This window comes from Sporosarcina sp. P13 (genome assembly GCF_002743055.1).
Taxonomy (GTDB): Bacteria; Bacillota; Bacilli; order Bacillales_A; family Planococcaceae; genus Sporosarcina.
The window spans coordinates 57,672-115,342 of record NZ_PDYM01000005.1; the positions used below are offsets into that span (position 1 = coordinate 57,672).

Annotated in this window: 55 protein-coding genes and 1 pseudogene (2 of these 56 cut by a window edge); 11 read left to right on the forward strand and 45 right to left on the reverse strand. The window is 38.5% G+C overall.

The annotated features are described in order from the left end of the window. The 4 genes in view from CSV79_RS04365 to CSV79_RS04380 are tightly spaced (at most 39 nt apart) and all read right to left on the reverse strand, a layout consistent with a single transcriptional unit that may run on beyond the window. Window positions 1-417, reverse strand: partial view of an FAD binding domain-containing protein gene (locus tag CSV79_RS04365; RefSeq protein ID WP_099687812.1) — the 5' portion only. It extends 420 nt beyond the left edge of the window; 417 of the gene's 837 nt are visible here — the first part of the coding sequence; it begins with the start codon at window positions 415-417; its stop codon lies off the left edge, out of view. Continuing rightward, complete coding sequence (locus CSV79_RS04370) at window positions 414-2,759, reverse strand: xanthine dehydrogenase family protein molybdopterin-binding subunit (RefSeq protein WP_099687813.1); 2,346 nt, start codon at window positions 2,757-2,759, stop codon at window positions 414-416. The genes CSV79_RS04365 and CSV79_RS04370 overlap by 4 nt, the downstream gene beginning before the upstream one ends. A gap of 24 nt (window positions 2,760-2,783) precedes the next feature. Next, window positions 2,784-2,975: a capping complex subunit for YIEGIA gene (locus tag CSV79_RS04375; protein ID WP_099687814.1), complete on the reverse strand. Its 192-nt coding sequence runs from the start codon at window positions 2,973-2,975 to the stop codon at window positions 2,784-2,786. A gap of 39 nt (window positions 2,976-3,014) precedes the next feature. After that, window positions 3,015-3,890 carry a YIEGIA family protein gene (locus tag CSV79_RS04380; RefSeq protein WP_233201364.1) on the reverse strand — a complete coding sequence of 292 codons (876 nt, stop codon included), beginning with the start codon at window positions 3,888-3,890 and terminating at the stop codon, window positions 3,015-3,017. 143 nt (window positions 3,891-4,033) lie between these two features. Here CSV79_RS04380 and CSV79_RS04385 point away from each other — a divergent pair, with 143 nt between their 5' ends. Together CSV79_RS04385 and CSV79_RS04390 are read left to right on the forward strand one after the other, a co-directional pair. Continuing rightward, window positions 4,034-5,032 (forward strand): XdhC family protein, encoded by a 999-nt coding sequence (locus tag CSV79_RS04385; RefSeq protein ID WP_099687815.1) that lies wholly within the window; start codon window positions 4,034-4,036, stop codon window positions 5,030-5,032. After that, window positions 5,029-5,643 (forward strand): nucleotidyltransferase family protein, encoded by a 615-nt coding sequence (locus CSV79_RS04390; protein WP_099687816.1) that lies wholly within the window; start codon window positions 5,029-5,031, stop codon window positions 5,641-5,643. The genes CSV79_RS04385 and CSV79_RS04390 overlap by 4 nt, the downstream gene beginning before the upstream one ends. A 119-nt stretch (window positions 5,644-5,762) precedes the next feature. Here the strand turns inward: CSV79_RS04390 and nadX are convergent, their stop codons facing one another. Then, window positions 5,763-6,545, reverse strand: a complete 783-nt coding sequence (gene nadX, locus CSV79_RS04395; protein ID WP_099687817.1) for an aspartate dehydrogenase — start codon at window positions 6,543-6,545, stop codon at window positions 5,763-5,765. Between the two features lie 143 nt (window positions 6,546-6,688). Here nadX and CSV79_RS04400 point away from each other — a divergent pair, with 143 nt between their 5' ends. After that, window positions 6,689-7,465: a DUF2935 domain-containing protein gene (locus CSV79_RS04400; protein WP_099687818.1), complete on the forward strand. Its 777-nt coding sequence runs from the start codon at window positions 6,689-6,691 to the stop codon at window positions 7,463-7,465. A 155-nt stretch (window positions 7,466-7,620) separates the two neighbouring features. Here the strand turns inward: CSV79_RS04400 and CSV79_RS04405 are convergent, their stop codons facing one another. Then, entirely contained in the window at window positions 7,621-8,034 is a 414-nt protein-coding gene (locus CSV79_RS04405) for a universal stress protein (protein ID WP_099687898.1), read from the reverse strand. A gap of 13 nt (window positions 8,035-8,047) precedes the next feature. Further along, on the reverse strand, window positions 8,048-9,457 hold the full coding sequence (locus tag CSV79_RS04410; RefSeq protein WP_099687819.1) for a SulP family inorganic anion transporter: 1,410 nt from the start codon (window positions 9,455-9,457) through the stop codon (window positions 8,048-8,050). Window positions 9,458-9,568: 111 nt separating this feature from the next. Between CSV79_RS04410 and CSV79_RS04415 the strand changes: the two genes are divergently transcribed. Next, entirely contained in the window at window positions 9,569-10,132 is a 564-nt protein-coding gene (locus CSV79_RS04415) for a recombinase family protein (RefSeq protein WP_099687820.1), read from the forward strand. A gap of 425 nt (window positions 10,133-10,557) precedes the next feature. Then, window positions 10,558-12,246: a methyl-accepting chemotaxis protein gene (locus CSV79_RS04420; protein ID WP_099687821.1), complete on the forward strand. Its 1,689-nt coding sequence runs from the start codon at window positions 10,558-10,560 to the stop codon at window positions 12,244-12,246. Window positions 12,247-12,397: 151 nt separating this feature from the next. On the opposite strand, the gene CSV79_RS04425 is transcribed toward CSV79_RS04420, so the two are convergent. From CSV79_RS04425 to CSV79_RS04475, 11 genes are all read right to left on the reverse strand, one after another. After that, window positions 12,398-13,906 carry a multicopper oxidase family protein gene (locus tag CSV79_RS04425; RefSeq protein WP_099687822.1) on the reverse strand — a complete coding sequence of 503 codons (1,509 nt, stop codon included), beginning with the start codon at window positions 13,904-13,906 and terminating at the stop codon, window positions 12,398-12,400. A 185-nt stretch (window positions 13,907-14,091) separates the two neighbouring features. Next, window positions 14,092-14,802 (reverse strand): cytochrome c biogenesis CcdA family protein, encoded by a 711-nt coding sequence (locus CSV79_RS04430; RefSeq protein ID WP_099687823.1) that lies wholly within the window; start codon window positions 14,800-14,802, stop codon window positions 14,092-14,094. 83 nt (window positions 14,803-14,885) lie between these two features. After that, on the reverse strand, window positions 14,886-15,620 hold the full coding sequence (locus CSV79_RS04435; protein ID WP_099687824.1) for an urease accessory protein UreH domain-containing protein: 735 nt from the start codon (window positions 15,618-15,620) through the stop codon (window positions 14,886-14,888). A 20-nt stretch (window positions 15,621-15,640) separates the two neighbouring features. Then, a complete protein-coding gene (locus CSV79_RS04440; protein WP_233201365.1) occupies window positions 15,641-16,582 on the reverse strand; it encodes a F510_1955 family glycosylhydrolase in 942 nt (313 codons plus the stop codon). Beyond that, complete coding sequence (locus CSV79_RS04445; protein ID WP_099687825.1) at window positions 16,573-17,250, reverse strand: response regulator transcription factor; 678 nt, start codon at window positions 17,248-17,250, stop codon at window positions 16,573-16,575. The genes CSV79_RS04440 and CSV79_RS04445 overlap by 10 nt, the downstream gene beginning before the upstream one ends. Before the next feature lie 19 nt (window positions 17,251-17,269). After that, on the reverse strand, window positions 17,270-18,628 hold the full coding sequence (locus tag CSV79_RS04450; RefSeq protein WP_099687826.1) for a HAMP domain-containing sensor histidine kinase: 1,359 nt from the start codon (window positions 18,626-18,628) through the stop codon (window positions 17,270-17,272). A 254-nt stretch (window positions 18,629-18,882) separates the two neighbouring features. Next, a complete protein-coding gene (locus CSV79_RS04455; protein ID WP_099687827.1) occupies window positions 18,883-19,458 on the reverse strand; it encodes an exonuclease domain-containing protein in 576 nt (191 codons plus the stop codon). Window positions 19,459-19,608: 150 nt separating this feature from the next. Continuing rightward, a complete protein-coding gene (locus tag CSV79_RS04460) occupies window positions 19,609-20,439 on the reverse strand; it encodes an oxidoreductase (protein ID WP_099687828.1) in 831 nt (276 codons plus the stop codon). A gap of 167 nt (window positions 20,440-20,606) precedes the next feature. Beyond that, a complete protein-coding gene (locus CSV79_RS04465) occupies window positions 20,607-21,020 on the reverse strand; it encodes a universal stress protein (RefSeq protein ID WP_099687829.1) in 414 nt (137 codons plus the stop codon). A gap of 526 nt (window positions 21,021-21,546) precedes the next feature. Beyond that, window positions 21,547-22,086, reverse strand: coding sequence for a D-glycero-alpha-D-manno-heptose-1,7-bisphosphate 7-phosphatase (locus CSV79_RS04470; protein WP_099687830.1), 540 nt, complete (start codon window positions 22,084-22,086; stop codon window positions 21,547-21,549). Window positions 22,087-22,213: 127 nt separating this feature from the next. Further along, window positions 22,214-22,765, reverse strand: coding sequence for a biotin transporter BioY (locus CSV79_RS04475; protein WP_099687831.1), 552 nt, complete (start codon window positions 22,763-22,765; stop codon window positions 22,214-22,216). 205 nt (window positions 22,766-22,970) lie between these two features. Between CSV79_RS04475 and CSV79_RS17050 the strand changes: the two genes are divergently transcribed. Beyond that, window positions 22,971-23,057, forward strand: coding sequence for a DUF6440 family protein (locus tag CSV79_RS17050; protein ID WP_233201370.1), 87 nt, complete (start codon window positions 22,971-22,973; stop codon window positions 23,055-23,057). 70 nt (window positions 23,058-23,127) lie between these two features. Here the strand turns inward: CSV79_RS17050 and CSV79_RS04480 are convergent, their stop codons facing one another. From CSV79_RS04480 to CSV79_RS04490, 3 genes are all read right to left on the reverse strand, one after another. Next, window positions 23,128-23,763, reverse strand: coding sequence for a GGDEF domain-containing protein (locus CSV79_RS04480; protein ID WP_099687832.1), 636 nt, complete (start codon window positions 23,761-23,763; stop codon window positions 23,128-23,130). Between the two features lie 224 nt (window positions 23,764-23,987). Then, the gene (locus CSV79_RS04485; protein ID WP_099687833.1) at window positions 23,988-24,554 is read right to left on the reverse strand and encodes a DUF4256 domain-containing protein; all 567 of its coding nucleotides are present in this window, start codon (window positions 24,552-24,554) and stop codon (window positions 23,988-23,990) included. A gap of 457 nt (window positions 24,555-25,011) precedes the next feature. Continuing rightward, the gene (locus CSV79_RS04490; protein WP_099687834.1) at window positions 25,012-25,497 is read right to left on the reverse strand and encodes an STAS domain-containing protein; all 486 of its coding nucleotides are present in this window, start codon (window positions 25,495-25,497) and stop codon (window positions 25,012-25,014) included. Between the two features lie 196 nt (window positions 25,498-25,693). On the opposite strand from CSV79_RS04490, the gene CSV79_RS04495 reads away from it, so the two are divergent. After that, entirely contained in the window at window positions 25,694-26,860 is a 1,167-nt protein-coding gene (locus CSV79_RS04495; RefSeq protein WP_099687835.1) for a pyridoxal phosphate-dependent aminotransferase, read from the forward strand. Between the two features lie 86 nt (window positions 26,861-26,946). On the opposite strand, the gene CSV79_RS04500 is transcribed toward CSV79_RS04495, so the two are convergent. Next, window positions 26,947-27,921: a tRNA dihydrouridine synthase gene (locus tag CSV79_RS04500; RefSeq protein WP_099687836.1), complete on the reverse strand. Its 975-nt coding sequence runs from the start codon at window positions 27,919-27,921 to the stop codon at window positions 26,947-26,949. A gap of 199 nt (window positions 27,922-28,120) precedes the next feature. Between CSV79_RS04500 and CSV79_RS04505 the strand changes: the two genes are divergently transcribed. Continuing rightward, complete coding sequence (locus CSV79_RS04505) at window positions 28,121-28,969, forward strand: pyridoxamine kinase (RefSeq protein WP_099687837.1); 849 nt, start codon at window positions 28,121-28,123, stop codon at window positions 28,967-28,969. 58 nt (window positions 28,970-29,027) lie between these two features. Here the strand turns inward: CSV79_RS04505 and CSV79_RS04510 are convergent, their stop codons facing one another. Beyond that, complete coding sequence (locus CSV79_RS04510) at window positions 29,028-30,509, reverse strand: glycine betaine uptake BCCT transporter (protein ID WP_099687838.1); 1,482 nt, start codon at window positions 30,507-30,509, stop codon at window positions 29,028-29,030. A gap of 338 nt (window positions 30,510-30,847) precedes the next feature. Here CSV79_RS04510 and CSV79_RS04515 point away from each other — a divergent pair, with 338 nt between their 5' ends. Then, the gene (locus tag CSV79_RS04515) at window positions 30,848-31,501 is read left to right on the forward strand and encodes a reverse transcriptase-like protein (RefSeq protein ID WP_099687839.1); all 654 of its coding nucleotides are present in this window, start codon (window positions 30,848-30,850) and stop codon (window positions 31,499-31,501) included. On the opposite strand, the gene CSV79_RS16550 is transcribed toward CSV79_RS04515, so the two are convergent. Both CSV79_RS16550 and CSV79_RS04525 read right to left on the reverse strand, forming a co-directional pair. Then, entirely contained in the window at window positions 31,488-31,889 is a 402-nt protein-coding gene (locus tag CSV79_RS16550) for a hypothetical protein (protein ID WP_143560536.1), read from the reverse strand. The genes CSV79_RS04515 and CSV79_RS16550 overlap by 14 nt on opposite strands. A gap of 77 nt (window positions 31,890-31,966) precedes the next feature. Then, a complete protein-coding gene (locus CSV79_RS04525; RefSeq protein ID WP_099687841.1) occupies window positions 31,967-32,380 on the reverse strand; it encodes a carboxymuconolactone decarboxylase family protein in 414 nt (137 codons plus the stop codon). A gap of 138 nt (window positions 32,381-32,518) precedes the next feature. Between CSV79_RS04525 and CSV79_RS04530 the strand changes: the two genes are divergently transcribed. Beyond that, window positions 32,519-32,815 carry a hypothetical protein gene (locus tag CSV79_RS04530; RefSeq protein WP_099687842.1) on the forward strand — a complete coding sequence of 99 codons (297 nt, stop codon included), beginning with the start codon at window positions 32,519-32,521 and terminating at the stop codon, window positions 32,813-32,815. 86 nt (window positions 32,816-32,901) lie between these two features. Here CSV79_RS04530 and bluB read toward each other — a convergent pair whose 3' ends face one another. From bluB to CSV79_RS04565, 8 genes are all read right to left on the reverse strand, one after another. Next, the gene (bluB, locus tag CSV79_RS04535; protein WP_099687843.1) at window positions 32,902-33,549 is read right to left on the reverse strand and encodes a 5,6-dimethylbenzimidazole synthase; all 648 of its coding nucleotides are present in this window, start codon (window positions 33,547-33,549) and stop codon (window positions 32,902-32,904) included. Between the two features lie 528 nt (window positions 33,550-34,077). Next, window positions 34,078-36,228: a heterodisulfide reductase-related iron-sulfur binding cluster gene (locus CSV79_RS04540; RefSeq protein WP_099687844.1), complete on the reverse strand. Its 2,151-nt coding sequence runs from the start codon at window positions 36,226-36,228 to the stop codon at window positions 34,078-34,080. A 187-nt stretch (window positions 36,229-36,415) separates the two neighbouring features. Then, the gene (locus tag CSV79_RS04545) at window positions 36,416-38,107 is read right to left on the reverse strand and encodes an amidohydrolase (RefSeq protein WP_099687845.1); all 1,692 of its coding nucleotides are present in this window, start codon (window positions 38,105-38,107) and stop codon (window positions 36,416-36,418) included. 171 nt (window positions 38,108-38,278) lie between these two features. Then, window positions 38,279-38,413, reverse strand: a complete 135-nt coding sequence (locus CSV79_RS17260) for a hypothetical protein (RefSeq protein WP_255407411.1) — start codon at window positions 38,411-38,413, stop codon at window positions 38,279-38,281. A 48-nt stretch (window positions 38,414-38,461) separates the two neighbouring features. After that, complete coding sequence (locus CSV79_RS04550; RefSeq protein ID WP_099687846.1) at window positions 38,462-39,649, reverse strand: lipid-transfer protein; 1,188 nt, start codon at window positions 39,647-39,649, stop codon at window positions 38,462-38,464. Between the two features lie 85 nt (window positions 39,650-39,734). Further along, window positions 39,735-41,333, reverse strand: coding sequence for a long-chain-fatty-acid--CoA ligase (locus tag CSV79_RS04555; protein ID WP_099687847.1), 1,599 nt, complete (start codon window positions 41,331-41,333; stop codon window positions 39,735-39,737). Between the two features lie 57 nt (window positions 41,334-41,390). Next, a complete protein-coding gene (locus CSV79_RS04560; RefSeq protein WP_158232463.1) occupies window positions 41,391-41,804 on the reverse strand; it encodes a PaaI family thioesterase in 414 nt (137 codons plus the stop codon). Between the two features lie 73 nt (window positions 41,805-41,877). Then, window positions 41,878-43,446 (reverse strand): long-chain-fatty-acid--CoA ligase, encoded by a 1,569-nt coding sequence (locus CSV79_RS04565; protein ID WP_099687849.1) that lies wholly within the window; start codon window positions 43,444-43,446, stop codon window positions 41,878-41,880. 597 nt (window positions 43,447-44,043) lie between these two features. Here CSV79_RS04565 and CSV79_RS17395 point away from each other — a divergent pair. Continuing rightward, window positions 44,044-44,300: pseudogene (locus tag CSV79_RS17395) on the forward strand (IS3-like element ISErh1 family transposase); the annotation flags it as partial. 92 nt (window positions 44,301-44,392) lie between these two features. Here the strand turns inward: CSV79_RS17395 and dctP (CSV79_RS04570) are convergent. From dctP (CSV79_RS04570) to CSV79_RS04625, 12 genes are all read right to left on the reverse strand, one after another. Then, window positions 44,393-45,475, reverse strand: a complete 1,083-nt coding sequence (gene dctP, locus CSV79_RS04570) for a TRAP transporter substrate-binding protein DctP (protein WP_099687850.1) — start codon at window positions 45,473-45,475, stop codon at window positions 44,393-44,395. Window positions 45,476-45,541: 66 nt separating this feature from the next. Beyond that, a complete protein-coding gene (locus tag CSV79_RS04575; protein ID WP_099687851.1) occupies window positions 45,542-47,110 on the reverse strand; it encodes a long-chain-fatty-acid--CoA ligase in 1,569 nt (522 codons plus the stop codon). A gap of 179 nt (window positions 47,111-47,289) precedes the next feature. Beyond that, window positions 47,290-48,267, reverse strand: a complete 978-nt coding sequence (locus CSV79_RS04580) for an electron transfer flavoprotein subunit alpha/FixB family protein (protein WP_099687852.1) — start codon at window positions 48,265-48,267, stop codon at window positions 47,290-47,292. A gap of 50 nt (window positions 48,268-48,317) precedes the next feature. Further along, window positions 48,318-49,091, reverse strand: a complete 774-nt coding sequence (locus CSV79_RS04585) for an electron transfer flavoprotein subunit beta/FixA family protein (protein ID WP_099687853.1) — start codon at window positions 49,089-49,091, stop codon at window positions 48,318-48,320. Between the two features lie 22 nt (window positions 49,092-49,113). Then, entirely contained in the window at window positions 49,114-49,905 is a 792-nt protein-coding gene (locus tag CSV79_RS04590) for an IclR family transcriptional regulator (protein WP_099687854.1), read from the reverse strand. Window positions 49,906-49,974: 69 nt separating this feature from the next. Next, window positions 49,975-50,757, reverse strand: a complete 783-nt coding sequence (locus CSV79_RS04595) for a citryl-CoA lyase (RefSeq protein WP_099687855.1) — start codon at window positions 50,755-50,757, stop codon at window positions 49,975-49,977. Between the two features lie 27 nt (window positions 50,758-50,784). Further along, window positions 50,785-51,894, reverse strand: coding sequence for a CaiB/BaiF CoA transferase family protein (locus CSV79_RS04600; RefSeq protein ID WP_099687856.1), 1,110 nt, complete (start codon window positions 51,892-51,894; stop codon window positions 50,785-50,787). Between the two features lie 87 nt (window positions 51,895-51,981). Continuing rightward, window positions 51,982-53,259, reverse strand: a complete 1,278-nt coding sequence (locus tag CSV79_RS04605) for a TRAP transporter large permease (RefSeq protein WP_099687857.1) — start codon at window positions 53,257-53,259, stop codon at window positions 51,982-51,984. A 53-nt stretch (window positions 53,260-53,312) separates the two neighbouring features. Continuing rightward, window positions 53,313-53,807: a TRAP transporter small permease gene (locus CSV79_RS04610; protein WP_099687858.1), complete on the reverse strand. Its 495-nt coding sequence runs from the start codon at window positions 53,805-53,807 to the stop codon at window positions 53,313-53,315. 154 nt (window positions 53,808-53,961) lie between these two features. Continuing rightward, window positions 53,962-55,023, reverse strand: a complete 1,062-nt coding sequence (gene dctP / locus CSV79_RS04615; protein ID WP_099687859.1) for a TRAP transporter substrate-binding protein DctP — start codon at window positions 55,021-55,023, stop codon at window positions 53,962-53,964. Between the two features lie 831 nt (window positions 55,024-55,854). Next, window positions 55,855-56,349 carry a PaaI family thioesterase gene (locus CSV79_RS04620; RefSeq protein ID WP_099687860.1) on the reverse strand — a complete coding sequence of 165 codons (495 nt, stop codon included), beginning with the start codon at window positions 56,347-56,349 and terminating at the stop codon, window positions 55,855-55,857. Beyond that, a protein-coding gene (locus CSV79_RS04625) for an MmgE/PrpD family protein (RefSeq protein WP_099687861.1) crosses the window boundary here: on the reverse strand, window positions 56,336-57,671 show its 3' portion. 56 nt of this gene lie beyond the right edge of the window; 1,336 of the gene's 1,392 nt are visible here — the last part of the coding sequence; the start codon falls outside the window, past its right edge; its stop codon occupies window positions 56,336-56,338. The genes CSV79_RS04620 and CSV79_RS04625 overlap by 14 nt, the downstream gene beginning before the upstream one ends.

Below are 57,671 nucleotides of genomic sequence, written 5' to 3' on the forward strand. Positions count from 1 at the left end.
TTTCACTAGTTTCACTTTAGCATCTACTAATAAAAGAGGTAAAACACTTTCCTTATAGATTAATTCGCTATTGATATTGCCGCCGATTGTAATTTTATTACGCGAAGTATGATCTGCAATTTTCTTAATGGTTTCTCCTAACAACGGAAATAAATTAGAATTCGTAATGTGATTTAATGACATAGCGGCACCAATAACCAATTTGTCGTCTTGCACTTCCATGACAGTGCATTCCGCAATTTCTTTAATATCTATAACCGTATCTACTTTCAGCTCATTCACACGTGCCCTTGTAATGATTTCTGTACCGCCGGAGAAGTACATCGCATGGTCGCCTTGATCATGAACCATAGTATATGTCTGATTTGCTTCCGCCACTGTAGCAGGTTTGATGTAGTTGAAATCAAAAGCAATCATTGTTTTTCCACCTTCTTCGCTTGCCAAATAACTTCCGGCGTCAGTGGCAATTGAGTAAGTTCCACTTCCGTACCGACAGAAAGACTGTTAGCCAAGCATGCAGCTGCCCCAATGACACCGTACTCCCCTATACCTCTAGCACCAAAAGGTCCGTCTGCAGCTGGCGTTTCAATAAATTCAACGAGATATTCTGCTGGTTGCTCACCGTACCGAAGCACCGGATAATTTCGAAGCCCTGTATTTTGAACCACTCCGTTATGATCAAATATAAACTTCTCACTCGTTGCGTAACTAAGTCCCATATACATACCGCCACGCATTTGTTGTGTGGCTGTCATCGGATTAATAATCGTTCCTCCGTCAAGAACAGTCACTGCGTTAAGTATCGAATACGTAAAATCCCGTGTATTCAATTCCACTTCCACTGCTTGGACACCAACCGACCACCACGGCCCTGGTTTACCAAAGCCCGTTTGTTCATCCATCGGTGTCAAATGCCGCTGAACATGCTTTCCGACACCTACAACTTGCCCTTCTATCGAGTGGCCACTTGGATAGGTGTATCCTATCGCAATATCTTTTATTTCCACTCCAAACGTTGGATCAGGCGTTAAAAACACACGACCGCCACCCACTTCCAAGTCTTCTGGAGTACATTGCAATACAATAGAAGCTGTTTTTTTCAATTGAGCAATTGCATTTTCCGCCGCAGAAATAACCGCACGTCCCGCGAGAAACGTCGAGCTACTAGCCACTGTTCGCCATTGATGCGGATCATATTGCGTATTCGTTTCCATCGTGACATGGATTTTCTTCATGTCCATTCCTAACTTTTCCGCAAGAATTTGTCCAAGAACCGTTTTCGTCCCTTGCCCTAACTCGATCGCTGCACAATTTAAATTGACACTGCCATCTGCTTCAAATGTTAGAATCGCACCTGCTTGAGCATTCGTAGCAGTGGTCGATGTCTTCCAAAATAGACTAATTCCTTTTGTACGTACTTTATTTTTACCGATTTCGATCTTTTGGCCTTCATCCCATTTAATTAATTCTCTTGCACGGTTAAGACACTTCTCCACGTCCCCTATATTGTTGGCAGTTAATCCAGTTTGAGTAGGCGATGTATGTCCAGGTTTGATGCCATTTAAAATACGAAATTGCACAGGATCTATTTGTAACTTTTTAGCTAGTTGATCAATCGTTCGTTCTACCGCAAATGTCAGCTCTGGATGTCCATAACCTCTAAATGAAGTCGCGAATGGGTGATTTGTGTATATACAGTATGAGTCACACCATACATTCGGAATATGATAGGGACCTGTACAATCTATCGCAGCTGCTCTAGTAATTCCTGCTGCCTGGTCTGAATAAGCACCTGAATCGAGTAAGTACGTATACTTACCCGCAACCAATTTCCCTTCCTTCGTTGCACCCAGCTGTACGGTTGCGTCAAGACCTATACGACAAGGTCCTGTTATCATATCTTCTTCTCGATCAAATTCTAATTTTACTAATTTCCCACCGACCGCTTTTGAAGCAAGATAAGCGAGAGGTTCTAATTGAACCGTTCCCTTTCCTCCAAATGCTCCACCAACCATTGGAATGTGGACCAGTATATTTCCTACATCTACATTAAAAAACTGATTAAGTACTTTTTTTATAGTAAATGGAGATTGGCTACACGAATGCACAATGACCTTACCCGCAGGATTGATTTCTACTCGTGTACTTCGTGTCTCCAATGCCACATGATCCGAAAGATTGAACGAATAATTCGCTGTAATCGTCTCTTCGCAGCTGGCCCACGCGCTATCAAAATCTCCTTTACGAATCTTAATATGACTGCCAATATTTGTTCCTGATTTCGGATAGACATTGTCTATGATTTTCGTATACTGTCCTGCATTTTCATGAACGAGGGGGGCGTCCTGTTGAAAAGCTTGTTGGACGGAATTCACAATAGGTAAAGGTTCATATTCGACTTTTACTTTTGTAGTAGCTAATTTAGCTTGATGTTCGTGATCTGCAACGACAATCGCGACAGGCTCACCGTAATATCGTACTTTTTCAAATGCTAAAGGGGGACGATCTGCCAAAATGGGGCCGATGTGAAACGGAAACATTTCTCCTGTTACAACGGCACGTACACCTGGTATTTTCCATGCCTCCGTTGTATCAATGGATGTAATCCTGGCATGTGCTTGTGTACTTTTCACAAGTTTTGCATGCATTAGGCCTGGAACTGAATAATCCCCAACATATCGAACTTTTCCTGTCGACTTTTCCACTGCATCAATCCGTTGTTCAGGTGTGCCTACTGTTGTCCATATTTTATTTGCCACAAACTTTGACCTCCCAAAAGCAATCTAATGCGCCACGACTATAAGTGTGTCTGCATCTATTTCGTGCGATGTAGCATCCAATACCTTTTCAAGCGTTAATGCAGTTATTTGTAGTTCCTGTGGATCTTTCACAATAAAAATTGTTGCACCACCAGCCACCACATTTTCTCTTTTCATCGTGACCACCGCTACAATTTCCGCATGTTGATTTTCCAATGTGCACAACTCCTTCTAGTAGTGAATAACCGGTGTATCCTACTTTCCTTTATGTGCTTCCTTAGGCATTCGAATGGCACTATCAAGAATTGGTACTTGCTCCAGCACCGCTCGTACTTGATGAAAGTCCTTTTCACTTGGCAACATGAACAGTGCAATTCGCCCATCCGCCATGTCCCTTTTCGTCATTGGAACCAACGCAGGTTCACCAGAGTCTAAATAACTTCCTAATACAGTCGCTATATGATGCAACATTGCCTGCCGTTGCCCAAGGTAGGATAGCGTCACAATACCATTTTGATTTCTTGGTGTAACAATTACACCAACCGCTTTATCCGTAATAATTTTTCTTGTATCAGCCAAGCCCACATTTTTTATAAGAATATCGTCTACAAAGAGTGTGGCTCCTTCAAAACGAATCTCTCCTTCCGAAACGTCTGCAATTTCCTGAAGTACTTTTCCTGACTTACGGAATTTCACAATTAGCAACAAAACAATTCCACCGATTATTCCTAGCCAAAAGGAATACACTGCGCATAATGTGGTGATAAGCGCTGTAAACATCACCAAATAGTTTCGACTTTCAAACGCTTGTGCCATTCCCTCGATAAATGGAATCCCACGTTTCACCAACTCAAATGCATCAATATTTTGCAGTGACTCTCTTTCCATCTTTCGTACTTCACGAAATTGTGTGGCGGCTAACCCAAGGAATGTCACAGCAGTCCAGTCAGATTCCAAAACTGCTGGCGTTGCGACTGCCCCGATAAATGCCGCAATGAAGCCAAAGGAAAGGTGAATAATTTGTCCCGTTGGATACGTTGGGTATTGCCGAAAGTCCGTTCGTAATAATAGTAAACGTGCCGAAAAACCAAAAACCACTCCCATTACAACAGGAAGCAAATAATCACTCAAAGCGATCCTCTCCTACAATTAAATATGTTATAGCTCCTATCCTTTCCATAATCAGACGAAAATATAATATGAATGTGTATCAATATAACGAATAGAACGACACTCGAGTGGCAATAGTAGATTGCAAGAAACGAGGTGGTAATTTGCAATCGATTCAACAAATGATTCAAACTGTTTTAGAAAATCCGAAAGCAGTCGTATTAGCTATCATTGTGAATGTTGAGGGTTCTTCATATAGAAAAGAAGGTACATGGATGCTAATACAAGAGGATGGTAAGCGCATTGGTGTTATAAGTGGCGGCTGTTTAGAGAATGATATTCATGAACGAGCAAATGACTTGTTTAATACAGGAAAAGCAGAAATCATGCAATATGATTTACGTGCGGAAGATGACCTCGGTTGGGGACGCGGCATGGGTTGTAACGGTATAGTAACTGTATTCTTACGTGACATCGATTCCGATTATCGTAGCTTTCTTGATTTCGCGCAAAAGCGTTTACTAGCAAACGAGCCTATGTATATCATTCATTCCATAAAGAAATTCAACCAGTATGGATGTATAGATCAGCAAGGAAAAGTTTTCGGTACTATTGAATTGGAAATACCACAACTTTCAGATGAATTACTCCCTTTTCAAACGATTACTAATTCGCTCATAAACGATGATGACGTATTCTTTTTCCAACTAATTTGGCCACAACCTAAACTTTATATTGTCGGTGCAGGAATTGACGCACAACCGCTTGCCCATCTTGCCGAACGCGTTGGCTATGCAGTCCATCTCTTTGATTGGCGAAGTGAATTATGCAATAAAAAGAATTTCCCATCAGCAACTTCCTTTCATGTGGGAGACGTTGAAGAATTAATTTCAAACGTGCTATTTAACCCGCTAGATTCGGTTGTCCTTATGACGCATGATTTTCAGTTGGACGCAAAAATCATACAGCATTTGCTTCAATGCGAAACATTGTATATCGGGGTTTTAGGTTCAAAAGAAAGGACTGCACGCTTACTTGGTAAGAACATACCGAGCAAAATCCATTCACCGGTAGGTCTATCTATTGGTGCGGATGGTCCCGAAGAAATTGCAGTTAGTATCGTCGCAGAACTAATAGCGCAAAGGCAGGGGAAGATGCTTTGAAAATTGTAGGAATTTACTTAGCCGCTGGAAATAGTAGCCGAATGGGTAGACATAAATTAGCTTTGCCAGTAGGAATGCGGACTGTCGGCAGTTTGGCACTCGAAACTGCTTTACGATCGCCACTCGATGAAATCTATATCATTACAAAAGACACAGACCCTGTGGAGTGGCTATCTCCGCACATACAATTGAACTCTGCATGCACCATTATCAAATGTCCATCTTCACATAAAGGTCAATCCGAATCCTTACGACGTGGTATTCAACAAGCCCAAAAAAATTCGGCAGATGCTGTGATGATCTTACTAGCCGATCAACCGTTCATTACAGTTCAAATGATTACGAATATGATTAACTGCTTAAAAAGTAATCCGACTTGTCCATTCGTCGCTACTTCATTTGAACAAACGATTATGCCGCCTGTTCTTTTCACATCATCAATGTATCCAGAGCTATTAAAAATACGTGGTGACAAAGGGGCTCGTTCTATTCTTCGCGGTAAATTACTACAGAGAGGAATCTTATTACCTTGTACTGATAAAAGATTGGTCTTTGATATCGATACGAAAGATGATTATTTGGAGTTCAAAAAAATAGTAGCCACGAAATGATGTTCCTCTCTCATTTCGCGACTACTATTTTTAGTTTCCTGCTAGAAAACCTAATAACCGTTGACTGACACAGACTACTTATTAGTTCCTATTATACAGATCGACTTGTCCATTCTAATTCAGCTTCCTACTGTAATGGCTTTATCTCTGTTTTGTAACGTTGCTAAAATACTTAATGCTGCGAGGTAGCTAGTCTTCGGATTATTCGGCATCGGTTCGTTTTCAATCATCAAATTCATTTTCCCGAAATCTCCGATTGCTTCGATAGTATGTGTGTTACGTTTGATTTCGGGATCTGCAATGACACGTACTTTCGTTTGATCCGCACCAAGTCCTGCGATTGAAAGCAATAACGCAACATTGACGTTTTTAGGGAACTTTTCAATTGCATCAAGCGCCACCCCATCGAAAATACATTCCTCTACCGTCTTACGTTCAAGTCCCAACGATTCATATGATTTCCTAGTCGTAATGCCAACTTCTTTAAGACCACCAAGTGAATTCGCCGATTGCAAAAGATCTAATCCGCCAATCGCACCTGATGGCAAATAAATATGCTGACCAAAAGCACGCGCCACATCTTTCATTTCCTTCAAAAACTTGATATCTTTAAAAGCGCCTATACTACTAAGAATCAACTCTCTATTACTTTTCAAGACCTCTTCCATATAGTTAATTGCAACACCAATCGTTGCCGCCTCTACTACAATATCGATAGGAGAATCAAGAAATTCTTCAAAATCCGTATAGAATTTCGCTTTATATTGCGATTCTAGACGTCGCCCTACTTCTTGATTGCGACCAAATATCGATGTAACTTCACCCTCTAACCGTTTATTAGCATTAATACTTTCCAATACATATTGTGCAATATTGCCAGTTCCGATGATTCCAATTTTCATTTCATAACACCTCTTTCTTCATTATATACTTTTATAAGAAATCGATGGCTTTCTTTTTAAATACCCTATTTGTACATAAACAATATCATCATTGAATACTATGGTTTTGAGTGAAGATAGCAAAACATAGGAGGAATGCTAGGATGGCTGGTTATACAGATAACTATGAACGTGATACGTACGGCATTATCGACTTTTGGGTACGCAATAACTTTGAACATGGAGAGTTTTTTGACCGCGAGATCAGTCACCATGAACTAGCATTGGCACGCGCCAATCAGCAGATGATCGATCGCATGGGCAAGATTTTTAAGAAGACAGAGTCTAAAACGGGTGATATTGGGTTGATTATCGATGAAGCGGATAAGGCGACTGAAGAATTTAAGGATTTGCTAATCCATACGATGGACCGAGCATTGCGCTGTGATGTCATTATCTCTACGCCGACCTCCCTTCTGGACCATATGATACGTGAAGCTGAGGAATCACAAAAGGTCTTTAAATTAATCGAATCCAATGCGTATATTACGCCTGCTGATGCAACAATCCACGAAAGTAATTTCTGGTTGCGTCAAATGGTCGATCACCTAATTTTCATTAGTCACTATGTAGACGCATCTAATTATGAACTGCATGACCAAGTGCGAGCGATGACTAGAAAATTTGAGAATCTTTTACTGCAAGCTCAATCACTAAAGACGATTATTCGTAGACCACGCAATGAAGTATCACCCATTTTAAATACGTACAATCAAATGGTCATAAAAGAAACGAAGGCACTTGAAGCGTTTAAACTGGAGTTAAGTGAGCTGATTAAAAACTGTGCAGCAATTACAACCGCCCCACCTGATTTACTCGAGCATATTGCTAGAGAAGCGCATCACCTGTGGAAAAATCTGGAGGACCAGGTTGTTAACTAAAGTTTATTAAAACATGACTGGATGAGCGTGGGGACGGGTCCTATGAGCACGGAGACGCGGGCTATGAGCGCGGGGACGCGGGCTATGAGCGCGGGGACGGATTCTATGTAAAAAAGGTACTTGCAGGTTCATTCTGCAAGTACCTTTTTCATTCTCTATTTCACAACCGTCACAGGACAATTTACATGCTTCATCACTTTATGGCTGACACTACCTAACACCATTTCCTGAAACGTATTTAGACCACGGCTACCGATGATGAGCTTATCAATTTTCTTATCGTTTACATACTTGATAATTTCCTGACTCGGATTCCCTTTAAGCATAACAATCTGCGCTTTCACAGCCGAATCCCGGGCTAATGCTACAATCGGATGCAACTTCTGCTCACGTTCAAACGCTAGACTTTCCGGACTTTGCGACAACAGCCGCTCGTTCTTCGCCTTATTATGATCCTGCACATAAATGACCTCTAATTGCGCTTTCGGTAAATACTCCGCTAACATAATCGCATGTTTTGCAGCACGCCACGCATTTTCCGATCCATCAACCGCCACAGCTATCCTCATATCATCCACTCCCTCACAATAACTTTCCATACAATTGTTCACTTGAAGCATTCAAATTTTGAATGATTACGCACGAGCCTTTACTCTCAAGCTTTTGCTTTACTTTGAGTATCGCCCCTACTGCTGACTCGTCCCATAGCTGACTATCCTCGAAATCGATGATAACTTCTTTGCCAGTCACTTGATCAAACGACTGAATGAATTTTGTCGTGGAAGCGAAAAATAAGGGTCCTTTTATTTTATAAACTCCTGCTTCATTTGTAACAGTGACACGAGAAATCTTTGCGACGAAGAATAGTGCACTCAAGATAACACCAACGACGACACCAATTGCCAAGTTATGTGTATATAAAATAATTGCAACAGTAATCAACATAACCACAGATTCCGATCGTGGTGCAGACTTTAAAAACTTAAATGATCCCCAGTTAAATGTCGTCATAGCTACCATAACCATAACACCTGCCAGAACTGGCATTGGAATTTTGACAACGACATCGCCCAATACAATGATTAAAAACATTAAGAACACGCCGGCTGTTAACGTAGACAAACGGCCACGACCACCTGATTTAATATTTATCACTGATTGTCCAATCAACGCACAACCTGCCATGCCACCAAAAAATCCAGTGATGAAGTTGGCAATCCCTTGTCCACGCGCTTCCCGATTTTTATTACTCGATGTATCCGTCATATCATCCAATACTTGCGATGTTAGCAGCGACTCCAATAAACCAACAATCGCCAGCGCTAGTGAATACGGTAAAATGATTTTCAACGTCTCTAAATTCAACGGAATATCCGGTAAGAAAAACGTTGGTAACGAATTCGGCATCGTGCCTAAATCACCAATCGACTGCAACTTCACCCCGCTAAATAAAGCAATAGCCGTCATCACGACAATGGCAATCAGCGGTGCTGGAATAGCGGTAAAAAAACGTGGCACCGCATAAACCAATATTAACGTAACAATTGCGAATACATAAGTCATCACGCCAGAGCCAACCAAGTATGGCAGTTGCGTCATAAAAATCATAATCCCAAGCGCATTAACGAACCCTAGCATGACCGAATTCGGGATAAAGCGCATTAGATTAGCGACTCCAAATCCGCCTAAAATTAATTGAATAATACCAGTTAAAACGGTAGCTGCGAGCACATATTGCAAGCCATGATCCGCCATCAAACTGACAAGCACTAAAGCCATCGCGCCCGTTGCGGCAGAAATCAGTCCCGGTCGCCCTCCTACAAATGCAGTAATGACCGCAATGGTGAATGAAGCATAGAGCGCCACACGCGGGTCCACACCGACAATGAACGCAAATGCAAGTGCTTCGGGTATAAGCGCTAGACCGACGACAATACCCGCCAATACATCCGCCCGCACATTACCAAACCATTGCTGTTGTAAAGTATGCATATAGTTCTCCTCTCATGATGTTAAATCACTCAACCTAATGTTAGAATGTCAATAGCTTATCATTTATCGTCCCGCAAGTGAATAGTTTTGGGACATAGGAGGCAAAAAAAAATGAAGTATGGATATATTCGTCCAACTGTAGAAGACCAGCAAAGCAAAAAGCAATTACTGACAAGTGAGTTAGATAAGATTTATAGAGAGACACACGGACTAGCTAAAAAAAGGATTGAACTGGAAAACTTGCTTATGATTGCTCATCCAGGCGATGAACTATTCATTCAAAACATTGAAGTGTTAGCTGATTCTTTGCAACAGTTGCTAGACATTTTACGTTTAGCAGAGCGCGATCAAATTACGATACACTTTATCGATGAACAGATAACGAACAAGACTATTCAAACATCTACACTGTTAAAAAATGTAGAGTATTTCACTGAATTACAATCTACTTTTTTTAGTCATTCTTCAACTTTTTCTCTCCAAGCTGCTAAACAGCAAGGTAAGTTGATCGGCCGCCCGCGAATCTCTGATGATAACCTTCAACGCGCATTTACTATGTACGATAGTAAATGTTATTCACTTTATGAGATTAAAGAAGAAACTGGAATAAGTAAGTCTACATTGTATCGGTATTTAGACGAGCGTGCTACACAAAAACCGGATGATAAAGAGTAATGTTTTTTCATCCGGCTAACATTCATCAACATGCTCCTAAAGTGACATCCTCGGCCAAAGTACCCACAGTAAATTTCTGCTACATCAGAGACCGCAACGAATGCATTTTTACTCACATCACATTTAACTTCTTTCATTTTACTATTCTCCCAATGAAGGGAATGACTGCAAGATGTAGATATAAAAAACAAATACAACACTATACCTCGACATTTTCATACGAATACACTACATGACTGAATAATTTAATGATGAAACTCAACTGAACTTTTCATCATACATGCCACGGAACACATTTAAACTTTAATCATAAAATCCATAGCCAACACATTACAGACTTTATAACTACAACTAGACTACTAGTTAGGAAAAAGGTATAATATAATTATAAAATAGATATCGAGTTGGACTAGGAGTTGTGATAAATGTTAAATAGATTTAAAAGTATCCGCAGTAAACTATTGACAGGTTTTTCTATAGTTCTACTACTAATTATTCTACTAGGGGCTTTTATATTTACTACTTTACAAAATAATAATGAAGCGACTGAAGCTATATTAGAAAAAGAACTACCCTATCTAATTGCAGATGAGCAGCTATCATTTCATATGGCAAATCTAATCGCTACATCACGCGGATTTATTCTGACGGGTGAAGCTAGCTATAAGGAATTATTCAATCAATACGCAGAAGATAGTGAAAAACATCAAGAGACCATCAAAAGAATCGGAACTACAGAAGAATCATTGGAATTAATGGACAGAATGGTTCAGTGGAGAGAATACATCACCGAAAATGTATTTGCTGAATATGAACGAGGCAATGAAGAGGCCGCGCGCCGTTATCTTTTAGCTTCGAACGATGATGCACGCTTTCTAATGGCTTCTTATGAACAAGCAGCCCTAGACCGGGAAAAAAACATTATAGATATAGAAAAGGACTTACTAGCGACTGGTAAATCTACATTGATCTTAGTGTCTAGCATCATAATTCTCGTCATTCTGTTAAGCATCGCAGTGGCATTGTTTACTGCGCATTCCATCTCCAAACCGCTTCGTACCGTCATGGAACGGATGAAACAGATTGCAGGTCGGGATTTAAGCAACCCTCCTTTAGAAACGAAGTTACAAGATGAAATTGGCCAATTAATTGGTTCTACTAATGAAATGGGTCAGAGCATGTATGATTTATTGGATGAAATCAATAAAGTTGCTGAAACGGTTTCGGCTCAAAGTGAAGAATTGACTCAATCAGCAAATGAAGTCAAAGCCGGAACAGCTCAGATTGCGATTACTATGGAAGATCTCGCACACGGTACAGAATCCCAAGCAATGAACGCTAGTACTTTATCGTCTGCCATGGAAACATTCGCATCAAAAGTAATGCTTGCCAATGAAAACGGCGACTATATTCATCGCTCGTCAAACGAAGTACTTGATATGACGAATACAGGAAGTAAGCTAATGACTTCTTCATCTGAACAAATGACTGTTATTGATAAAATTGTTCACGAAGCGGTCATTAAAGTAGAAGGACTGGACAAGCACACACAGCAAATTTCCGAACTCGTTTCTGTTATTCAAGGTATTGCTGGTCAAACGAATCTATTAGCATTAAATGCTGCAATCGAAGCAGCACGCGCTGGAGAACACGGCAAAGGCTTCGCTGTAGTGGCTGATGAAGTAAGAACCCTTGCAGAACAGTCCGCTGTCTCTGTCACCAATATCACAGAAATCGTTAAGCAAATCCAAGCTGAATCCAGTTATGTAACAACTTCTTTGCGAGAAGGTTATAAAGAAGTAGAAGAAGGAACGAACCAAATTGAACGAACTGGTGAAACATTCGATACAATCAGTGTCGCGGTAACCGAAATGGTCAATAGGATCCGCGCGGTATCAGATGATTTACGGGATCTTTCCGAAAACAGTCAAGAAATGAGCGGTGCGATCCAAGAAATCGCGGCCATTACACAACAATCCGCTGCTGGCGTTGAAGAAACGTCAGCTTCCTCTGAACAAGCAAGCAGTGCTATGGAGGAAGTAGCTAATAACTCAAGTGATTTAGCTAATTTGGCAGAAGAATTAAACGTACTTATACAGAGGTTTAAGTTGTAATATCTAAAAAGCGTCTACTCCAATGAACAGGGGTAGACGCATTTTTAATTTATTCTATTCTAGAAAGTTTACTTTGTACAACACCTCTATTCATTGGAATTACAAAACAGCCAGTGCGTGAGACGATGCACTGACTGTTTTATACTCCACATTATTTTACTTCTATTTGTCCCATCATTCCGTTGTCCTCGTGTTCTAAAATGTGACAATGGAACATATATACACCTTTATGCTTAAACTGTACTGCAAGTTTCACTTTCTCACCCGGATGAACAGCTATACTGTCTTTCCAGCCTTTTTCATTATCTGCAGGTTCCACTCCATCTCGTGAAATGATCTTAAACTGCGTACCGTGAATATGGAATGGATGAATCATACCGCCCATCATATCTTTCTTATTGTAAATTTCCCATACTTCCGTGACTCCTTGCTCTTGGGTAAAATCAATTCTTTTAGGGTCAAATTTCTTGCCATTGATCTCCACATGATCCATCATGCCAAAAAGCTCAATATGTTTAGTAACTTGCATATTTTTTTCTTCTTCAGTTACTGAAAAATCATTTAGTTCTTCTGTTAAGTTTGTAACTTCTGCTTGTTGATCTACCAATTCAAAAGGTAAAAGAATGGATCCATCTTCATTTATTAGCGCCAAGTCATTTGACGTGTTAAGCTGCGCAAAATCAACCACTATTTCCGCTCGTTCAGACGGTGTCAACGTTACTTCGTTTAATATAACTGGTTCATTCAAGAAACCACCATCCGTTGCAATTTGAACAAATGAATCTCCTGTATTCAATTTAAAAGTGTAATTTCTTGCATTCGATCCATTAACCAAACGTAGTCGTACTTTTTCTTTAGTAACTTTCAACTTGGGATTTATCGTACCATTGATTAATAACGTATCACCGATGGTCCCGTCGTCATTCATGACTGCTTTATAATCTAATTGCTTTTGATCATTGAACGTTCGATCTTGAAAAATCAAAGGAATGTCGTTTTTTCCATACTCATTAGGTAGCTCCAATTTAGTTGAATTGTCATCTTCAATGTATATCAGTCCTGCAAGACCTTTGTACACTTGTTCAGATGTCTTTCCCTCCGGGTGTGGATGGAACCATAAGGTAGCTGCTTCTTGTGTAACTTCAAATGTTATTAACTCTTTTTCACCTGGGCTAAGCGTTTTATGCGGTCCACCATCTGCTTCACCTGACACTTCCAACCCATGCCAATGAAATGTTGTTTTCTCATCCAGTTCATTGATCGTTTTGATTGTTACCGTTTCCCCTTTTTTAAATCGAAGAACGGGTCCTAAAAAGTCACCATTGTATCCGAGTGTTGCTGTCTCTATACCATCAAATATTTCCACTTTTCCTCTTTGCGCCTTAATCGTATAATTGGTTGCTTTTTCTGTATCACTTGTTAACAAAGGTGGTATATTTACGTCATTTTCACCTGTAGAATCATGCAAACTCACTACGTTATCATGACTCATATGTCCATTGTTCATTGATGAACCGTCCATCATGGAATGATCCATTTCCTCGCTGTCTTGATTCATCATAGAATGATTCATCTCATCAGCCGGCTGTGCGTCGTTACTGCAACCACTGATTACTAGAATACTCATTAAAAAGGCAGTGATCTTCATTTGTATGCTCATCAAAATATCCCCTTTACTATTATGTTTTCAAGGATAGTATAGCAAGAATATATGAAAAAACTATGCACATAGGTGTCCACTTCCAAAGAGTATAGTATACTTACATTTTCAAATGCAGAAAAGCAAACAATCCATGAAAAATTTCCATGAAGTGTTCGCTATTCACATTTATGCTACAAGCCCTCTTAAAAACCCATAAATCCGCTAAAGAATGGACTAAGCCATATAATAATGTAAGTTAATCCGTCAAAAAATAATATGAAACCTAGCACAATCATTATATAGCCGCCGACCTTTGTTATAAGGCGGTTATATTTTTGAATCCATTTAACACGAGTAATGAAAATTGATAAAAGTAAAAACGGAATGGCAAAGCCGAGAACATATACAATCATGTACCATATTCCAGACCCTGGATTTTGAGTTGCCATTAGGAATACTGCTCCTGTAATCGGTCCAGTACACGGGGTCCATCCTGCCGCAAATGCCAGTCCAATCAGAAATGTTCCAAAATAACCAACAGGTCGGTTTTTAAATTGCAACTTTTTCTCTTTCATTAAAAATGTGGGAGTAAAGAATCCTAGAATCATCAGTCCGAAGATGATAATGAAAATTGCCCCAATTTGACGCAGCAAATCTTGGTACTGATAAAAGAATGTACCAACAAGCGATGAGCTGTATCCCAGAAAGATAAAGATAACTGAAAACCCTAACAAAAAAGTAATAGTATGTGTTATTCCACTTCTTTTAATTTTCACCTTATCTGATGTCATATCATTTAGTGACATCCCCGTTATATAGGAAATGAAAGCTGGATATAACGGTAGCGTACAGGGAGATACAAAGTTCAAAAAACCGGCACCGAAGGCAAGGAACAAGTTAATATCCGCAAGCATCTATCATAAGCCCCTTTCAAAAATATTAATTACAAACAATAGGCGTTACATGAAGAGAAATTAGATGCCATACTAACTGCATCTCACATTCCCCAATAAGTGACTGTGTCTAGCAAACCAATTACGATGAGTATAACCCCCGCCACTCGCTGTACCATCCTTCCGACTTTCATGCTGCTTTTCATGACAAGCCTTTTCGCATCAACTATCCAGATAAAGAAAAATAAAGCTAGCAATGGAATGGATGTAGCTATACCAAAAACAGCAGGCAACATAAACCCATATGAAGTAGCTGCAACAAGGGGCATTAACCAGAAGAAAAATAGTACAAACATTGTTGGACAGAAAGCCAAAGAAAAGCTAACTCCTAATAAGAAGGAGCCTACCTTCCCATTTTTTATTCGAACAGGGATGTACTGTGTAACTTTATTTAGAAACTCTAGTTTCAAGACGCCAAGTAAGACTAGTCCAGTAGCGATAATGAGTGGACCAATTATTTTACGAAATAACGAAAAGTAATCAATCAAAGCACTTTGGAATGTCTCTCCCAAGAACCAGACTAGCAATCCTAACGAGCTAAAAACAACAACTTTTCCTGCTATAAAAGAAGTAACTTCCGCTAGATTTTCTTTTAACTGGATGGACCGATTCCCATATAAAGTAATGGCACTCATATTCCCAGTTAGTTGACAGGGGGCTACAGCACCTAGCAATCCTAAGAGTAATGCTACAATAACAGGATTATTTTCGAACGATAAAAGTAAGGTATTCACCGGTTCCGTGATGAGTTGACTTATACTTGATAAAAAACTATACAAAGTAGATGGCACCGCCCTTATTATTTCATCAGCAAACCTTCTTTAGCCAGTTGGTTCCACGTATCTCCTTGATCTTTCGTTACATATATATCATTGCTATGCGTTGCTATCACTAGCTCTTTCTCATTCTCCGGATTAACCGCAATGAAAACAATTGGATTCATTGCTTGATCTGGTATCTGAATAGAGGTTGTCTGATTACTGTCGGTAGTGAACCATGTAAGCGCCGTTTTTTCATTTTCATAGCTTGAATAGTAACCTCCGTGATCAGTCAATATTGTATAAAGAGTCATTTTATCAGTAGAAATACGCTCAAAATTCTCCCCATAATCTTTCGATAAAAATATTCCATCTTTACTTCCTATAGCCATCACATTTTCTAATGAAGGGTGAGCCGCTATATTAGAAATGAACTCTGAATCGAAACCATTCATAGCTGCAACCTCCCATGTAGCTCCCTCATCTACTGTATAATGAAGACCTCGTGACATTCTATTTGTCGGCATCTCGTTTATTACATAAATAGTATTAGAATCATACCCTGCTGCTAAGTAATGAAAATCTATTTCTCCATAAAAAGCTAATTTTTTGAAACTAGCTCCTCTGTCAACGCTCTTAATCAAGCCTAGTGGATTTTTATAAGCAGATCCGGGTTCTGGATGGCCACTTGAGAAAAAACCATCTTGAACCGCTTGGAATCCCATATAATCATGCTTTTCTTTATTCGCTTCTTTCCATCCCTCTTTACTGTATTCATAAAGCCCATCATGTGTTGAAATTACTAGGTTAGGCCCTCCGTTTATATACCCTAAGCCATGTAGATGTTCAAAGGTATCGTTCTTTACTTCGCCGAACATATAAGACTCAGCTTCCTTATTACATGCTGATAACATCACTGTAAAAGTCAGTAAACCGACTATATACTTTATTTTCCCTCGCATATTTTTCACCTTTAACTCCATTTGTATCCTATCCCCCATACTGTTTTTAGGAACTCCTCATTGGGAAACCCTGCACTTTTTAATTTATCTCGTAAGTTTCGTATATGTGAATCGACTGTTCGAATATCGGTATACGTATCGTAATCCCAAGCGGCATGCATCAACTGTTCTCTTGTTAACGTTCTCTTTGGCTGTGAAATAAGTGCATCAACAATGTAGAACTCTTTTAACGTCAGTTGTACACTTTTTTCTTTGTAGTGTAATGAATAGGAATCTTTATTTAATATAAAGTCACCACAGATCGTGTTTTCCAAATGCTTATCTATGTTCTGATAACGTCGCAATACAGCATTCACTCTCGCAATAAGTTCACGCTCATCGAATGGTTTTGTAATATAGTCATCCGCGCCTGATTCTAACCCTTTTACTAAGTCTCTCTTATCTGTTCTTGCTGTAAGCATGATCACCGGGACATTTGAAAGTTCTCGTATTTCTCGACAAACTTCCCAGCCATCCTTATTCGGCATCATAATATCAAGCAGTACTAAATCTACCTGCTCTTTTAGTAAGCGAGCCAATCCTTCTGTTCCATCCTCTGCTTTTATACACCGAAAATCTTGAGGTGCTAAAAATAGCTCAAGTAAATCTAGCATTCTGCGTTCATCATCAATAAGTAAAATTGTCCGCATCTGCTTATCTCCTCATCGTTTAGATTTTAATTGTGAATGTACTCCCTTTTCCTACTTCACTTTCCACTTTAAGAGTTCCACCATGAGCTTCAACAAGTTCTTTCACAATGGCCAGACCTAACCCGGACCCACCGTATGTTCTGGAACGGGATTTTTCGACACGATATAGCTTGTCGAAGATCCTATCTATTTCACTGGATGGAATTCCTATCCCTTCGTCCGTTACCGATAGGATAGTTTTTTGTTGCTGCTGATAAATATCTAGTGTTACTGTCGTCTGTTCATCTGAGTATTTCAATGCATTGTCCAGCAAGTTCAAAACAATTTGCTCTAAACGAATCCGATCCGCAAAAAGTTGAAAATCCCTTTCACATCTCATATGCAACGCGATTTTTTTCAAATTAAATGATGGTGCAACGAGTCGATCCATATCTGCTATAAATTCCTGTGCAGAGAAATGACTTTTTGTTATCGTAAATGTGATTTCATCCATTTTCGCTAATTCCATCAAATCCTTTACTAAATCCTTCATTCGATTGGATTCTTCTGCAATAATTTGTAGATAATGATTTCTTTCTTCTTCCGATAACCCTTCTCTCATCGCCACTTTCAGATAACCTATTAGATATGTAAGTGGTGTGCTCAACTCATGAGAGACAGACGCCAAAAACTCATTGCGCTCCATCTTCATTTTTTCCAGGTCTGTCGCCAATTTCAAAATCGCTACCGATAGTTCTCCAAGTTCGTCATTGCCGGCTTCCGGAAGGCTCACATCAAATTTCCCCTCACTCAGTCGCTCTGTCGCTTCCTTCATGCGAATCAAGGGACGAGTGAGTATTTTAGACAGAATTAAATAAATGACCAACAAGATGATAATACTCGCTCCACCGGCAAGTCCGAAATGTTGATTTAACTTACGGACTAACTTTTCAATTGGCTGGCTACTTTGAAACATCACAACATATCCGGACTGACCTACTTCTGTTTTGTAGGGATGTACACTCGCAATGTATGGAGAGTCTCCCCACTCCGGTATAAGTATTCGATCGGTTTCATCTGTTTTGTCAATTAATGATAAAGTTGAAGAATGGCGCTCTATATCCCCAACCGAGCTACGAATCACTTTGCCATCCTCATCCGTAATGATGACTTCCCGATCTTTTCCTGCTTCCATTAGTACAATATGTGCGATCGTTTTGTCAGAATAGTAGTCTTCCAAGACATTTCGATGATTGCTGCCACTTGCTAGTAAACGTGAATATTCTTCGTCTACTCTTGCGTGAATTATATTTTGATGCAAATAAATCATTAATATCGTTTCAAGTATTAGGAAAGTACTAATAAAATAAGCAGCTAACTTTTTAGAGATTTTATTCATACAAACCACCTCATGCTTTCAGTATAAAAAAAGAATATGAAAAAGATGTGCAGTTTTGTTTTAAGCCATAGAAATCGTTAGACTCCATGTCGTCTTTGTGTCTGCATTCACTATATTATGCTTGTATTATCGACAACACTTTCGAAAAGAATAACACGTATCTATTCTAGCCGGAATATTATTGAAAGCATAAATAGAAGTAGCCCGGCATCTTATTTGATGCCAGGCCATTACCATTCTATACGCTATAGTCATTACAATCGAGACTTCGACGGCTTTTTCAGCGGACTTTTATCCAATAAATATGAAATATACGTCGCATCCTTACCTAAGCGCAGATGAGAATTATTCAGCAGAACAGCAAGATTCTTCGCATCGTCCAGCGCTCTATGGGCTTGTTGTACGTTAATTTGATGAGCCCTCAATAATTGCTGTAGCTTACCGTTTTCAAAACCATAGTCTTTCCATTTGATCTGTCGAACGGAGCAATACCAATCCATATCTCCTGTTTCCGGCAAGAGTCTGCTAACAAAACCTCTATCGAAACTCGCGTTATGCGCAACAATCCCATCCGCACGATCTAAAATAGACAGTATTCTATCCATATCGAGCGATTTCCCTCTTACCATTCGATCAGTAATGCCCGTAATATTCGTGATTGTTGAAGGTATTGAGTAAAAAGGCTCCTGAAATTCACAATATTCATCAGCTACCCTGACGATTCGATTAGTATCAAATTCGCCAAGCATAATCCCTAACTCTATCACTTCGCTAGTTTCTGCACTCATTCCTGTCGTTTCCACATCTATGAATGCTATATGTTTAGTCATGAAAGGACTCCTTTCGAGTTACCTCTAATCTACTAGTTTAGAGTGACTATATTCCGTGACTTATTATGTCATCATGACTTGTAACCTTTAAAACATCATGCACCTAAAGTACATATTGATCCCCGAAAGCATCGTATTTCACTTGAGTATTTATTCTTTAAAGTCTGCATTTATCGTTACTTCTTTCCACTCAGCCATCTCTTCTAGCAAATGCGTGAATTTCTCGTATGCCAGTTCATATGCGGCAACGCCAAGTAATAATCGTAAAGGCGGATTTTCCGATTGTGCCACCTGCAACACAGCTTCCGCTAGCTTTTCAGGATCTCCTTCTTCTGTTCCGCTAGGTCGTTCAATTCGTTTTCCTACTGTTTCTTGATAGTCATCAATAGCTGTTTGTGTACGGTTAGCTGAACGTCCAGCCCAGTCCGTCCGGAAAGCGCCAGGCTCGATAAGTGTTACCTTTATTCCTATAGGTGCCACTTCTTTCGCTAGACTTTCAGAAATACCTTCTACTGCATATTTCGTTGCATTATAGTATCCGACTGCGGGGAATGATGCTAGTCCACTAATAGAAGAGAAATTAATAATATGGCCAGACTTTTGGTTTCTCAAATGTGGTAACACTTCATTCGTCACCGCCATCAATCCCCAGAAATTAATTTCGAACATCTTTCGCGTTTCTTCTTCTACACTTTCTTCAACAGAACTAAAATAGCCGATTCCAGCATTGTTCACTAGCACATCTATTCGACCAAATGACTCTATCGCTTGATCAACTGCTTCTTTCACTTGTTTTTTGTCTGTTACGTCTAGCTTTAGTAATTGAACATTTTCCGGATGAAGTTCTTGTAGATCACGTATGTGTTCAACACTCCTAGCAGTGGCGACTACTTTATAGCCCTCTGCAATTACTTTCTTTGCAATTTCTCGACCAAATCCAGTCGAGCAACCTGTAATAAACCAAACTTTTGAGTGTGTCATATAATCTCTTCCTTTCACATTCGTCATACTAAATACTCTACCATAATCAGCAGTTAAGTCCTTCAAAGACGGTGTATCTTGTTCGTAATGATACTAACTATATTAGACAAAAAGCTTATCCGAAAAATTCTATGACTTTTCGGACAAGCTTATACGTTACGAACATTCTATTTTACTATTGTTACAGAACAATTGACATGCCTAATCACTTTTTGACTTACACTACCTAGTACAAGTTTCTGAAGTGTATTCAGTCCGCGGCTACTTAATATTAAATGGTCGATTTCATTTGCGTTCACATGCTTAATAATTTGTTGTTGGGGATTGCCTTGCAAAATAGTGACCTTCGCTTCCTTCCCATCACCCTTCACCAATTTCAAGGCAGGTTGTAACTTCTTCTTTTGATATAACGATAGACTATTGGGGCTCTGTTTTAATAATCTTTCATCTTCCACCTTGTTAAAATCCACCACATGAATAACTTCTAAATGAGCTTTTGAAAACTGTTGAACAAGCATAAGTGCATACTTTACAGCACGTAGTGAGTTTTCAGAGCCATCTACCGCTACAGCAATCTTCATGATTCGGCCTCCTTACTGCTACATTTCTCGAACTTCACTTTCTCTTCTAGCACCGGCTACCAACAACATCTGCTAATGGACTACATACATTCATCCCAAGGCATAAGGAACAAATCGATTTAGAGTTCATTCTAGCAACTTCTATCTTCAATGCCAACTAAGAACTACGAAATTTAATATGTAATTTAAAGAAATGTATATTGAAGCTGTACTTATACGTATACATCTTAATGCAGATAAAAATTACAGTTGAACGAATACGTTCTATCGTCTTTACATCATTGATTGTCAGTTTCCTTAGTATTGCAGTAGAAAATAAGGCTGTCGAGATTGTCACATGAATATTCTTCGACAGCCGTAATCTATTTAACGATCGTCCCGGACAATTTTCCCGCTCCATCAATTTCCTGCATCGTATTCAAACCACGACTGCCTAGCACTAGATGATTTCCCCAACAGGATGTTTCTATAACAGGTTGCACAATTTGCTCTTGATACAATGACAAACTCTTAGTATTTCTATTCGCTATAGTTTTTCACTCTGTGCAACATCTCTACAAATCCACTCTGCTGCACCTTGAAGATTGGGAAAAGCAGCATCTGCTAGAGGATCGGAATTTCCAATGAAGACTGTTTTCATCCTTGCCTTCTTACCCGCCACAATATCCGTATCAGTATCCCCAACCATATAAGATAAAGCTGGATTCACATTATATTTCTTAGCTAAATTATCGATCAATTGACTATTTGGTTTACGACATGCACACCCCGCCTTTGGCTTATGTGGACAATACACAACGTCATCGATGATAGCACCTTCTTGACGAAGCACCTTCTTCATATGGTCATGAATTTTAATAAGTTGAGACTCTTTCATATAGCCGAGTCCTACCCCTCCTTGATTTGTGACGACGAATACATAATCGAATACCGTATTCAACTGTTTAATCGCCTCTGCAACACCAGGTAATAAATATAACTGTGTTGGCTCATTAACGAACTTCACTCGCTCCGTCAACACTTCATTAATCACACCATCACGATCTAAAAAAACGGCTTTTTTCATGTAATTTCACTCCTGACATATTATAGGTCTACTCAACAGGTTCTCCTATACTACTGCCTTTATACAAATAAAGAAAACGTCAGCCGTATCATACGACTGACGTTATTAAATATATTTTTTCATTTGATTAAGCCAATAATAATCGATTAGCCAGTAGTCGTCCACGAACTAAAATCCCCGCGTATGCTGCAAGAAATGCTTTGATTACACCGCCAATTAGGAATGGCACAAAACCAGCCATAAACGCCGCTGTCCAAGAAAGCTCCGCGATAAACTTCAACCATACCGTACCGAACGTCAATGCGACGAACATTCCAATCACATTCGCAACCATAGCGTGCGAAAACGTAAAACTCGTACGTTCCATATAATAACCTGTGATGAATGCTGTCGGTATGAACCCGATTAAGTATCCGCCGGTCGGTCCAAATATAACTCCTAATCCTGAAGACATACCCGAAAAGACAGGAATCCCTACCGCACCCATCGCTAAATATACGAGAACCGTAATCGTTCCGTAGCGTGAGCCTAGTATCGTGGCGGCTAAACCGACTGCCAATGTTTGTCCTGTAATTGGAACGAGTGGTAATGGGATTGTTAACTGTGCCATTACACCAATAATCGCTGCGAATAATGCCGAAACAATCATCATACGAAGTTTAGATCTTGAGTGTATCATTCTATGTAACCTCCTTTTGAGTAAACCACATTATATATAATGTTGACATTCATTTTATCCCATGGGAATTTTAGTGTCAATGTGTTAAAAGGTTTTTTACAGCTTCTCTTCTACTTTCATTTGTAATAAGAGAAAAGAAGCGTGACCGTATGGCTGACAAACGTTTTGAAGTTATTGAAAACAAGGGAAGTTGACACAATTTCAAGTGATTCGTGATAATCAGACCGGTGTATTGTATATGTCCTATAGCGTTGCTTATTGTTTAACCTTGACGGTTATGGTTGATCAGTGAATTATTCTCAATTAAATAATCCCTGCTTTGAGTAATTTTTCAAACTCAGCAGGGATTATTTACGATATTCCTATATATTTTTCATTTCATACATCGATCTATCTGCATGTTGAACTAACATTTCAAAGCTCTCACCATCGTCTGGATAAACAGCTATGCCAATCGATGCGTCAATCGAAGTAATGGGTTCCATATTCAAATTAGTCAATTGCTTTTTTAAGTTGCTAACGTACTCTGCTTGAAAACCTTCTTTAACATTCGGAATGACATGCACAAATTCGTCGCCTCCCCAACGTACAATGAGATCACCGCTTTTCGCATTCATTTTTATAAGATCAGCAACGCGTCGTAGCAATTCATCACCTTTTTGATGACCATATGTATCATTTACAACCTTAAAGTCATCCAGATCAATCAAGACAACGCCAAGTTTTTTTCCTGTACACCTACATGCGTAAGCCTGCTTTTTAAATGCTTTATCAATGGTTCGCCTATTATACGCATTTGTTAGTGGATCTTTCTCGGCATAAAATCTAGCCAAGTCATACTGCCAACCACCGATCCAAGCAACTATTGAGAAAATGGCTGTTAAAATAAAAAAGCTTGGTTCAAACAGATATCCCAAATATTGATGGTAATAGTAATACCGGATCACATTAAACAGAATAACAACCCCAACAGAAAAAAACCTTCCCCTATAACTCATACATACTCTCCAAATCTGACTGTCTTTATTCTAATTTTAACATAGATGAATTAGACTAGAAATGATTATCGTTTTTAAGAAACAAGATAAGAGATTTAGCTTTGATACTATATCCTGGACGTCCAAAAGACTGACTATAAAAACGGCCAACCAACCCATTTGACATACACTCCCTAATCGAAGTGACCTATCAATTAATAGAATGTAACTCGTTTATTAGCATCTCATACACGAAGCGAACCGCGGAATCCCCTAGCCGCATAGTACGATTCTGCTCCATTATGATATACAAAAATCGTATCGTAGCGACGATCACAAAATAGTGCCCCTCCAAGTTTTCTAATATCAGCAGGTGTTTGCACCCAGCTCGACGTTTTCTTATCAAACTCTCCAAGCCGCTGAAGTTCCCGGTATTGTTCTTCCGTCAACAGCTCAATCCCCATCTTCTCTGCAAGTTTCATTGCATTATGCTCGGGTTTATTTTTCTTCCTAGACTCCAGCGCTTTCAAATCATAGCACGTACTTCTACGCCCAATAGGACTCTCTGCTGAACAATCGTAAAAAATGAATTCATTAGTTGTTTCATCGTATCCTACAACATCCGGCTCCCCGCCTGTTTCTTCCATCTTACTAAGTGACCACATTTTTTCGACATTTGTTTCAAGCTTCTTTTGTACGTTTTGCCATTCGATATTTATGTGGCGGGTCGTATTTTTCTCAAAACGTTCTTGTAAAGTTGTAAGTAGTTGCTCTTGCTGTTCTATTGCTAACTTTTTTGTGCTATTAGTCATGTTGAATTCCTCCTAATGTTTTCATAACTATCAATTAAATTATTAATATGCACTACTAAGATTATCATGAAACAATGAAAAAGATACCTGATCCACGTACTAATCAAAACTACTATCAGAAACTTTCCCACTAGCATTTCAATAAAGGTAAAATAAGTAACTAGAGGAGTCCGCTATGTTTGTATACTTATTATAAGTGTTTATCGTAAATGTTAAAGTTTGTGGTGCACAAGGATTAAAAAATGCCGAACATTACTCCCTTGCTTCTGTCTCGGAGGCCATTGTTGTGACAGCAACATGTGATGTACGGGTGAGCCGATTATCTAAATATATGTAAAGAGCCTGTGCAACAGCGTATGGATTATACGCTGTTGCACAGACTCTTTTTAATTTAACTGAAAATGATCTGGTTTAGTAAAGTAATTGTTTCACTGGCTCAACATCAAACGATAACCATTTACTTTTTTTCTACAATCTCCATACCCTTTTGATCCAATAAATATTGAAGTCCTGCACGGAAATTTGTAAAAGCACGTATCTGATTAAAGTTATCCACTTTCGATAAGATCAAATGTTGCGCAAAAGCAGGTGAGAATCCTACAAAGATTGTTTCAGTGCCCATCAACTTTAATACACTGACTAATTCATTAATCTTTTCACTTAAATTATCATACCCCATGTTCTCTTCAACTTCGAGCGTGCTAATGTCGGTAAAATCAATGATAACCGTGAGAATATCATTGGAAGGTATTCTTCGAACGATTTTTTCTTGGATCAGCATAAAACGCTGAACTGACAGAACTCCAGTAAGCGGGACTAATATCGTGTCTGGCACGATAGAAGGGATGATTGGTGCAGACAATTCCTCAATTAGCTTTTCATAAACAATGATTTTCTCTTTAAGTGCTATAATTTCTTCTGTTGTATCTTGTACTTTGTTCATAGTAGTTCCTCACCTTTTCCATTGAAACTGTATATTGATATCCGTAGTTTTTTATACATTTAGTATAACACAGTTCGCTTTTTTTGATTGTTGCAAGCCTACGTAAAGTATATATAAAGGTCATTTTATTGAAGAATCTATGCTACTCTATATATACTTAACGCAATCATTACTTTAAAGAGAGAAGGAATAATTCATGGCACTATCCAACCGGTTACAAAAGCTACCTCCACATTTCTTTACTTTACTATTAAAAAAAATAGAAAAAGCAATGGCAGATGGTAGAGATGTTATTAATTTAGGTCGAGGGAATCCTGATCAGCCGACACCTCCGCATATTATTAAAGCATTGCAGGAAGCAGTAGAAGATCCCGCGACTCACGGCTACTCTCCTTTCAGAGGGACACTTGAATTAAGACAAGCAGTTGCGGAATATTACCTGCGCGAATATGGTGTCACCGTTGATCCCGAAACAGAAGTTGCCGTGCTTGGCGGTACAAAGATTGGCGTCGTAGAGCTACCGCTAGCGATTATGAATGAAGGCGAATTACTACTGTTGCCTGACCCGGGATATCCGGATTACTTATCAGGAATCAGCCTAGCAGATATACGTTTTGAGACTATGCCTTTGCTAAAGGAAAACGGATTTTTCCCCGATTATGACGCATTGCCGGAAGATCAGAAAAAAGATGCAAAACTGATGTATTTAAATTATCCAAGCAATCCAACAGGCGTCACAGCAACACCAGACTTTTATGAAAAGACCGTCGCTTTTGCTAAAGAACATAATATTGCTGTCTTACAGGATTTTGCGTATGGGGGCATTGGCTTTGAAGGTAAGAAGCCGATTAGCTTTTTACAGACAGAAGGCGCCAAAGATGTCGGCATCGAGATGTTGTCTCTTTCTAAAATGTATAATATGGCGGGATGGCGTGTCGGCTTTGCTGTCGGAAACTCCGAAATAATAGAAGCGTTAAATATATTACAAGACCACTTATTCACAAGCATCTTCCCAGCAGTTCAGCGCGCAGCCATTGAAGCGTTGACAGGTCCGCAACAATGCGTCGACGAGTTAATTGCGCTCTATCAAAAACGTCTCACTGTATTGCTGACAGAATGTGAACGCATCGGTTGGAACGTAACAGCGCCTACCGGTTCATTTTTCGCATGGCTTCCTGTTCCTGAAGGATTCACAAGCGAAACCTTCGCTAATTTATTATTAGATAAAGCAGATGTCGCCGTATCAGCAGGAAATGGTTTCGGCATGTACGGTGAAGGTTATATCCGCGTCGGTTTACTCGAAAGTGAAGAACGCCTACAAGAAGCAGTTCGTCGCATTGAAAAGCTCGGATTGTTTAAATAAAACGTTATATGTACTAAGCCTCCCTTTCATTCCATTGTCTTTGGAATTGAAACGGAGGCTTATTCGGTGTGATATTCTGGAAACTTCTATAACAATCCTTGAGTAGATTTCAAGTCGTCGAGCAACGCACGTACTTCATCAGTTGTATTGGTACTCATCAATTCATTTCGCAATTCAGCTGCTCCCCGGAACCCTTTTACATAAATCTTGAAAAAGCGACGGAGTGGTTTGAAAAGACGCGGTTCAAGTTCTGTTGAATATTTATCGAAAAGATCAAGATGAAGACGCAATAAATCAAGCAACTCTTCACTGCTATGCTCTTTTTTCTCCGTTTCAAATGCGTATGGATTCGCGAAGATCCCTCGTCCGATCATGACGCCATCTACACCATACTTTTCAACAAGCTCTAATCCCATTTGACGATCTTCAATATCTCCGTTGATCGTCAACAGTGTATCAGGTGCTACTTCATCACGAAGCTTCTTAATCTCCGGGATTAGTTCCCAATGCGCTTCCCCATTGCTCATTTCCTTCCGGGTGCGCAAATGAATCGACAAATTGGCGATGTCCTGCTCCAATACATGTCTCAGCCAGCCACGCCACTCATCCACATCCGTATAGCCGAGACGCGTCTTCAAGCTGACAGGTAATCCTCCAGCCTTTGCTGCTTGTATAATTGCGGCTGCCGTTTCTGGGTGATTAATCAAACCACTGCCCTTGCCTTTTGCCGCTACGTTTGGCACGGGGCATCCCATATTAATATCCAATCCTTTAAACCCTAGCTCTGCCATCCCAATACTCATATCTCGGAAATGGTCAGGCTTATCTCCCCAAATATGTGCAACAATCGGCTGTTCGTCTTCTGTAAACGCTAAACGTCCGCGTACACTAAAGATCCCCTCTGGATGACAAAAACTTTCTGTATTCGTAAACTCCGTGAAAAATACATCTGGACGCGCAGCTTCGCTCACTACATGGCGAAAGACAACATCTGTTACGTCCTCCATTGGTGCTAATATGAAAAATGGCCGTGGTAAATCACGCCAAAAGTTATTACTCATTGTTGTTTTCAAATCCTCTCATCATAACTTGCATCGTGCGTACGTGATACGGATGCCAGTCATACCATTATACAAAAAACGTCAGCATATTCCACTATCTTTGGCATGAAGTGTTGAAACAATGTTGAATTAATACAGCTCTTAGTATTTGATTTTCTATGGTATGATAGAGTCAAATTTTTCTACGATGGAGGATATTATGAAAAAAGTTGCTGTTATACAGGATCTATCATCATTTGGTAAGTGCTCATTGACGGCTGCCATTCCCGTGCTTTCCGTAATGGGTGTGCAAGCATGCCCATTACCAACAGCTATTCTTTCTGCACAAACAGAATACCCCAGTTTTTTCTGTGAAGACCTAACGGCTAATATGCCGATGTTCATAAAAGAATGGCATAACTTACACGAACATTTCGAAGGGATACACACAGGCTTTATAACCGGGAAAGACCAAATTAGCCATATCCTTAATTTCCTAGACATATTCCATAAAGAAGATACTACGTTGCTTGTAGATCCTGTAATGGGCGATACTGGAAATGCGTATACAAACTTTGATGAAGAACTACTCGCGTATATGAAAGTTTTGGTCAAGCGTGCAAATATCGTAACACCAAACTTGACCGAGTGTTGCCTTCTGACCGGATTATCCTATAGCTCCCTCAATCGATATGTAGATGAAAAAGACTTTTTAAAGAAAATAGAAGAAACCGGACTACAACTAGCGCAAGAGACCGGTGCACAGATCATCATCACAGGAATTAATCCGCCAACCGGACCGACGAATACACAATCAATTGGCAATATGTACATCGACAGTAAACATTCCATCTATAGCTCTATTCCGTATAACGGCAGAAGTTACTCTGGCACGGGTGATTTATTTGCATCGGTCATGATGGGAAGTCTTATGCGCGGCGAAACTCTTACCCAGGCAATCCAGCTAGCAGAAACTTTTTTGACTGCTGCTATACAGGACACTCACTTAGAAGACATACCTACCATAGCGGGGGTTAACTTTGAGAAGTTTTTACGTATGTTGTTGTAAAGATTAAAAGGTACCGGATCCCCGGTACCTTTTACTTATATTAAGCCAAAAGTAAAGGCTATCTAACTCTACGTTGTTCACTCTTCAAAGATTTCATCAAAGAAATGACCATTAGTAGCATGACAAACGAAAACGGTAAGGCGGCAATAATAATTGTATTTTGTAAAGCACTCATACCACCAACAGACAGTAAGATCAGAGCCATAGACGATTGAATAACACCCCAAATTATTTTTACGCTTGTTGGCGGCGTTAGTGAACCATATGTTGACTGCATACCAAGTACGAATGTGGCAGAGTCGGCACTCGTCACGAAGAACGAAGAAATTAACAGAATCGCGATGATTGAAATGATGAACGACCAAGGCATCTCATGGAACATTTCGAAGATGACAAGTTCTGTAGAAGAACTTGCAATATCCACAATCCCACTACGCTGCATGTCGATTGCTGTTGTACCGAACGCAGAAAACCAGAAGGCACATAGTAATGTAGGTGCGAGAAGCACACCAACCATGAATTCGCGAATCGTCCGTCCTTTTGAGACACGAGCGATGAACATACTGACGAATGGTGCCCACGAGATCCACCAAGCCCAGTAGAAGATCGTCCAGTCGAACAACCATTGCTGATTATTCTCATTAAGTGGCGCTGTACCAAAGCTCATATAAACCAGATTACCCAAGTAGCCACCAATAGAATCCGTGAATACATTCATAATTAACAGCGTCGGTCCTAAAATCACAATAAAGACAAGCAACACTACTGCAAGAACTAGGTTAGTATTAGATAAATATTTAATCCCCTTACTAAGCCCCGTCCAAGCTGACATGATGAATAGAACCGTAACAATCGCAATAATGACAAATTGTGAGAACGTCCCAATTTCGATTCCGAATAAATAATTTAGACCTGCGTTAATTTGAACAGCACCGAAACCGAGAGTTGTTGCAACACCAAATGCAGTTGCAAACACAGCAAGAACGTCTACGAATATTCCCCATGGACCATCCATTTTCTTGCCGAAAATCGGTTTCAATGTTGCTGAAATTAACCCCGGCGCATCTTTACGGAATTGGAAATAAGCAAGTGACAATGCGACAATACCATACATCGCCCACACATGAAGACCCCAGTGGAAGAACGATTCACGCATCGCTTCTTTAAAGGCAGCATCCGTGTTTGGTTCCTTCGTTGCAGGATTAATATAATGCGACAGCGGTTCAGCTGCCCCATAGAACACAAGCCCAATACCCATCCCCGCTGAAAACAACATCGCAATCCACGTAACTGTGGAAAATGCAGGTCGATCGGTATCCTTACCGAGGCGGATCTTGCCATACGGGCTAAAGATCAGGAAGATACTAATTAATAAAAGTACTGAAAGCAAAAGTAAGTAATACCATCCAAAAGAAGATGCAACAAAATTCTTGACGTTTAGTGAAACGGCCTCAAAACTTTCAGACGCGAACACCCCGTAGCCCACAGTAATGACGATTAATGCGATCGTAATGTAAAAAACATTTGATATTTTTCTCATATTTCTCCTTTCGAATTGAGGTTACTTGTTCGTTTTATGAACGACTATATACTATACTCATTCTTTTAATAGAAGGCAAAAGAAAGAAAACAGTAAAGTGCACGAAGAATCACGCTTTACTTTTTCATAAAATAGAACAAATATAGACTAGGCCTACACTGAGGTGACGTCAAGATAAAAATACTTGTCGAATTTCGCTTAAGCTATATAAATTAATAATGACCTTTTACCTAAGGTTTTTTAGAACTTTATCGCTTCAGTGATTTGATAATAGAATACGTTACCTACGTGTAAAATCTTACATTCGGGATATTATAATAAATATAGGAGGAATTACTATGCAGGTTGTAATCGAATGGACATATAGATCATCAAAGGGAAGGATCGCGGTATTTCAATCTGAAGAAATGCCTGCGAAAGAAGCTGTTTTAGTTGCCGAGGATATAGAAAAGACCGGACGTGTAAAGCAAATTCTTTTCGTTGATCAGCATGACAGTTCATGGACAATAAAGGAATTGAAAGGCTACTTAAAAGGAATCGAGACAGAAGCTCATAATATCACTGTCTATTTTGATGGTGGCTTCGATTGGGAACAGAAAACAGCAGGCCTCGGTTGCGTTATCTATTACGATCAAAGCGGAAAATCGTATAGACTACGCAAAAATGCATTTGAACTTGGATTAACCTCGAATAACGAAGCAGAGTATGCTGCGTTGCATTTTTGTTTGCAGGAGCTGGAGAATCTTGGCGTCCACCACTTACCTATTCGGATTGTTGGTGACTCACGAGTTGTCATCAATCATTTAAACGAAGAGTGGCCCGCTATTGAAGAAGATTTATACAGATGGGCTAATAAGATTGAAGCAAAGATGGACGCGCTTGGATTGCTACCGCAATATGAGCTCATTTCCAGAAAATCGAATGGCGAAGCGGACAGACTTGCTACACAAGCAATCGCGGGGATAGAAATTATGGCGACTATTGAAAGATGAGCGTGGGGACATGGTCTATGAGCGCGGGGGCGAGGTCTATGAGCGCGAGGACGTGGTCTATGAGCGCGGGGGCGAGGTCTATGAGCGCGGGGACGTGGTCTATGAGCGCGGGGACGTAGTCTATGAGCGCGGGGACATGGTCTATGAGCGCGGGGACATGGCCTATGAGCGTGGGGACATGGTCTATGAGCGCAGGGACGGGGTCTATGAGCGCGAGGGCGAGGTCTATGAGCGCGGGGACGGGGTCTATGAGCGCGAGACCGAAGACTATGAGCGCGGGGACGTAGTCTATGAGCGCGGGGGCGAGGTCTATGAGCGTGGGCACGTAGTCTATGAGCGCGAGACCGAAGACTATGAGCGCGGGGAACAAGTCTATGAGCGCGGGCAACGGAAAAAGGTTCTAATCAACTTGAAAATAGTTGATTAGAACCCTTTTATACATTACTTTTAGTAAAAATAGAACAATTACTTATCGTCTGTTTTTGTAACAGATACGCCACGTTCCGCAAATACTTTTTGTGCTACTCCTAACGCATTCAACACGCTCGGGAATCCTGTATACGGAATCAAATGCATAATGCATCCGATGATTTCATCGGGCGTCAAACCAACGTCGAGCCCTGTCTTAATATGCATCTGAATTTGCGGCTTTCCTTGTGCCACAAGAGCCGTAATCGTAGTGAGAACCTTTTGCTTATTGTCGAGTCCCGGACGAGAATAAATGTCGCCAAAAGCAAATTCTACGACAAATCTAGTTAAATCCGGCGCAACGTCCTTGAAGCTTTCTCCAATCTCCATCTCACCTGCTGGATTGTCTTCACCTGACAACGTAAGTTCCATCAATTTCTCCAAACCTCGCTGATAACGATCTTCTGCCATTTCAAAAACCTCCCTGATAATATCACTCGTCATTCATTGTAACAAACTTTTCTGTAAACGGGACAACTGCGTTAATTTCCTGAAAGTTGTTTTATCGTTTATACTTTAAGAAAATGATAAACAATGGAGGTTTATGTTTTGGATTATAAAGATATTGATCAACAAGTTATCAAGAAATATAAAGAAGACGAAACACTGATGATCCGCCTGTTTGTGAAATGGTGTGCGAATCATAAACTAGATCCACACGTTTTGTATCAAAAAGCATACCCTGAGCAATCGGCTAATGCCGCGTTGAAGAAAGTCATTGAAGATGATGACGGATTTGAGGAACTGCAGATTGATAATGAAACTATGCTGGATGTACTGCAGCTTTTTGGGAATATTGATTTGGCGTTTGTTGTAGCTGATGAGATGGAGCATCTTAAAGCATAATTAAGAGTACCTGTTTACGAGCCTTTCATTTTTGTTTAACCATCCACGCTTGCTTCCCGAACAGGTACTGTTTTATGATTCTATCCTTATTCACTACCCCATTTATCTGTAAAAATCAGGTCGTCCAATGTTCGTCTTTTCTCCCAATTGGCAGTCTCCAAAATAGGAGCCGTTGGATAACTCTTCGTGTAACCAATAGACAAAAGGGCAATCGGTTCAACATGTGGCGGTATTTCCAAGATATCTCGAACATCATTCTTTTTATAAAAACTTACCCACCCCATTGCCAATCCTTCTGCGCATGCTGCCAACCACATATTTTGAATTGCACAAGCAGTTGATAGTGCATCCGTTTCCGGGATGGAGTTGCGCCCTAACACATGCGAACCGCCACGCGTTGGATCGCATGTTACGCAAATAGTAATTGGCGCTTCCTTCAACCCTTCTACTTTCAAGCTGAGGAATTTCGTCTCTTTTTCCTCTTCGTCTTCATAGTGAATAGCCAACGCACGTCTTTCTTTATCCGCTGCCCAAGCTAATTTTTCTTTTGTCTCATCTGATGAAACAATGATAAAATTCCAAGGTTGCATAAAACCGACTGAAGGTGCCTGATGTGCGGCATTCAATATGTTATGTATCGCTTCTTGAGGAATTGGAGTCGGCAAAAAACTCCGCACATCTCTTCTATTGTAAATAACTTTATAGATTGCATCTTTTTCTTCATTTGAAAACATTAAATATCTCTCCTCTGTTAGTTTATAGATAGCCTAACGTTTATTATAATAGGTTTATACAAAAGGCGTAATGTCTAAAGACTCTATCAATTATTTTTGGTAAATCTACTATGCTGTCATTCATAATAGTGTAATCGATTCTTGAGCGTCTATTTTTGCTGTTTTTCATTATACTTGATGAGGTTGTATCACCATACTATCGGAGTTCCAATAAAATTATGTATAAATAACTGTATTCTATGAGTTAGATCTTTTGAGAAAAATAGTTTTGGCAATTATAGTATTGTTTCTCAGCTGTTCTTACTCTCTGCCCCCCAGAGTACCTCGCCATTTATAATCAATCTAAAATAATGCCAATAATTATAGTACATACATACTAACTAGACCTACCATAACAAATCCGATAAAAATCTGCCATTCTCTCTTTCACTACACAGCTCAAATTAAATAAACTGCTTCGTTCTGACCCTCAGAACAAAGCAGTTTATTGTGCTTTAAAGATTGATAACATAAATCCCAAATTACTAATTATTGCATTACCAATTCTTCTTGTTTAATCACTTTAGTTTCCAGAGCTTCTCCAAAAACAGACCTTTCCAGTAACTCAGCTATATCATATGTTCCTACTGAATCTTCAACTTCGATAGCCTTTGTTCCATCAGACAACATCGTTAAACAATAAGGACAACCAGAAGAGATGATTCCAGGACTCACTTCAAGTGCTTGCTCCGTTCTCGCCACATTTACACGTTGCCCAGTATCTTCCTCCATCCACATCATCCCTCCACCTGCTCCACAGCACATCCCACTTTCTCGGTTTCGCTTCATCTCAACCAGATTTACACCCGGAATGGCTTTCAGGATTTCACGCGGCGGGTCATAAACATCATTATAACGTCCCAAGTAACATGAATCGTGGAATGTTATCGTTTCATTGATTGCATGAACTGGTTTTAAGATCCCATTTTGAACAAGTTCATAAAGCATTTCTGTATGATGAATTACTTCTGCTTCGAACCCAAAATCAGGATATTCATTTTTAAAGATATTGTATGCATGTGGATCAACGGTGACGATTTTAGAAACACCAGCCTTCTCGAATTCCTTAATATTCGCTTCAGCTAACTCTTGGAATAAAAATTCGTTCCCTAATCGTCTAGGTGTATCACCAGAGTTCTTTTCTTTATTTCCTAGGATTGCGAATTTGATGTTTGCTTCGTTCATAAGATGTACAAATGATTCCATAATCTTTTGTGCTCGGTTATCGAAAGCACCCATTGAACCAACCCATAATAGGTAATCAAATTCTTCACCTGTTTTACTCAATTCCTTCACCGTTGGAACATGAAGATCTGGACGTGCCTCTCTCCACTTTTCCTTTTCTTTACGGTTAAGGCCCCAAGGATTTCCTTGACGTTCTATGTTTGTCATCGCACGTTTTGCATCAGGGTTCATTTTCCCTTCTGTCATTACAAGATGACGGCGAAGGTCGATTATTTTGTCAACATGCTCATTCATAACCGGACACTGATCTTCACAATTTCTACAAGTTGTACATGCCCAAATTTCTTCCTCAGTAATTACATCGCCAATTAGGGAAGGGTTATAGACGTCATCTAACATAGCCCCTTCCAAACCTGCAGCGATAGCAATATTATTAGCTTCTGAATTATTAAATGCAAATGTAGGTACCCAAGGTTTTTGCTTCGTCATTAAAGCACCTGTATTAGTTAAGTTATCACGTAACTTAGTTATCAAGTCCATTGGTGATAACATTTTTCCTGTACCTGACGCAGGACACATATTCGTACAGCGTCCACACTCTACACAAGCGTAAAAGTCAATCATTTGTAATTGGGTGAAATCTGTAATTTTCCCTACACCCAACGCAGGCATATCTTGTTCACTTTCTGCATTCTCCATCGCTTCAAAATCAATTGGCTTTAGTCTACCCGCATGATCAAGTCGATGGAAATAAGTATTTACTGGTCCAGCAATCAAGTGAGCATGTTTTGATTGCGGAACATAAACTAGGAACGTCAATAAAATAAGTAAATGAATCCACCAGTTAACAAAGAACACAACCGCTGCTGCAGTTGGAGACATAAATCCAAAAATAGTAGCGACAAGCGATGCCATTGGTTCTGTCAACGTTGCGGGATTTCCTTGCCAAATCATATTCATGCCATTCGCCATGATCGTCGAAAGCATGAGTCCACCAATGAATATTAGAACAAGTCCCGATTTCCATCCTCTTTTAAGCCTAACAAGTTTTTCAATATATCGACGGTGAAACGCCCAAATTACTGCTACTAGAATTAAAAATACGACAATTTCCTGAAAGAATGTAAAACCGTTATATATCGAGCCTAACGGAAGATGAGACCCTGGCTTTAGACCTTTCCAAATAAGATCTATTGCGCCAAACTGCACAAGTAAAAATCCATAAAAGAACAAAACATGAATCATGCCACTTTTTTTATCTTTTAATAATTTCTTTTGTCCAAATACATATGTCCAAATTTTTTGAAGACGTTCCTTAATGTTATGGTCAAACTCTTCTTTTCTACCCAATAGAATAAATTGAGTTCGAGTCTTAATTAAATACGTAAATAACGCAAGTGCATACAAAGTAATCCCAATGAATAAAATCCAGTTGGCGATTAATAACGAACCCATTGTCCTCTCTCCTTATCCTATCTATTTAAACGATGAGTAATAGTATGTCATCCTCCTGTTTAATTCAAATTATATCTAATAACACACAAATTTACTTTTTGGTTATTGATCAAAATGATATAACTTGTTGTCAACAAGTTATATCATTGATTATCTACTTAAATATATAAATTACATGCTTAAAATCTCAGTTACTATGCTTTAATCCACCCGAATTAATGAATTCAACTGCCTCTTTTTTATAAACATTCTTACCGTTAATAAATGTAGAGATTACTGATATGTCTTTAATTTTCATCGGATCAATTCGGGTAGGATCTTGATCTAATACAGCAAAATCTGCAAATTTCCCTACTTCTATACTTCCCGTATTCTCTTCATCAAAATTTAGTTTCGCCCCATAGATTGTCATAGACTTTAAAGCTGTTACAACATCTATTTGTTGATCTTCCCCTAAGACTTTACCTTCTTTTGTAATTCGATTAACAGCCGCCCAAACTGAAAATAATGGTGAAATCGGAGTTATCGGGCAGTCAGAATGTATTGTAAACAATAAATCTCGTTTTACTGCGTCCGCTAAGGGATTGATTCTTTTCGCACGTTCAGGCCCTAAAAATAAACGATAATGTCTATCTCCCCAATAATAAACGTGATTAATAAAGAATGAGCCAGCAACATTTAAACGTTCCATTTCATCTAAATCCTCTATTGTAGCCGTTTGAACATGTTCGATTCTATGTCGGTGATTATCACGCGGCTCCTGATTTAAAATAAAGTCATAGGATTCTAATATTGACCCTATTGCACGATCTCCATTTCCATGAATAGCAATTCTAAAACCTCTTTTATGCAAATCTACTAGTTCTTCATTAAATAAGTGCTGTTCATGGAAAAGGGCTCCTTTTACATCATTATCACAATAATACGGTTGTCTTAAAGCCCCTGTTAAACCCTGTATCGATCCGTCTTGGAAAAGTTTTGCGCTATCCAAACGCATATGTCCATTCGTGCGATTGCTAATCATTTCGTCGAGTTCAGATGCAGACCAGCCTTCATATACTCCACCTTTTCCCAATAATGTATGCATAAACATTAACCGTGTTTTTAATGGATTGGAACCATTTTCAAACGCTTTAAGATGTACTTCATATTCACTTGCACCATCATAGATTCCAAGTCCAGCATCAGTATTAGTAGTAATACCTTGAGCTAAATAATCTTGTGCAGCTTCCCCCAACATTGAAATTAATTCATTTTCTGTAAATGGCGGTATGATATCTAGTATCGGTTTCATAGCAGGCTTCTCGTACAACACTCCATTTAACTCACCATTAGGAAAGCGGCCAAACAAACCACCTTTAGAGTCTAATACGTCTTTAGTAATGCCAGCCATCTTTAATGCAAGTGAATTCACTACAGCTATATGTCCAGAAATATGTGTAATATACACAGGATTGTTAGGCGAAATCGTATCGAGTTCTTCCCTTGTTGGATGTCGCTGTTCCTCCAACAAAGTATCATCATACCCATATCCTCTAACCCATTCCCCATGGGATTTTTTATCTATTTCTTCTGAAATTCTAGATAAAATATCATTAATATTTTTGTTTTGAGAAGAGCTACAGTTAACACGTTTTAAGTTTTGTGCATAAACTAAAATGTGATTATGTGTGTCTATAAATCCAGGTATTAATGTAGCACCCTGTAAATCTATAATCTTTTCATTTTCAATAGAATGTATTATTTCGCTAGGGGGAATTGATTCGTCCCAAATCCCACTTACTTTTCCATCTACTATAGAAAGAGATCCAGCTTTTGAGTTCTTATTATCGAGTGTTAATATATTTGCATTGATTATTAACAAATCAGACCTTTCCATTAGAATATCCCCCCTTTAATTTCTAGACAACCTTTAGATTACTGAAATGATTTTGAACTGGAGTTACACTCTAACTTGGAAATACGTTATTTAAACACTTCTCCTAAACCATCTATTTTATTGACACCACGTAATAAAGTTACTAAACTACAAGCATGTATTGACATATTTCTATTGTTCTATATTCGGTTCATGCACATCATAAAACATTCCTAATCCTTTAGGTTCCCCTACTACCATGCTTTTTGAAATTGCTTTCATAGCACTTTCTCCAATAGTAATCATTTCTGTTGCAGGATGAACCATTTGTATTTCACCCGTTTGTAGTTGTGCGATTACTATACAACCACATGATCAAGGTTTACGATACATAGTTACTACTACAGCCCCGCCAAGACCTAAGTTATGTTGTAAAGCGACTCTTGCATTATCCACTTGACGTTCACCGGCAGTTCCGCGCAAATGCCAAACCAGTTCAGTACACTGCGCCAAGCCTGTAGCCCCAATCGGATGTCCTTTAGACATTAATCCCCCTGATGGATTGACTACATATTTTCCACCGTACGTATTATCTTTATTATTGATGAAAGCTTCCGCTTCACCTTCACCGCATAAACCTAAACCTTCATATGTGATGACTTCATTCGGCGTAAAGCAATCATGAAGTTCAACAACATCAACTTCTTCTACACCAATTCCTGCTTGCTCATAAACTGCATTAGCTGCTCTTCGTGTCATATCTTGACCAACTAAATTCATAGCCCCGGTATTAAATGTAGTTTCATTATCTGTAGCCATTGCTTGTGCAATAATTTCCACAGCGTCCTTATGTCCATGCTTGTTAGCAAACTCCTCGCTACAAACAATTACAGCTGCCGCACCGCATGACGGCGGACATGCACAATATCTAGTCAAATATGGTTCGAAAATCATTGGTGAATTTTGTACTTCTTCGACAGTCAAAGGCTTATCAAACATGGAATACGGATTGTGAATTGCATGGCTACGTGTTTTCACAGCCACTTTAGCAAATATATCGGGATTCGCACCATACTTTTCTATATACTCGTTTCCTCCTGAACCAAATAATTTGGCAGCACGAGGTGCATCCGGTGAAAGTCCCGGATATAGAACGTCTAATCGATCCTCAAACGATTGAATGGGTGATGTTTTTTCTCCATAAACAGTTCCAAGAGCCCCTGGCTGCATCTCTTCGAAACCAAAGGCTAGTGCGCATTCAACAACTCCGTTTTCTACCGCTTGTCGTGCTAAATATAATGCAGTTGATCCAGATGAGCAGTTATTATTAACATTAAAGACGGGTATACCTGTCATTCCAACTTTATACAAAGCAGTTTGTCCAGATGTGCTATCCCCATAACTATAACTAGCAAAAGCACTTTCAATTTCGTTAAAATTAATACCAGCGTCCTTTATTGCACCACGTATTGCTTTTGAAGCCATAATTTCATAAGGCTCTTGCATACCCGGCTTAACAAACTTAACCATATCTACACCAATTACTTTAATTTTTCTTTTCATAAAATATTCCCCTTTTCCACTGTATAGTCATGAAATCTCTCCCTGCTAAACAAACATTTAATGCACTTATATGATTACGCAGTTATTAATGTAGACTTGATTCCTTATCTTTTTCACTACTCTCTTCAACCAATTTACGTCTTAAGATTTTCCCGACTGCAGTTTTTGGCAATTCATCTCTAAAATCATAAAACCTCGGAACTTTATAAGTCGCTAATTTATCAGAACACCATTCTTTCAGTTCCTCTTCAGTGCAAGTCATACCTTTCTTTAAAACAATAGTTGCTTTTACAGTTTCTCCTCTATATGAATCAGGAATACCATAAACACAAACCTCCATTATTGCCGGGTGTTCATACAGAACTTCCTCCACCTCCATTGGATATATATTATATCCACTCGCAATGATTAGTTCTTTTTTTCGACCTACTATATAAAAACGTCCATCTTCATCCATGTATCCAATATCACCTGTGTATAACCAACCATCACGAATTGTCAGACTCGTTTCTACTTGATTGTTCCAATAACCTTTCATTACTTGGGGCCCTTTGATCAGAACTTCACCTGATTGACCGACTTCAACCTCTTCCATGCCGGTTTCAGCATCTACGATTTTACAATCTGTGTTAGGCAGTGGAACTCCTACACTTCCAGCTTTCCGCTTATCAGAAACAGGATTTCTATGTGTAACGATAGCCTCGGTTAAGCCATAGCCTTCAATAATTTTTGTTCCCGATAGTTCTTCAAATTTACTAATCACTTCATTCGGTAATGGAGATGTTCCGCAAGAACAGATTCTTAAGCTCTTCAAGTCATCTCTCGTTAGGTTTTCATATTGTAATAAACCTACGTACATAGTAGGAGCACCTACAAAGATCGTTGGATGATGCTCTTTTATTAATTCCAATACCTTTTCTACTTTAAATCTTTCAACGATAATAAATGTACCCGCAGAAAACACGGTTATATTTATATAACTCAAGCCCATTATATGGAACAACGGTGAGTTCCCAAGAATTATTTCCTTATTTCTTTCCAAACAGTTAAACACGATATTTTGATAGGCATTACAAACAATATTATAATGCGTCAACATAGCTCCCTTAGATTTACCAGTGGTGCCACCAGTATATTGTAATACCGCAACATCTTCTTTAGCATTAATTTCTATGTCAGGTAGTGGGTCATGTTTTTCTTCCAGTAAGCGATTATAGTTATTTTCTTGCGTTTGTTCGTTGTCAACAATGATCCAAACTAACTGATCGCCTAGTCCTAACGCTTCAATCTTTTCTTTTTGCACAGCCTCACAAATCATACCTGAAGCTTGCGAATCACTCAGAATCGGATGTAATTCTGAAGCTTGATACATTACATTGACCTGAACCATAATACAGCCAAGTCGTTGTATCGCAAAATAGGCAACTATATACTCCATACGATTTGGCAACATCACCGCAATGCGATCACCTTTTCTAAAACCTTTATTGTATAAGGCTGCAGCTAATCTATTACACCTATTTTTCAAATCAATATAAGACAGATGAATATCGTTAAAAATAAACGCTTTGTGCATTGGAAATTCTTTTGCGGACTTTTCTAACATTTCATAAATGGTCATTTCCGGTAACTTCAACTCTCTTGGTACATCATCCGAGTATATCTCATACCATACCTTCTCCATAACACTTGTCCCCTTTACGTTAATTGATTAAATTAACCTAGCATATAATAAGTCAGACTAATTCTTTTCATGTAAGATCTTAAATACACCTGTAGCTGTAGATATAATATTTCCGTTTGCATCTTTTATAACGCCTTCCATAAAGGCCGTATTATAGGTTTTCGAAGTTATCGTTGCTTCCGCATATATTGTTTCTGTCATAATTGGCGCAATATAGTTTATATTTAAATTGACTGTTAGACACCTTTTTTTAATAACTGAACGAAGTTGCATACTCTGGATAATATCGAGCACAGAGGCAATTACACCTCCATTAACAGTTTCACTGAAATTTAGCAAACTTTTATGAACCGCTAATTTAGCCTGTACATCACCCTCTTCAAATTTAGTTATCTGAATTCCTAAATGTTGTACATAAGGACTTTGTATAAATTCCTCTTTTACTTCATTGAGTTGCATTAAAGTACTCATCATCTTTCCTCCTTATTTGACATAACGATTGTGTATAGATTTACAAGAAAATGGTATAAAATCTCTTTTATCATTAGTTAACATTCAATTCATAGTTCTTCCAATACTTCTCACGCAGTTCTCTTTTCAGGATTTTCCCGGCACCGTTTTTTGGCAGCTCCTCCATAAAGTATACTGATTTAGGAACTTTGTAATTGGCTAGTAGGGACTTACTAAATTCTATAATCTCTGATTCAGTCAATTCATGTGTATCTCTAACAACGATAATCGCTTTGATTGCTTCGCCCCACTTTGAATCAGGTATTCCAATAACAGCTGCTTCCAGCACAGATGGGTGATTAGATAACACATTTTCTACCTCGATAGAATAGACATTTTCGCCACCTGTAATAATCATATCTTTCTTACGATCTACGATATAAATATAGTGATCTTCATCCTTAAGAGCCATATCTCCTGAATGGTACCAACCGTTAATAATAGTATTCGCAGTTTTCTCAGGCGATTTCCAATAACCCTTCATTATATTGGGACCACGAGCGATTACTTCTCCAATTTCCCCAACTGCTACGTCGACCCCCTCATTATCTACAACTCGAACCTCAACACCCGGTATAGCTTTACCGACTGATAATAAACGCTTTTGCGCTTTTTTATCTTCGCTAATAATATGATCTTCGGGTTCCAAAATCGTTAACACCGGTGATGCCTCTGTCATGCCATAGGACTGATAAAACTCTACATCAGGAAATGCAGACGTAACTCTTTTAAATAAATCACTAGACATTGCTGAAGATCCATAATTTATTTTCTTAATACTATTCACATCATAATTTTTAAAGTTCGGATCATTCATTACCATATTAATCATTGTTGGAACGAGCGAGATGACGGTTGGCCTATACGTCTGGACAGCTTCCAAGAACCCTTCCACTGTAAACGTTTTCAAAAAACTGTGCGTTCCACCGCCCCAAGTAACGCCAATCGTTTTTCCACAATCCGCTAAATGAAACATCGGACCGGCATGCAAGTAATTACTCCACTCGTTATAGTTAAATTTTGTAGTTGTATGATAAAAATTACTCACTTGATTACGATGCGATAACATAACACCCACGGCAGGTCCCGTCGTACCCCCTGTATAAAAAATACATGCTATATCATCTTCACAGAGGTCATCGTATGTTAGCTCTGCTATACTTTCGTTTGCAATAAACTCCTCATAATTTGTATAACCAAACTCTTCGTTTGCATCTGAAACAACGATAGATTCCAGATGACCCTTTGCCGCCTTTTCAAGATCAGGAATATGGTGTAGATATTCAGAATGGAAAAACAAGCTTATCATTTCAGAATCTTTAACTATGTACTCTAGCTCTCGTCTTGAAAGCCTTGTATTTAATGGTACAGCAATTGCCCCTATAGCAGTAATTGCATAAATCAGCTCCACGTATCTATAGGTATTTAAAAGCAAGATACCGACTTTATCTCCCTTTTTAATACCCGAGCCTTTTAATGCCTCTTTTAACTTTGCTGTTCTACTAGCCAATTCACCATATGTACAGCTATATCCCTCATCCAAAACAGCCAGTTTCTCTGGAATATTTCTCGCATTGTACATTAACGCTTTTGTGATAATCATTATATCCTCCCTTTCTTTTCATAAGATTCCGTAAGATCCACTGACATTTACCCCCAGCTGTAATACATGATTTAAAACTTAACAGGTATATATATAATGTTATTTCCAATTTCACGATACTCAATATTAAATTATTTTATATGTGAAAAAATAATCGTTAATTTTATTGAAGTTTTCAATATTCACTCAATTATTGTTGTTTATAATTTTACACGTAAAAAGAATTTTGTCAATACAATAATCGGAATACATAGAGTAGTCTGAACGCATCCCAAGTCGCTATTCAATGTAATTTCTCGAGTTGTTACAACTAGACATTTATAAACTGCCAGAAATCCTATTATTGTACCGCGCTTAGATAAACCCGAAATAAAAGCACGCCTTTAAAGCCCGGCACAGACCTAGAGAAATTAGATAAAATAAAAACACCTTGCATTGAAATAAAGGGTATAGAACCTTATGAAATCAATGTGGAGGTGTTTTTTCTATGGGAACGAAAGTACGTTCTCCAGCGGAAAGGAAGCCGTACCAAAAGTAGCCGTTCAGTTAACGGAAGGCCGTATTCTGCATAAGTGATCTTATACCTATTAAGAAATAGTCAAAAGGAAAGGAATTACCATGAGCTTGTTCCGTAAAGGCACGCCCACTGATAATTCCCCAATTGAAACGTTTCAATCCTTGCTATCGTCCGAAAGTTTTACGCCGGCGAAATCTATCGCACAACAAATGCGCGTGTAATACAAATTATCGATGAATACTTTATCTGTTATAACAAGATCCGAATTCAAACGAAACTAAACAGCCAGTCGACAATAATTAAAATACTCACCCAACTTTTTAAAAGTGAATGTTAGTATATGATTATTTTCAAATAAAAAGTAAACAATCTTTATAAACAAATAAAAGATTCAATTTATCACTGCCTTTTTTTACTGACACACATTTTTTATTGCTCCAGATTGCGTACGTTTTCTACTTCTTCTTTAAAAGTAGCTAATATCGCTTCGAAATCAAAACCTGTTTTTCCTTTCAGCCAATTGTTTTCTACTTTGCCATAGAAATCATTCCACTGTAATTGTTCCTCTTCAGTTAATTCATACAAAGTAATGCCTGTGTCCACCAATTCTTTTTTGACGGTATCATTTATTTCATCAAATTTCTTGGCGTAACTTTCCGAAACCTCATCACCAACTTGTACAAGTACTTTTTGTATATCTTCAGGTAACTCTTGATATACTTTTTCATTAATAATCAAACCAGCAGCAAGTCCACCAAAGTCAACACCTACTGTACCAAACTGTACTAATTCATTGAATCCATAGTCATTCATTGACAATGCATTCAGAAGTAGCCCATCAAATACACCTCGATCAAACCCTTCATACATCTCCGCTGCAGTAAGATTAATTGGCGAAGCATCAAGAGCTAAAACTGCCTGGTTAATTATTTCTCCATTTGATCTGACTTTCATTCCTTTTAAATCCTTTGGAACTGAAATTTCTTTTCCTTTCGTCCAAAATTCATTTGGTGGAAGAGCATGACTCATTAATGGCCTAACACCATTATTTAAAAAGTCGGCTTCCAAAATAGGACTTTTCTTGTTGAGTGCATGTAAGGCCATTGTCCCTTCATAAGCACTTGAATATAAACCAGGCATTCCTAGAAGACCACTTGTTATAGGCATCATACTCGGTGTATAAGTAGAGACAATAAAACTAATATCTGCTACACCACTACTTGTCAAATCGTATAAATCAGCGGACTTTCCCATTTGTTCAGAAGGGTAAAATTCAAATTCAACTTGTCCATCCGTTAATTCTGTAACCCTTTCCATAAATGGAGTATAGGCCCACTCGAACAAAGTATGAGTTTCAGGTTGTGATACCGCAAATTTCAACTTAATCGTTTGTGAGGAGTCACCTTCTTTTATTCCAGCTTTTACTTTTGTTCCTTCATTCGATACTCCACAAGCCGATATAACCATCATAACTAAAATGAATAATGGAACCACTATAAAACTTTTCTTCATTTCTTAACCCCTTTTGTAAGTTTTGCTTTCTTTATTTATTCCCTAACTACTAAATCTCTTTTATCATTAGTTAACGTTCAATTTATAATTCTCCCAATATTTCTCACGCAGTTCTCTTTTCAGGATTTTCCCGGCACCACTTTTCGGCAGCGCCTCCACAAAGTCTACTGATTTAGGAACTTTATAATTGGCTAGTAGTGACTTACTAAATTCTATAATCTCTGATTCAGTCAATTCATGTGTATCTCTAACAACAATGACCGCTTTGATTGCTTCGCCCCACTTTGAATCAGGTATTCCAATAACAGCTGCTTCCAACACAGATGGATGACTAGTTAACACATTTTCTACTTCAATCGAATAGACATTTTCTCCACCAGTAATAATCATATCTTTTTTACGATCTACGATATATATATAGTGATCTTCATCTATAAGAGCCATATCGCCAGAATGGTACCAACCGTCAATAATCGTATTTTTGGTTTTCTCCGGTGAGTTCCAATACCCTTTCATGATATTTGGTCCACGCGCGATTACTTCTCCTACTTCTCCTGGTGCAACATCGTTACCCGTATCATCTACAACACGTACTTCAACACCCGGTACACTTTTGCCGACTGATGATAATCGCTTTTGTGCCTTTTTATCCTCACTCACCAGATGATCTTCAGGTTCTAACATCGTTAATACTGGAGATGCCTCTGTCATGCCATAGGACTGATAAAACTCTACATCAGGAAATGCATTCATCACTCTTTTAAATAAATCGGGAGACATCGCGGAAGAACCATAATTTATTTTTTTAATACTACTCACATCATAATTTTTAAAGTCTGGATCATTCATCACCATATTAATCATTGTCGGGACAAGCGAGATGACGGTTGGCTTAAAAGTCTGGACTACTTCTAAGAATCCTTTTACTGTAAATGTTTTTATGAAACTATGCGTTCCGCCCCCCCATGTAACGCCAATCGTTTTTCCGAAATCGGCTAAATGAAACATCGGAGCTGCATGCAAATAATTACTCCATTCGTTATAATTAAACTTTGTAGTCGTGTGATAGAAATTGCTCACTTGATTACGATGTGACAACATCACTCCGACAGCAGGACCTGTCGTACCCCCTGTATAAAAAATACAAGCGATATCATCTTCACTGATATCATCATATGTTAATTCTGTGATACTCCGGTTTTTAATTAGTTCCTCATAATGCGTATACTCGGATTGCTCATTCACATCTGAAACAAATATAGACTTCAGATTACTCTTTGCCGCCTTTTCAAGAGATGGAATATGTTGCAAATACTCCGAATGAAAAAACAAGCATTCCATTTCAGAGTCTTTCACGATATACTCTAACTCTCGTCTCGAAAGCCGCGTATTTAACGGTACAGCGATTGCCCCAATAGCTGTAATAGCATAAAAGAGTTCTACGTATCGAAAAGTGTTCAATAAAAAGATCCCCACTTTATCTCCCTTTTTAATACCTAAATCTTTTAATGCCTCTTTTAACTTCGCTGTTCTACTTGCTAATTCACCGTAAGTGAAACTATATCCCTCATCCAAAATAGCCAATCGCTCTGGAATGTTTTTCGCATTATATATTAAAGCTTTTGTAATAATCATTATATTCTTCCTTTCTTTTAACGAATTATTATCCTAAATCGCAATGTTAAGTTAGCCACCTGCATAACTCTATCTAACGTCATACAATAGGACATAAAGAAAGCCGTCTATGCGATTTTTGGAGAGATCGACATAGACGGCTTTGTTTATACAGACCATAAACAATCAGTCCTTAATTTTCACACGCCGACTTTTGCTTTTTGAAATTCTTCAATCATCATTGGAACAACTTCAAACAAATCTCCAACGATACCATAGTCCGCTACTTTAAAAATCTCAGCTTCCGGATCTTTATTAATTGCTACAATAATTTTCGAGTTCGACATACCTGCCATATGTTGAATAGCCCCAGAAATACCTACACCGATATATAAATCAGGTGTAATTACTTTACCTGTTTGTCCAATTTGTAATGAGTAGTCACAGTAGTCAGCATCACAAGCTCCGCGGGATGCACCCACTGCACCGCCCAGTAGATCAGCTAGTTCTTTTAGGGGATTGAAACCTTCTGCACTTTTCACACCACGCCCACCTGCTACAACGACTTTTGCTTCGGACAAATCAACACCTTCTGTTGTTTTACGAACGACGTCAGCAATAATTGTACGCAAGTTGGTTACGTCCACATCAATAGAGGATACTTCACCTGAACGGCTACTGTCGTGTTCTAGTGGCGCAATATTATTTGGGCGAATAGTTACGAATAATAAACCATTTTTATTTCTTACTTTTTCAAATGCTTTACCTGAATAAATTGGGCGAATGAAGACTGCCTCATCGCCTTCCCCTTCAATTGAAGTTACATCTGAAATGAGTCCACTCGCAAGTTTACTAGCAATCTTAGGAGATAAATCCTTCCCCAATGCCGTATGTCCAAAAACAATTGCTTCAGGACTTTCTTGTTCATAAACTGCCATGAATCCTTGTGAAAATCCATCTGAAGTATATTGTTTTAAATTAGCATGTTCGATCGTTACTACACGGTCCGCACCGTAGTGAATCATTTCTTCTGTGAATGATTGCACACTCTCACCAAGAAGAACCGCAACTACTTCTCCACCACCGGAAATCTTTTTAGCTGCCGCTATTACTTCAAATGAAACATTACGTAGTGCACCTTCTCGCACTTCTCCAAGTACTAACACTTTTTTCGTCATCTATAGTCCCTCCAGTAAAGAGTAATCCATTTTGATTACTTCTTATTCTATTAAATTACTTTTGCTTCATTTCTTAAAAGGCTTGCGAGCTCAGATACTTGATCAGCAATCTCGCCTTCAAGTACACGGCCAGCTGCTTTAGCTGCAGGTAGAAAAATTTCAATTGTTTCTGTCTTCGCTTCCACATCATCTTCTTCAAGATCTAAATCATCCAGTTCCAATTCCTCAAGCGGCTTCTTTTTCGCTTTCATAATTCCTGGTAGCGATGGGTAACGCGGTTCATTCAATCCTTGTTGTGCGGTGACAAGAAGTGGAAGAGTTGTTTCAATCATCTCTGAATCCCCTTCAACATCGCGCACAATTTTAACAGCCGTTCCTTCGATTTCAAGTTTTGTAATCGTTGTCACATAGTTAATGTTCAACAATTCTGCAACACGGGGTCCAACTTGTCCAGAGCCACCGTCAATTGCTACGTTACCTGCTAAAATTAAGTCTGCGTCTTTATCTTTCAAGTATTCTGCGATAATTTTTGCAGCTGTAAATTCATCTGACTCATCCAAATCATCTTCAGTGTTGATGAGCACCGCTTTGTCCGCACCCATGGCCAACGCTGTACGAAGTTGTTTTTCTGAATCCTCACCACCAATTGTGACTACTGTCACTTCACCGCCATGTACATCACGCATGGCAATCGCTTCTTCAATTGCATATTCATCATAAGGATTAATAATAAATTCTGCACCATCTTCTGCAATTTTACCGCCTTTAATTGCAATTCTTTCCTCCGTATCAAATGTTCTCTTTACTAGTACGTAAATATTCATTTTATCCCTCCGTTAATCATAATTACATTTCTTTGTATCTTTTATTTATTTCATACGTTATTTCTGTAGAGTACTCTGTTATTACATCTATTATTGGTTGTAGCTCTTCTACTTTGTATTGAGCGCACATTCCAACTACCGCAACAGAAAGGTCCACATGGTCATTGAAATTCATTATGGGAGCCGCAACACCGAAGATCCCCCTTATCGTTTCATCATATGAAATGGCATAACCATTCTTTTTAACTTCTAAAAGCTCATTTTTTAATGCCTTAAGCTCTTCTTGGGAAGAATTTAACACTCGATCACTGGTATTGAAGTAATAATCTGTATCCGCTTGATTAGCATAAGCCATAATACACTTTCCATATGCACCATCTAATAAATCAAAATGTCGTCCTACAGATATCTTAACGCCGAAGTTCTCATCCTCAACTTTAGACACTATCGTAGTTCTGTCACTTTGTACCTTAGAGACTAGAAGAGAAGTTAAACCTGTTTTTCTAGTCATTTTTTCAAGGTAAGGATCAATGATAGATAAGTCATATTGAAACTCTTTTGCTCGCTCACCCAAAACTACAAGGTAAGGGCCTAATATATAGCGTTTAGATTGTTCATCGAATTTAACGATGGACTGTCCCTGTAGCTCCTGCAGTATCCTAAAACACGTCGTCGGGTTTAAATCTAATGCATTAGCAATTTGAGTAAGTGTACTCTTTTGATACTTTTTCCTACTTAATAATGTGATTATTCTAAACGCAGTGTTTACAGCAGGGACAGAATACTTCCTAGTTGGTTTTTCTAAATTTTTCATTTGAATACCCCTTAACAAAATTACTATACAGATAGAATAATCTTCTCGATGCAGATTTGAATCTCAATATTATTTTTCTACAGCCACTTGATAATCCGCATTACTTTCAATATAATCAAATATTTTTTGTCCTACGCTATCTTTTCTACCAACCTCGATTTCCTCTACAATATGCGCCACTAATCCAACGGCTCTCGCTGCAACAGCAAAGGATTTCATTACGCGATAATCCAATTCCATATCTGCCATGATAGCGCCTATCGCTCCAACTGCATTTAGCGTGATAGATTTTCCTTTTCTTTCATTTAATTGCAGACTAATTTCATTAATTGTTTCGGAGTTCTTTTTATAGAAACCAAGTTCCTTAGCCAGTTCAAACAACTTCACTGTTCTTGGATCAACTGGTCGATGGATAGGATGACCAAATCCAGGTAATTGAATACCTCTCTCCGCACGATCATCTAAAATCCAAGTTGCCAGCTCCGAAGGACTTTTTTCATTACCACTTCTCTCCATCCCGTCTTGCAGCATCTCTGCTACTTGTTCCATAGCCCCCAGATAAACTGAACCCGCTCCCAAAAGTCCAGCGGCAACAGCTGCTTGCACTGCTTCCGGAGCACCCAAATAAGTTAAACGTGTAGAGATAGAGCTAGGTGTAAATCCATGTTCACAAACAGCAACCATGAGTGCATTTAACATTTTTGATTCATTTTCATTTGGTATTCTATGTTTCGCACCCAAGAACGCCATATCCGCTAGTGTGATTTCTCCTATAAGATCATCAACCAAATTAAATCCATGTACAAACACTTTATCCGTTTCTGAATAACCAACCTTAGTTTCAAATTTCATTTTATTCTCCCCTATTCTCATCTTTTTTTATTTGGAACTACTTTTCAATTCATACAACAGACTATTATTATGTTTATCATGCTTTGGTGATGGTTTATAGTGTATATTTTCAGATTGATTCTGGCAATACCGTGTCGCGACATGATTTAATCCTTCGTGCTTTTGAATTAATTTTCTCGCTTTATAATAAGGATATTCTGCTAACTCCCCTGCTTCCAATACAGGAGTGATACAACAATCTACCGTTTGAGATAAGTGAATCCATTCTTCAAAATCCCTACTAAGAAATAAAGAGACCATCTCTCTATAAACAGGATTCTCTTTTGACGGTAGAGTAAAGCTAGATCCCAGCCAAGACTCTTTCCCTACTGCTAAGCAGAAGTTTTCCCAAAACTTCAGTTCTAGTGCAGCTAGACTAATGAATCTCCCATCTCTAGTTTCATAGAGAGTATAGCACACATGAGCACCATTCAATCTTGGCATTCCATGCTGTTCTCCAGTAGCTGATTCAATCAAAATATGATTGGTCATTAAAGTAACCATTACATCTGCTATGGCTAAATCAATATAAGATCCAATTCCTGTTCGTTCCTTTTTTAAGAGTGCTGCAACAATCGATTCACTCGTAGCAATCGCACCTACTAAATCCGCCATTGTAATAGTAGGTTGTACAGGTCTTTTTTCGTCATCTTTAAATTGAGACAGCACACCACTGAGGGCCATATAATTTATATCATGGCTTCCTAAATGACTTAACGGACTTACTTGTCCATATCCGGTTAACGAGCAGTAAACAATATCAGGTTTAATCTTTACAATTTCTTCATAACTAATCCCTAAGCGGTTAGTAACTCCAGGCCGAAAACCTTCAATTACTACATCTGCACTCAATATTAGATCCTTTGCAACCTGTTGATCATCTACCTCTTTTAAATTAAGCGTAATACTCTCTTTGTTTCTGTTTTGGGCACGGAAGAGATATTTATCTCCACCGTCTTCTTCTGCCGGAAAACGTGCCGGATCGCCAGTAGGGGATTCAATCTTAATAATTTCAGCACCCATATCCGCCAGCCGTAATGTCGTATGCGGACCTGGCAAGTATTGCGTAAAATCAATAACTTTTATTCCTTTTAACATACAGATCCCCTCCACTTCTAACATAGTTATCAATTTTAGTGCACCTTACCAAACTAAAACGCCTTCCTTGCATCATCCATCACACTTTTACATAAGCGATGGCAAGTATAATGCAATTTGTGGGAATAGTATTATTATAAGTAGAGCTACTAATAACACACTGATAAACGGAACAGACCCACGCAATACTTTTCCGGTTGAGATACCTGATTGCTCACTTGTAATAAACAAGTTTATACCTACTGGCGGAGTCACAAGACCAATCTCTAATAACAACACAAGTACTATTCCAAACCAAATTGGATCATAACCTAAACCTACGATGAGAGGGTAAACTAACGGGATCGTCAGCAACATAGTACCGATTAAATCCATAAACATTCCCATGATCAGATAAAGTATAATAATTAATATTAAAATTCCCCAAGCCGGGAATCCACTTTCCTCAATCGCTTGAACCATCGTATTTCCAACCCTAGTCATTGCTATGTAATAAGAAAAGACATGGGCTCCTATAATAATCGTAAATATCATTGTCGTTTGTTTTGTCGTGTGCATAAGCGCTTCAAAAACCAACTTGAGATTCAGTCTTTTCATTATTAAACCAATTATAAGTGCTCCAAATGCTCCAAATGCTGCAGCCTCTGTAGCTGTCCCAGTTCCTGAATAGATAATATAGAGAACAAAAATGACTAATATAACCATCGGCCAAATACTTTTCAAGGAAACAAATCGTTCTTTCCAAGAAGCCTTGGCTGTTTTACTTTTGTTTTTGAAGGATACGACTACAATGTATAGACATAAAAGGAAAGCTATTAGCAAACCTGGCAATATTCCGGCAACAAGCAATTTTCCAATCGAGTTTTCTGTTTGAATACCATATAGAATGAGCGGAACACTTGGTGGAATCATAGCCGCCAATACACCAGTAGATGTAGCTACTAAACCAGCTGAAAAAGAATCCGAATAATTTGCTTTCATCATTTGCGGTATAGCAATTTGAGACATTGCCGCTGTCGCTGCTACACTAGAACCGGATAACGTTCCGAATCCAGCACTTGCTAACACAGTAGCAATACCTGCTCCTCCAGGTACATGACCAACCCATTTGATAACACTATCAAATAATTCATCTGCAATTTTACTTTTCGATATAAAATGGGCCATTAATACAAACAAAGGAATAGCACTGTATACGAAACTGTTAACACTTCTATAAGCAGTCGTAGCTAAAATTCCCTGTAGTGTATCGAAACCTTGTATTGTAATAATCCCTACCGACCCTATCGTTAGTAGTACAAATGCGATTGGCATCCCAGTAAGTAAAAGGATGATTAATACCAACATCAATATACCTATAACCATTTAATCACCTCTTTTTCAACTCGTTTAGTCGTGCTAAGTGCTTGTTGATTTTCTTACACATCAACCTTCCCTCTAATAATCGCTATAGACTCTAGAAGTAAGTTTATGACAAGTAAGAAGACTCCTATTGAAATAATTATTAAAGCAGGAGCTAGTGGATACTGAAGTAAACTTGTTGTGCGAACGTCATTCGCAAAATAATCTAATCCTTTTTGATAATTTGCATATCCTAATAATGAAAATGTCGCAATAGCTAAAAGGTTTGTAATTACTTTTAAAACACTGCGTATTGGTTTTGGAAACTTTTCAACTATAAAGTCTACAGAGACATGACTGCCTTCCTTATAAGCATAACTAATTGATAAATAAACAATGATTAACAGCAAGTACTCACCTGTAATTTCAATTGTTCCTGTAATGGGGGAATTAAAAACAGATCTTAACACGACATCCATTACAATCCACATCATCATTATGAAAATTGTAATCGCAGATACATAAGTAATTAATTTATCTACTTTAGTTAGTAGATTATTTAAGAATGTCATAACTTACCCCCCTGTCTTAAAGATTTGTATCGGTAAAGTATAAAAATGAATCTCACATAAAATAATTGATTGTTGATAGCGGGGCTATATTCGCTATGAAAATTCCACTTAAATGAATTGCTAGTAAACAATCCATTTAAGTTTTACTGAAATTTTACTGATTTTCTTTCGATTTTTCTTTAAACGCTTTTAGTGTCTCCTCGAATTCAGGGTTATTTTTTTCTTTTAACCAATCCGCTTCAACACTATCAAAAAACGTAGACCATTTCGCTTTTTCGTCTTCAGTTATTTCATGTATTACAATCCCTTTTTCCTTGTATTCTTTGAAAATACTTTCAACATATTCATCCGTTCGTTTAGCATTACTCTTTGTGTACTCTTCTCCTACTTCCAAAATAACTTCTTGAACATTTTCAGGAAGACTTTGGAATACTTTTTCATTAATAATCAGACCCGTTCCAGAACCTCCAAAGTTAAGGCCTTTTGTACCAAACTTAACTAATTCACCCATTCCATAATCATTTAAAGATTGAGCATTTAAGTTAATGCCATCATAAACACCTCTATCAAACGCTTCATACATTTCTGATAACGTAATGTTAACCGGTGTTGCTTCAAGAGCTACTGTTGCTTTATTTAAAACTTCGCCTGTAGTTCTGATTTTCATACCTTTCACGTTTTCCGGCAATAATGTTTCTTTTCCTTTTGTCCATAACTCACCTGATGGCGCATTGTAAGTTAATACTGGTCTTACACCATTTTTAATGAAGTCTGATTGCAATACAGGATCTTTTTTGATTAGTTCATGATATGTCACTGATCCTTCATAGCTCGTGGAATATAAGCCAGGAATCCCAATAAGAGAACTAGTTATTGGCATTTTGTCGGGATAGTAAGTGGAAATATAAAATGATATATCAGCAACACCATTACTTGTTAAATCATATAAATCCGCAGCTTTTCCTAATTGTTCAGCAGGATAGAAATCAAATTCGACTTGCCCATCAGTACGCTCGGTGATTTCTTCCATCATTGGTTTAAATACTTCTGACGTTAAAGAATGTGTATCTGATTGCGGTGTGGCAAACTTTAATGTGATTTTGTCTTTTGTGTTGTTATCACTAGTATCATTAGTATCATTAGTGGAATCTCCACATGCTGTTAAAACAAGTAATAAAAAAGAAGCTAGCAATGTTAGTAAAACTTTCTTATTCATTTTCTCATCCTCCAATAGTATTTTTTTATAAATCAAAGTGGATAAAACTCATTTGTTATTTTTAAACTCTCAAATGAAATTCATTGGCCAGCATCACTTTTGTAATTGCAATCCACTTTTCATTAATTGATCATACATTTTCACGCCTATCTAAATACCTTCCAGCTCCGTATAACACCCCAGTGTAAACGTTTACATTAAGAGTTTATATTTATTACCCCATAATCTGAATTAAGAATTGTGGAAAATAGTTATTCAAAAGAATTCAGTAACGACTTATCGAGGTAGTTGTACGTTGATTCTTATAAGATGTGTTCATTGGCTACTACAACAACCTCTTTTTCACCAACAAAAATAATATAATTAATTCAGTTATGAACCATACAAAAACCCATACATATAGCAATAACCTTATTTTACATCCGAAATAATATATTGTCAACAATAATTGGAATATTTATAAAAGTTAGATACTATTGTATTTAGATATAATCTGTAGTCAATAGACTTTCATTCAGTAGATCTTTACAGGAAGGATTCATAGCATCAAAATTATTTCCTTTATTACGGTACAAATTAATCATAAAAGCAATAATACTTCCTTTATTTTTTCACCAATAAAATCTTTCGTTCGTAGACATTGCATTATAAATATCGAAGCAATATTATGTAATGGAATAGCTAAAACGATTACACCTAACCAATTGTTAATTTATGTTATTAGTTTCAATAAAGTCGTCTCCCCTATTTCCAAGATAAGAAATAGGAAGACGACCAGCGGTATGTGATCTTACGTTGAATTATTTACTAATTTATCATTCATGCACTCTATTAACTTAAGTAAAATGTCCCTAACGCTTTCGCAACAGTAACCCCAAATTCATCTTCCACACTACATTCCGCAACAACGATTGTTTTACCCACACTAATAATTGTAGGGCTAGCTAATAAGCGAACACCCTTACCTTTTTTAATGAAATTTATTTTCAATTCCAATGTAAAAACTTTTTGACCTTCTGATAACTCTTCTAAGAGCATGAATCCAATCGCTACATCAGCTAAAGTAAATATTGCTCCACCCTGAGCTACCCCATACGTATTTACATTGTGTAAACCTAAATCCATTTCGACCTTATATCCATCTAACCGCGTGAGTCCGGCAAGCCGTCCAAAAAAATGCATTGGAACTTCCTTATCAGCGCTCGCTTTCGTAGTCTTTTCATACGTCGCAAGGATATAATTTATTTCCTCCAATTCTTGGAGTGAAAATGTATCCAGCTTCATTTGTATTATTTCTTTTGCCGCCTGAACATTATCTTCCTTCATTCACAACATATCTTTCAGATAGAACATCGATTGAATTACTCAAATCCGACATCATCTCAGAGACGTTGTTAATATTCTCCAGGGATAGTAGAACTTCAGAGAAAGAGTCTCTTTTATCTTCTGATAACGGCTTAGCTAAATTAAAGAATTTACGCTGCAAATCCTCAGTAGTGACAGGGTTTTCTGGATCACCCTTTGGATAATATGATTGTTTCTCAAATACATCGCCATTTTTCAGGTGCAGACTAACTTTAGCACCCCATTTAACCGGATAATCTTTATCCACCTCTGGATCCAACGTAGCCTCTACTTTACTCATGACTCCCCTGATTTCCGGATTCCACAAATCGTCTTCATTGAAATCATTCAAATTGGCACTTCCTTTGACTAATGCCAATGCCGTACAATATTGAATACTGAATTTTGATTCATATTGGGTTTTCGGATTAGTATTATCTGTGATATCCATTGTGGATTTATATGCCCCAACTTCCACTTTTGAAATATCCTCTACCGAAAATTCATTTTCCTCAAATATTTCTATCGCCATATCTATTGCAGCATGAGTATGACGACAAGAAGCATGAATTTTAAAGGAATTTTCTAATATTTTATGTTCATTTCCAAGATTCAAAGTGATTTTTTCCGAATCATACTCATCACTCATAGCGTTGAAGAAGCCACGTTTCCCTTCGAGAATTTGCTTAGCACCCGTAAATCCTTTTTCTGCAAGAACACTGGCCAGCAAACCATTCATTGCAGCTTTACCTGGATGTAACTGCTTCGTCATAGCTCCATCTTCGATAAACTCCCAAAGACCAGCCGCTTGAGAACCAGCATTTCCTAAAGCATTAACATAAGCTTCATCATCTAATTGAAGAAGTTTAGCTACCGCTGCTGCAGAACCGAATGTTCCGCAGGTCGCAGTATTATGCCAATAGTAATAGTGAGATGGTGATACCGCTTCTCCCACTCTAAAGCAAACTTCATACCCCAATACAACAGCAAGAATTAAATCTTTTCCACTTAATTCTTTCCACTCTGCAACCGCTAACGCTGCAGGAACAACGACAGTAGCAGCGTGAATAATTGATGATTTATGAATGTCATCCAATTCAACGATGTGACTCGCGGCCCCGTTCACTAAAGCAGCATTCATCACGGAAGATTTCCCTCCGGTGAGTAGCGTTGCTTGTGGATTGCCCCCCATAACATTGACCGTTTCACTGATCATTTGAACAGGTGGTTTATTCACGCCTGCTAGCGCTGAACCAAAATAGTCTAGTATACATAACTTCGCAAATGCAACTACTTCTTCCGGT

Coding starts and splice junctions, on each gene's coding strand:
- CSV79_RS04585 (WP_099687853.1), bottom strand. CDS start 49,091: ATGAATATTTACGTACTAGTAAAGAGAACATTTGATACGGAGGAAAGA.
- CSV79_RS04580 (WP_099687852.1), bottom strand. CDS start 48,267: ATGACGAAAAAAGTGTTAGTACTTGGAGAAGTGCGAGAAGGTGCACTA.
- CSV79_RS04565 (WP_099687849.1), bottom strand. CDS start 43,446: ATGATTATCACAAAAGCGTTAATGTACAATGCGAGAAATATTCCAGAG.
- CSV79_RS04525 (WP_099687841.1), bottom strand. CDS start 32,380: ATGGCAGAAGATCGTTATCAGCGAGGTTTGGAGAAATTGATGGAACTT.
- CSV79_RS04540 (WP_099687844.1), bottom strand. CDS start 36,228: ATGGGTTCGTTATTAATCGCCAACTGGATTTTATTCATTGGGATTACT.
- CSV79_RS04610 (WP_099687858.1), bottom strand. CDS start 53,807: ATGACATTCTTAAATAATCTACTAACTAAAGTAGATAAATTAATTACT.
- CSV79_RS04605 (WP_099687857.1), bottom strand. CDS start 53,259: ATGGTTATAGGTATATTGATGTTGGTATTAATCATCCTTTTACTTACT.
- CSV79_RS04550 (WP_099687846.1), bottom strand. CDS start 39,649: ATGAAAAGAAAAATTAAAGTAATTGGTGTAGATATGGTTAAGTTTGTT.
- CSV79_RS04485 (WP_099687833.1), bottom strand. CDS start 24,554: ATGACTAATAGCACAAAAAAGTTAGCAATAGAACAGCAAGAGCAACTA.
- CSV79_RS04410 (WP_099687819.1), bottom strand. CDS start 9,457: ATGCATACTTTACAACAGCAATGGTTTGGTAATGTGCGGGCGGATGTA.
- CSV79_RS04495 (WP_099687835.1), top strand. CDS start 25,694: ATGGCACTATCCAACCGGTTACAAAAGCTACCTCCACATTTCTTTACT.
- CSV79_RS04510 (WP_099687838.1), bottom strand. CDS start 30,509: ATGAGAAAAATATCAAATGTTTTTTACATTACGATCGCATTAATCGTC.
- CSV79_RS04575 (WP_099687851.1), bottom strand. CDS start 47,110: ATGATTATTACAAAAGCTTTAATATATAATGCGAAAAACATTCCAGAG.
- CSV79_RS04430 (WP_099687823.1), bottom strand. CDS start 14,802: ATGCTTGCGGATATTAACTTGTTCCTTGCCTTCGGTGCCGGTTTTTTG.
- CSV79_RS04460 (WP_099687828.1), bottom strand. CDS start 20,439: ATGACACACTCAAAAGTTTGGTTTATTACAGGTTGCTCGACTGGATTT.
- CSV79_RS04590 (WP_099687854.1), bottom strand. CDS start 49,905: ATGAAAAATTTAGAAAAACCAACTAGGAAGTATTCTGTCCCTGCTGTA.
- CSV79_RS04500 (WP_099687836.1), bottom strand. CDS start 27,921: ATGAGTAATAACTTTTGGCGTGATTTACCACGGCCATTTTTCATATTA.
- CSV79_RS04465 (WP_099687829.1), bottom strand. CDS start 21,020: ATGAAGATTGCTGTAGCGGTAGATGGCTCTGAAAACTCACTACGTGCT.
- CSV79_RS04515 (WP_099687839.1), top strand. CDS start 30,848: ATGCAGGTTGTAATCGAATGGACATATAGATCATCAAAGGGAAGGATC.
- CSV79_RS04560 (WP_158232463.1), bottom strand. CDS start 41,804: ATGAGTACTTTAATGCAACTCAATGAAGTAAAAGAGGAATTTATACAA.
- CSV79_RS04420 (WP_099687821.1), top strand. CDS start 10,558: ATGTTAAATAGATTTAAAAGTATCCGCAGTAAACTATTGACAGGTTTT.
- CSV79_RS04415 (WP_099687820.1), top strand. CDS start 9,569: ATGAAGTATGGATATATTCGTCCAACTGTAGAAGACCAGCAAAGCAAA.
- CSV79_RS04470 (WP_099687830.1), bottom strand. CDS start 22,086: ATGAAAAAAGCCGTTTTTTTAGATCGTGATGGTGTGATTAATGAAGTG.
- CSV79_RS04445 (WP_099687825.1), bottom strand. CDS start 17,250: ATGCGGACAATTTTACTTATTGATGATGAACGCAGAATGCTAGATTTA.
- CSV79_RS04450 (WP_099687826.1), bottom strand. CDS start 18,628: ATGAATAAAATCTCTAAAAAGTTAGCTGCTTATTTTATTAGTACTTTC.
- dctP (WP_099687850.1), bottom strand. CDS start 45,475: ATGAAGAAAAGTTTTATAGTGGTTCCATTATTCATTTTAGTTATGATG.
- CSV79_RS04595 (WP_099687855.1), bottom strand. CDS start 50,757: ATGAAATTTGAAACTAAGGTTGGTTATTCAGAAACGGATAAAGTGTTT.
- CSV79_RS04490 (WP_099687834.1), bottom strand. CDS start 25,497: ATGAACAAAGTACAAGATACAACAGAAGAAATTATAGCACTTAAAGAG.
- CSV79_RS04505 (WP_099687837.1), top strand. CDS start 28,121: ATGAAAAAAGTTGCTGTTATACAGGATCTATCATCATTTGGTAAGTGC.
- CSV79_RS04440 (WP_233201365.1), bottom strand. CDS start 16,582: ATGGAGTTAAAGGTGAAAAATATGCGAGGGAAAATAAAGTATATAGTC.
- bluB (WP_099687843.1), bottom strand. CDS start 33,549: ATGTTTTCAAATGAAGAAAAAGATGCAATCTATAAAGTTATTTACAAT.
- CSV79_RS04480 (WP_099687832.1), bottom strand. CDS start 23,763: ATGAGTTATAGGGGAAGGTTTTTTTCTGTTGGGGTTGTTATTCTGTTT.
- CSV79_RS17260 (WP_255407411.1), bottom strand. CDS start 38,413: ATGGTTCATCCTGCAACAGAAATGATTACTATTGGAGAAAGTGCTATG.
- CSV79_RS04455 (WP_099687827.1), bottom strand. CDS start 19,458: ATGACTAAACATATAGCATTCATAGATGTGGAAACGACAGGAATGAGT.
- CSV79_RS04545 (WP_099687845.1), bottom strand. CDS start 38,107: ATGGAAAGGTCTGATTTGTTAATAATCAATGCAAATATATTAACACTC.
- dctP (WP_099687859.1), bottom strand. CDS start 55,023: ATGAATAAGAAAGTTTTACTAACATTGCTAGCTTCTTTTTTATTACTT.
- nadX (WP_099687817.1), bottom strand. CDS start 6,545: ATGAAAATTGGAATCATCGGAACTGGCAATATTGCACAATATGTATTG.
- CSV79_RS04620 (WP_099687860.1), bottom strand. CDS start 56,349: ATGAAGGAAGATAATGTTCAGGCGGCAAAAGAAATAATACAAATGAAG.
- CSV79_RS04475 (WP_099687831.1), bottom strand. CDS start 22,765: ATGATACACTCAAGATCTAAACTTCGTATGATGATTGTTTCGGCATTA.
- CSV79_RS04400 (WP_099687818.1), top strand. CDS start 6,689: ATGGCTGGTTATACAGATAACTATGAACGTGATACGTACGGCATTATC.
- CSV79_RS04600 (WP_099687856.1), bottom strand. CDS start 51,894: ATGTTAAAAGGAATAAAAGTTATTGATTTTACGCAATACTTGCCAGGT.
- CSV79_RS04405 (WP_099687898.1), bottom strand. CDS start 8,034: ATGAGGATAGCTGTGGCGGTTGATGGATCGGAAAATGCGTGGCGTGCT.
- CSV79_RS04425 (WP_099687822.1), bottom strand. CDS start 13,906: ATGAGCATACAAATGAAGATCACTGCCTTTTTAATGAGTATTCTAGTA.
- CSV79_RS04555 (WP_099687847.1), bottom strand. CDS start 41,333: ATGGAGAAGGTATGGTATGAGATATACTCGGATGATGTACCAAGAGAG.